The following is a 56,059-nucleotide window of genomic DNA, read 5'->3' as shown; positions in this document are numbered from 1 at the left end:
TTGGGCACGCTGACCATGCCGGCGCGATAGATCTCGCCGTAATAGCTCGCCGAATTGATCAGGAACGCGACGGCGACCGCCAGCAGCGCCGGCACGCGCAGTCCGATGAAGGGCAGGCCGGCATAGACAAACACGAGCAGCACCAGCGGCGGGAAGGCGCGAAAGAAATCGACCGCGACGATCGCCGGCCAGCGCAGCACGCGATACGGGCTTGTCGTCAACAGCATCACGAGCAGGCCGCCGACGAGACCGATCGGGATCAGGAACGAGCACAGCAGCAGTGTCTGCAGCAATCCCTGGAACAGGTAGGGCGCAACCTTGGCCATCACGTCGAGATTGAGGAATTCCTGCGTGAACTGTTCCATCAGTGCTCGCCCCACCGATAGTTGCGCTCAAGCATGCGGGACGCGATCACCAGCGGGATGAACACCAGCACATAGAGCAGGGCGCCCATGGTTAGCGGCGTCGCGTTGGCGGACATCGACAGCGCGGAATTGGCGCGGCCAAGAATCTCGTTGACGCCGATGGCGCTGCCGAGCGCGAGGTTCTTGGTGATGGAGATGGCGCGGTTGGTCAGCGGCGGAATGCCGAGGCGAACGGCCTGCGGCAGGATCACATAGCGTAGTGTCTGCGCGAAAGTGAGCCCCGTAGAGCGGGCGGCCAGCCATTGTCCTTTGGGAACGGAGGTGATGCCGGCCCAGAAAATCTCCTCGGCAAAGGCGGCAAGCACCGCGCCGAGCGACAGCCACAGCACGATCAGGCTCGGCAGCACGATTCCGATCGCCGGAAAGCCGAAGAACAGGACGAGGATGATCGCCAGCGGTGGCAATGAGCGGAAGATATCGACGAAGACGATGATCAGGAAATTGAGGCTCTTCCAGCCGATGGCGCGCAGCGCGGCGAGGCCGAAGCCGACCACGATGCCGGTCATCACGACGGCGAGGCCCGCGAGAATCGTCACGCTGGCGCCCTGCAGGATCTCCCAGCCGTACTTCATCGCGATATCCGCGTTGAAGAACGTGAAGACGAAACGATCCCAGTTGCTCATCGCGTCGGTGGCGGTCATGGCCTAGTGCCTGATCTGCGCGAGAAAACGTCTGGTGCGGTCTTCCTGCGGACGCAGAAAGATGTCTTCGGCGCTGCCTTGCTCGATGACGAGACCGCCGTCGAGAAACACCACCTTGTCGGCTGCCTCGCGCGCGAAATTCATCTCGTGGCTGGCGATCACCATGGTGATACCGCGGTCGCGCAGGTCCTTGACGACGGCGAGCACGCTGCCGACGAGTTCCGGGTCCAGCGCGGAGGTCGGCTCGTCCATCAGGATGATCTTGGGATCGAGCGCGAGCGAACGCGCAATGCCAATGCGTTGCTGCTGGCCGCCGGAGAGTTGCGCGGGATAGGACGCGGCCTTGTCGGGCAGACCCACCAGCGCCAGCATCTCCGCGGCACGGGCGTTGGCGTCGGCCGTGCTCATGCCGGCGACCTTGCGCAAAGCGAGGGTGATGTTCTTCTGCACGGTGAGGTGCGGATAGAGATTGAAGCTCTGGAACACCATGCCGATCTGTCGCCGCGCGGCGTTGATATCGGTGCGCGGCGACAGCAGGTCCACATCATCCATGATGATGGAGCCGGAATCCGGCTCCTCAAGGCGGTTGCAGCAGCGCAGGAGCGTGCTCTTGCCCGAGCCGGACGGCCCGATCAGGAACACCAGTTTGCCTGGCTCAACCAGGAGGTCGACGCCCTTCAGAACTTCGGTTGGGCCGAAGCTCTTCCGGACGCCGCGCGCTTCCAGCAGATAGCGGGATGCAGGCGTTGCTGCCGTCGAACTCATGAGCAGGTTGGCTTCTGCTCGGTCGGGTCGTAACCGGCGACGCCCGGTGCGCCATAGCCGGGATAGATGGTGGTGGTCGCCGAACCGGCCTCCGGCTCAACACCGAACCATTTCACGTAGAGCTTCTTCAGCGTGCCGTCCTGCTTCATGCAGACCAGCGCGTCTTCGAGCTTGTTGCGCAATTCCGTATTTCCGTTGCGCAGCGGCATGCTCCAGACGAGACCCGTCTTGTAGAGAAAGGCATTCTTCAGCCGCGGATTGTTCTTCACGATCCAGGCGACGACCGTGGCGGCCGAGATGTTGGCATCGGCACGGCCGGCGAGCACGGCTTGCGCCGCGTCGGTGCTGGTGGCGAAGGATTCCGACTTCCAGCCATATTTGGCGGCGTTGTCGTTGACCCATTTCTCGTAGATCGCGCCCTTCTGCACGGCGATGGTCTTGCCGGCGAGATCTTCGAGCTTGGTGATGGGAGGCGCCGAAGCCAGCGTCATGAAGCGATAGTCGGCGTCGACGAAGCCTTCCATGAACAGCAATTGCTGCGCGCGCTCGGGCGTCACAGTGACAACGGCGGCGAGGAAGTCGTAGGTGCCGGCCTGCAGCGCCGGAATGAGGCCGGCGAATTGCGCGCCTTCCACCGTGATCGGGCGCTTGATGCGCTTCGATATTTCGTCGACGACGTCGATGTTGAAGCCTTCAAGGCCGCCCGACAGTTTGGGCATGGCGTGAGGCGCGAAGGTCGAGTCGATTGCCGACTTCAGCGGCTCCTGGGTTTGGGCGAATGCGGGGCTGGCCAAAGCCAGGAGCCCGGCGGCAACGATCATTGCTTTCATCAACACCTCCATTGGTGCGGCCAAACCAGCTCGGCGTCTGGCTCCGCGATCCCTGTCATGAAGGCTAGCGCAATTGTGCAATGGGGGGATATCCCATTTCATGTACATCCTATACGCTCTCGCTGCAGCGCGGAAAAATCGTCTCCTGACCCGGACAATAATGGAATGGACATCGCAACCCTGGTGATGACAGCGGCGGTGCTTCGCTGCGGCAATGTGCGCGAAGCCGCGCGTCAACTTGGCCGCGCACCCAGTACGCTCTCGGCAGCTGTGAAACGGTTCGAACGCTCCATTGCGGCGCCGCTGCTGAATCGCGTGGGTGCAGCGAGCTTTCTTACGCTCGAGGCGCGGCGCATGCTGGATGAGATCGAAGCCGCGGCGAATATTGCGATGGGGATGATTGCGCCCGACCGGGCAGGCGATGCAGCACGGGCTTTCTGCGCCGAGCGTGATGTCAGTCTGACGGCCCTGCAGCGTGTCGCACTGGTTGCGGAAACCGGTAGTGTTCGTCGTGCCGCACGCATCATCCGTCTCGGACAGCCGCAACTCGCGCGACAGATTTCACGCGTCGAAGATGAACTCGGCAGCGTGTTGTTTCATCGCTCCCGTATCGGTGTCACGCCGACGCCGGTATGCCAGTTGCTGATCACGTCGCTGGCCGAACTTGAAAAAACCATGCAGCGACTGTCGCGGCGCGCGCGCGAACGTTTCCGTTCGACCAATGCCACGATCAGGCTCGGGGCGGTGATGCCGCTCGGTCACGAAAGCAATGTCGCGCGGCTGCTGGCCTTTCTCGTCGCAGCCTGGCAGCGGGATCGGCCGACGCAGCCACTGTTTGTCACCAATGGTACGGCAGAGGATCTGCTCACCGGCCTGAAGGACAAGCGCTGCGATGTAGCACTGATCGATAGCGATACGATCCCCGCCGATGTGTCGTCGCGTGCCCTGGTGCGCTCGAAGCTAGTAATTGTCGGCGCACGCGATCTGCTCGGTGATTGTCCCGACATTGTGAGTGTGCTTCGGCAGCAGCCGCTTGCGCTGCCGAGCCGCCGCACGGGTCTCGGCCAGGCCGCGCATAAATTGCTGGCTCAATTGCTCACTCAGGCAGAGGTGGACGCGTTGGCCGTCACCGAAATCGACTCGATTCCGATCATCGCCAATCTGATGCTGGACTTCGGCTTTGTGTCGGTCCTGCCGGAAAGCGCACTGGTGTCGTTCGACGAACGTCTCGTGGCTTTGCCGGTCGACCCTGCGCTGGAACTGATCCTGTCGCTGGTCTGGACGCAGACCGAAGGCGCGCGGCGCGGAGCCCGCGCCATTCTTGCGGCCTTGCGCAGCTATGCGCCGGCAACGCCGGCGGCTTCCATGATGGTCAACAGCGACTGACGGGGGTCGCCGACCTTCCAGGCTTTCGCCCTTGCTGACGGGATCGACGATATCGCGAGCCACCTGCCGTCCTTCAATATGAATTATAATTCTTGATCTTTTTCAATTTCGTGCATTATGCTGCACGGGAGCGAGCGCGGGTGAGGCAGTGCCTCCACCCGGCGTCCGTCTGCATTGTTAGGCCGGGTCAACCGGTCATCAATTATTTCGAGGGGAGACGAGTCGATGACCACCAAGGGGTTTCTGCGTCCGCTGACGCGGCGCGCCATGCTGTCCGGGACGGCTGGCGCCGCAACATTCATTGCGACGTCGCCACTTCATAGCCCGGCCATCGCGCAGAACGCGCCGTTGAAAGTGGGGATGATGCTTCCCTACACCGGGACCTATGCGAAGCTTGGCCAGTTCATCGATGACGGCTTCCGCCTCTATGTCGAACAAAAGGGCGGCAAGCTCGGCGGGCGCGACATTGCGTTCGTGCAGGTGGACGATGAATCGAAGCCGGAAGCAGCCACCGACAACATGAACCGGCTGGTCGGCCGCGAGAAGGCTGACGTCGTTGTCGGCACCGTTCATTCCGGCGTGGCCATGGCCATGGTCAAGGTCGCGCGCGACACCAAGACGCTGCTGATCATTCCGAATGCCGGCGCCAATGACGCGACCGGTCCGGCCTGCGCGCCGAACATCTTCCGCACGTCGTTCTCGAACTGGCAGAGTACCTACCCGATGGGCAAGGTGATGGCTGATGCCGGTATCAAGAACGTGGTTACGATCACATGGCGTTATACGGCCGGTGCCGAGATGATCGGCGCCTTCGCTGAAAACTTCACCAAGAACGGCGGCAAGATCGTCGCGGACCTGACGGTGCCATTTCCGGAGGTGGAATTTCAGGCGCTGATCACGCAGATCGCCCAGTTGAAGCCCGATGCCGTGTTCAGCTTCTTTGCCGGCGGTGGCGCAGTGAAGTTCGTCAAGGACTATGCGGCGGCTGGCCTGAACAAGACCATTCCGCTTTATGGCGCAGGCTTTCTCACCGACGGTACCATCGAAGCGCAGGGCGAAGCCGCCAAGGGCATCAGGACGACGCTGCACTACGCAGACAATCTCGACAATCCCGCCAATCTCGCTTTCCTCAAAGCCTTCAAGGCCAAGACGGGCAAGGACGGCGATATCTATGCCGTACAGGGCTACGATGGCGCGGCGCTGCTGGATATCGGGCTGACCGCCGTGGGCGGCGACTTCACTGCGCGCGAGAAGATGATTGCGGCGATGGGAGCTGCGAAGATCGACAGCCCGCGCGGGCCGCTGTCCTTCAACAAGGCGCATAACCCGATCCAGAACATCTATCTGCGCGAGGTCCGCAACGGGCGGAACGAGATGATCTCGGTCGCCCAGGCCGCTGTCGATGATCCGGCGCGAGGCTGCAAGCTGACCTGAAGCACCGCTGCGCGGTCTGTTGATGGAGATCGAATCGTCGATGCCTGTTGCGCGTGACGCCTTCCGTGAAGGAGGCGCGCGCTGCGCAGCCGAATATGGCCTCATGCCTGATTGTGCCGGCGACTGAAGGTAGCCTGCCGTGGTTGGATTGATCTGATGGACCTCATCACACTAGGCGTTCAGTTGCTGAATGCCGTTCAGTACGGCGCGGTCCTGTTCCTTGTCGCGAGCGGCCTGACGCTCGTGTTCGGCATCCTGGGGGTCATCAATCTGGCCCATGGTGCGTTCTATATGCTCGGCGCCTATCTGGCTTACTGGATCACATTGATGACCGGTAGTTTTGCCATCGCCCTGCTTGGCGGTGTGCTGGTTGCCTTTATCATCGGCATTCTGCTCGAGACCGTCTTCGTTCGTCTTCTCTATGGCCGGGATCACTTAGCGCAGGTGTTGCTCAGCTTCGGCCTCATTCTCGTCATCGACGAAATCAGGCAGTTGCTGTTCGGCAAGGACGTGCATGCGGTGGCTCCGCCCGCATGGCTGTCGGGATCGATCCAGCTGACCGATAACCTGTCCTATCCGGTTTACCGGCTGGCGATCTGTGCATTCTGCCTGATGGCGGCACTCGTCATCTTCTTCGTGATCACGCGCACCAAAATCGGCATGATCGTGCGGGCGGGTTCGGAAAATCGCGAGATGGCGCGCGTGCTCGGCATCAAGTTCGACCGGGTCAACCGCTACGTCTTCGCCGCCGGCATCGCGCTCGCGGCGCTCGGCGGCATCCTGATCGCACCGATCTCGACAGTGTTCCCCGGCATGGGGGATGGCATGCTGATCCTGTCCTTTGTCGTGGTCGTGCTCGGCGGCATCGGTTCGGTTGCCGGCGCAGCGGTCGGCGCACTGCTGATTGGCCTTACGGATACGTTCGGAAAGGTGTTCTTTCCCAGCGTGTCCAGCATTCTGATCTATGTGTTGATGGCAGCCGTGTTGCTGTGGCGGCCCAGTGGAATTCTCGGACGCCAGGATGCTTGATATGAGCATGCCCAATCTGCGGGTCCGATTGTTCGGCATCGCCTGTCTGGCCATGGCGATTGCGCTGCCATTCTGTGTATCGACCTATTACACGCAGTTCTTTGCCAAGGCGCTCATCATGGGCATGCTGGCGATGTCACTGAATCTCGTGGTCGGCCATGGCGGTTTGGTGAGCCTCTGCCATGCCGCCTTTTTCGGCCTCGCGGGATACGTGCTGGCGCTGTTGTCGCCGCGTTATGATGCGGCGTCGCTGCTAACGACGCTTCCGATTGCGATCCTGTGCTCCGGCGCGGCGGCCCTGCTGATCGGTGCGCTGGTGCTGCGTACCCGCGGCGTCTATTTCATCATGGTGACGCTCGCCTTTGGCGAGATGCTGTTCTTCTTCTTCCACGATACCAAATTCGCGGGCGGATCGGATGGCATCTCCATCAATATCCGGCCCGAGATCGCCATTGCCGGCCGCCAATTGCTCGATCTCGACAAGCCCGTGACCTTCTACTTTGTCGTGCTGGGTTTCCTGGTGGGCGTGATTGCTCTGCTCACGATGGTGGTCCGCTCACCGTTCGGGCGGGCGCTGGCGGCAGCCAGGGACAATGAGCGTCGGGCACGGTCGCTCGGCTTTCCGATCTTCCGCCTCCGCCTGACGGCGTTCACCCTGTCCGGCGCGCTGGCCGGCGCTGCCGGCTATCTGGCTGCGGCGCAGTTCGGCTTCGTCGCACCGCAGATGCTCGGATGGCATCAATCGGCGACGATCCTGGTCATGGTGCTGATCGGCGGCCTGCGCTCGGTCACCGGGCCGCTGGTCGGCGCGCTGGTTCTGATCGGCATGGAAGAAGTGCTGAAGGCGCATCTCGACAACTGGAAGCTTGTCGAAGGCTTGATCATCATCGGCATCGTTATCCTGCTGCCTAATGGTGTCCGGCAAATCTGGTCGATGGTGTTCGGGGCGTCGCCGCAACGCGCGGCCGAGATCAAGCCTGCAGCTGCGGAAGCCCGTCATGCATGACATTGCGCTGCGTGCTGCTGGATTGCAGAAACGTTTCGGGGGCCTGCTGGCCGTCTCCGACGTGTCGATCGACATTCGCGTTGGCGAGATCCATGCGGTGATCGGCCCCAACGGTGCCGGAAAATCCACGCTGATCAATCTGCTGGCCGGCGAATTGCTGCCGACATCGGGGGAGGTCCTGCTGAATGGTGCGGATATCACGTCGCTGTCGCCGGACCGCCGCGCGCGCGCCGGTCTCGGCCGCGCCTATCAGAAGACGACGTTGTTTGCGCAATTCAGCGTGCACGAGAATGTGCGCCTTGCGGCGCAGGCCCGTTCAATCGCGCCGCTCCGGATGTTTGGCGGCGCGCGCAGCGACCGGCCATATCTCCAGTTGGTCAACGATGCGATCGACCGGGTCGGGTTATCCGCACGGTCGCAGGTCATGGCCGACAAGTTGAGTCACGGCGAACAGCGTCAGCTCGAAATCGCGATGGTGCTGGCGACCAATCCGCGGGTCATTCTGCTCGACGAGCCATTGGCCGGCATGGGGCCATCGGAAGCGCGGGGCATCATTGGATTGATTGCGTCGCTGAAGGCCGATCGTGCGCTGCTGGTGGTGGAGCACGATATGGACGCGGTGTTCGAACTGGCAGACCGATTGACGGTGATGCAGGACGGCTGTGTCATTGCCACAGGTTTGCCGCAGGACGTGCGCGTGGATCCCGGCGTGCGCGCCGCCTATCTCGGTGCTGACGGAGGCATCGCATGACGGCCTTGCTGGAGGTGGAACAGCTCGATGCGTTTTATGGCGCCAGCCAGATTCTGCACGGCATCGATCTGGCCTTCGCACCGGGCGAGCAGGTGGCGCTGATCGGCCGCAACGGCATGGGCAAGACCACGCTGTTGCGTTCGCTGATGGGATTGATGCCGCTTTGTCGCGGCAGTTTGCGCTTCCACGGCCATGATATCCGCAATGCAGCGCCCGAAACGATCGCGCGATGCGGCATGGCACTGGTGCCGGAGGGCAGGGGCATTTTTGGCTCGCTGTCGGTCACCGAAAATCTGGTGATGGCTGCGCGACCAGGCAATCACGGTCGTCAGTCCTGGACCCTGCCGAAAATCTTCGAGCTGTTTCCACGTCTGCACGAACGCCGCAACAATGGCGGGCATCAGTTGTCGGGGGGCGAGCAGCAGATGCTGACCATCGGTCGTGCGCTGATGACCAATCCCGACATGATCATGATCGACGAAGCCACCGAAGGTCTGGCGCCGCTGGTGGCGCAGTCGATCTGGAAAACATTGGCGATCGTTCGGGGCGAGGGCATCGCGACCATCGTCGTGGACAAGGATTTCCGGAGTCTGGCGAAAATTGCCGACCGAATGGTGATCCTGTCGAAGGGCTGCGTGGTGTTCGACGGAACGCCTGCGGCATTGGCTGCGCAACCGGACGTGCTGGAGCGCCATCTCGGCGTTTGACTGATCAGGCCACGACGACGGTCAACGCATCGTCATTGGCCGCAACAATATTGTCGGACAACGGCTGCGGCCATTGCACCACCAGACGGCCGAACAGATCGTTGAGCTCTTCCCGTTCAATGGCGTCGTAAAAACAGGGCGTCGTAGCGCGTGCGATGAAGCTGTGCAGCAGGTGCGCAGCGTCGTAGTCGTAGACGATATCGCCGGGAACGCTTCCCGGTTTACGCAGCAGGAAGGTTCGCAGGCTGGTCAGGCGTGCCTGCCCGCCATCGGTTGCGGCAAAGGAGAGCACGGTTGCCTGATGTGCGATGCGTGGGCCATCCTGCATCCGGTCATACATCGGCAGCGCGTTGGCGCTGATGACATCGGCGAGATCGCGGAAATCGTTTGAGATATCCTCGGGGTGCAGGGTATTGCGGATTGCCATCGCGCCGACGGGATCGAAGCCGCGTGCTCGCAGAAGCTCGCCGAGTGTCACGACGCCGCGCTTCTCAGCCCGAAGGCCTGGGCATTGGTGTTCAACACGTGCGACACCGCGCCGACCAGTTGCGCGGCAGCCTTGTCCTTGCTGAGGCCGGCTGTATCGACAATGGCGGATGCGCGGGCATAGAGCGGTTCGCGGCTCAGCAGGATCGTGCGCAATTCCTGCATGGCAGAGCGGTCATCCGCCATCGGGCGCAAGTCACCCTGGCGACGGACGCGCGCCATATGTTCTTCGGGCTTGGCCTTGAGCCAGATCGTGTAGAACGATGACAATACGCGATCGAAGGTCACGGGTTCCGAGACGATGCCGCCGCCGGTGGCAAGGACGATGGGCTCCTTGCGTGCCAGCAAGCCGTTCAGCGCGGCCTGTTCCATGCGGCGGAAGCCTTCCTGTCCATAGAGCGCGATAATCTCGGCGACCGATAGTCCGTTGTGCTGCTCGATCTCCTTGTTGAGTTCGACAAAGCTCCAGCCGATCTTGTCCGCCAGCAATTTCCCAAGCGTCGATTTTCCGGCGCCGCGCAGCCCGATCAGGGCGATGCCGTTGAATGACGTATAATTCTGGATCGGACTGTGCCCGCGTCCGGCGAGAACATCCTTGGCCTGGGCGATCTGGCTCGCTGTCGCGTTGCGAACGAGGTCGCGGATGACCGGCCACTCCGTGCTCGGTTCGTCCGCCGGAATCAGATCTTCGAGATGGGCACCCATGGCGCCGGACACCCGGCGCAGCAGCACGATAGACACGTTGCCCTTGCCGCTTTCCAGCTGCGCGATGTAGCGCTCCGAAATCCCGGACACTTTCGCCAGCACCTTTCGCGACATGCCGCGCAGGCCGCGCATGGTGCGGACGCGCTGGCCGAGCTGTTCAAGAAAGGCGGTTTCGGGATCGGCCTGGTCGGTCATGTGGCGTGCGTGCTCGTAGAGGATTTCAGGAAAGATAATTCCGGATACGATTGACAGCAACCGGAGTTGGTGACTTTATATGAATTATAATTCAAAAAGACGATAGGGAGAGCACCGTGAACAACGGTCGTGGAATCGCCCAAGGTGCAAACGCATCATGAGTGGGCCGTCCAATTCTTACAATGCGGTGACCTGGCTTCTCGACCGCAACATCGATGAGGGCCGCGGCAGCAAGCTCGCCTTCACCGATACCGTGACCGAACTGACCTATGGCGACCTGCAGACCAAAAGCTGCCAACTGGCCAACCTGCTGAAGCGGCTCGGCGTCCGGCGCGAAGAACGCGTCGCGATGATCATGCTCGACACCGTCGACTTTCCGGTGGTGTTCCTCGGCGCGATCCGGGCCGGCATCGTCCCGGTGCCGCTCAATACCCTGCTGACTTCGGAGCAATATGCCTATGTGCTGGCCGATTGCCGGGCACGCGTGTTGTTCATTTCCGCGGCGCTTTTGCCGGCAGTGGACGACATGCTTGGTCGTCTGCCGGATCTTGAGCATGTGATTGTGGTCGGTGGCGCTGGCAATGGCCGCAAGAGTCTGGCCGATGAAGTCAGAAATGAGAGCACAAGCTTCACCACGGTCGCGACCCATGCGGACGAGCCTGCCTTCTGGTTGTACTCGTCCGGATCCACGGGCATGCCGAAAGGCGTTCGCCATCTGCACGCCAGTCTGGAAGCAACGGCGACCACCTATGGCAAGCAGGTTCTCGGCATCCGCGAGGACGATGTCGGACTGTCTGCGGCCAAATTGTTCTTCGCCTACGGCCTCGGCAACGCCATGACATTTCCCATGTCGGTTGGCGCCACGACGGTGCTCAATCCGGAGCGACCTACGCCAGCCACCATGTTCGGCCTGATGCGCCGGTATCAGCCGAGCATCTTTTTTGGGGTGCCGACATTGTTCGCGGCGATGCTGAACGACGAGGCGTTCAAAACGGAAGTTCGCCTCCCGCGCCTGCGCATTTGCACCTCGGCCGGCGAGGCGCTGCCAGAGGCGGTGGGGAACGGCTGGAAGAGCCGCTTTGGCGTCGATATTCTCGATGGCGTCGGCTCAACCGAGTTGCTCCATATCTTTCTGTCGAACGCTCCCGGCGATATCAAATACGGCACGTCCGGCCGGCCGGTACCAGGATATCGTGTGCGGCTCGTCGATGATGCTGGCCTCGACATAGCTGATGGAGAAATCGGCGAGTTGCTCGTCGATGCGCCGTCTGCCGGCGAGGGATACTGGAATCAACGCAGCAAGAGTCGTCGCACCTTCGAAGGTCATTGGACGCGCACCGGCGACAAATATGTCCGCGACGCCGACGGCCGCTACACGTTCTGCGGACGTGCCGATGACATGTTCAAGGTATCCGGCATCTGGGTGTCCCCGTTCGAAGTCGAGAGCGCGCTGATCGCGCATCCCGCCGTATCCGAAGCGGCAGTCGTGCCGGAGGCCGACGCCGAGGGACTTTTGAAGCCGAAGGCCTTCGTGGTGCTGAAGCCGAATGCCGTGGTCGAGGGCCTGCGCGAATCCTTGAAGGATCACGTCAAGCAACGGATCGGTCCGTGGAAATATCCACGCTGGATCGAGGTTGTCGATTCCCTTCCCAAAACAGCCACCGGAAAAATCCAGCGCTACAAATTGCGCGATGGAGCGGCGGTCTGAAACCGAGAGATGGATGACAAGATGAGCGCATTGCAATCTGCGGGACGGTTGGCCATCGGTGCATCCGAACTTGAATACCGCATGATCGGTCCGCAACCCGATGCGGCGCCGACCATCATACTGTTGCATGAAGGGCTGGGCTCGGTCGCGCTGTGGGGCGACTTCCCGGACAAGCTTCAGGCAGCGACCGGGGCTGGCGTCTTCGTCTATTCACGCGCCGGATATGGCGCGTCGACGCCGGTCGCGTTGCCGCGGCCGCTGGACTACATGCATGTCGAAGCACTTGAGGTGCTGCCGCAACTGCTCGATGCCATCGGCTTTCGCCGCGGCTTGCTGGTCGGTCATTCCGATGGCGGATCCATCGCGGCGATCTATGCCGGCGGCATTCAGGACCATCGCATTCGCGGCGTCTCGATGATCGCGCCGCATTTCGTCGTTGAGGATATTTCCGTCACGTCGATCGCCAAGATCAAGACGGCCTACGAACAGGGCGATCTGAAAGCCAAGCTCGCGCGCTGGCATGATGACGTCGACAATGCGTTCTATGGCTGGAACGGCGCCTGGCTCGATCCCAAGTTCCGCGACTGGGATATTTCCGACTATCTCGCTTATGTGCGCGTGCCCGTAAAGATCTTGCAGGGCGCGGATGATCACTACGGCACCATGAGGCAGATCGAGATCGCCGAGACGGAATGCTATTGCCCGGTGGACGTGACCATCGTTCCGGGCGCTGCGCATTCACCGCATCGCGAAGCCCCCGAAGTGACGCTGGATGCCGTGGCGGACTTCGCCAATCGTCTGTTGCGTTTTCACGGCGAGGGTGAACTGCGCGCCGCCTGAGCAGTCAGCATCGTGGTCTCTGTTGCACCCCTGGCGATGCCGCGTTGGCCCTATCGGCTCGACAAAGACACAGAGGCTGATCACGACACGCTCGCGCTGGCCAAGGCGCTGGTCCCGATGCGCTACGCTGGGTTCGTCCCGGCAGATGATCCGGCGTTGCGGTATGGCCTTGCACTCAACGATGCCGGCTTCTTCTGGGAAGCTCACGAAATTCTTGAGGCCGTCTGGAAGGTCGCGCCGCAAAGAGGACGCGACCGGATTCTGCTACGCGCCTGTATTCAGGTTGCCAATGCCAATTTGAAACTCAGCCTGCAGCGGCCGCACGCGGCACATCGATTGCTGCAGGACGCATTGTCCGAACTCCATGAACTCGCCAGGCGACCGCCGACGGGTATTGCCGGAAGCTTTTCCGGGCAGTTTCCGGCCGCCGCGCTGGCGTCTGCGCTCGCGCATCAACTGGCGATCGGCGAGGCCGGGCGGGGTCCGATCAAGATCACCGGAATATGAAAGAAAGTGCATGATTTTATCGGATTTCTCTGGACGTCCTTGATATCATGAATTATTGTGCATGTAATCAAGGCGCTCAGCGCATAAATCAAGACTGTCAAAGGGTGGAGCATGGCCGCAGAGCAACGCGTTCTCTCGAACGGCGCCAAATTTATCGACTTCCAGACTGACCCCTCGCGCTACCGTCACTGGAAGCTCAGTGTCGACAAGGGCGTTGCTACGCTCACCATGGATGTCGATGAGAATGGCGGTCTGTTCGAGGGCTATCAGCTCAAACTGAATTCCTACGATCTTGGCGTCGACATCGAACTGGCGGATGCCGTGCAGCGGCTTCGCTTCGAATATCCCGAGGTCAAGGTCGTGCTGCTGCGCTCCGGCAAGAACCGCGTGTTCTGCGCCGGCGCCAATATCCGCATGCTGGCCGGCGCGACCCACGCCCACAAGGTCAATTTCTGCAAATTCACCAACGAAACCCGCAATGGCTTCGAAGACTCCAGCGAAAACTCCGGCCAGCGCTTCATTTCGGTGATCAACGGCACTGCTGCGGGCGGTGGTTACGAACTGGCGCTGGCTACCGATCACATCATCATGGCGGACGATGGCTCGGCGGCGGTGGCGCTGCCGGAAGTGCCGCTGCTGGCGGTGCTGCCGGGCACCGGCGGCCTGACGCGCGTCGTCGACAAGCGCAAGGTGCGCCGCGATCACGCCGATTATTTCTGCACCATCGAGGAAGGCATCAAGGGCAAGCGCGCAGTGGCGTGGCGGCTGATCGATGACATCGTTGCCAACAGCAAGCTTGAAGCCAAGGTCGCGGAGCGGGCCAACGAATTTCTTGCGACATCTAAGCGCAACGGGACCGGCGAAGGCCTCAAGCTGGCGCCGCTGAAACGCCGCTTCGACGATGGCGGTATCCGCTATGGTCTGGTCAATGTCGATATCAATCGCGCCGAACGGATTGCCACGATCTCGATCAAGGCTCCCGAAGGCCCGGCACCGTCAGATATCAATGGAATGATCGCGCAGGGGGACAGTTTCTGGCCGCTACAGGTGGCGCGCGAGCTGGACGACGCGATCCTGCATCTGCGGATCAATGAACTCGAGACGGCCATGCTGGTGTTCAAGTCGCATGGCGACGGCGCCAATGTGCTGTCCCATGATGCCTTTCTCGAAGCGCACAAGGCGCATTGGCTGGTCAACGAGGTCCGGCAATACTGGAAGCGCGTGCTGAAGCGTATCGACGTGACGTCGCGCACGCTGGTGACGCTGGTCGAGCCGGGCTCGTGCTTTGTCGGTACGCTGGCCGAACTCGTCTTCGCGGCGGACCGCTCCTACATGCTGGTCGGCCAGAAGCAGGGCGACAACCGCGCGCCGCCGGCGATCGTGCTGAGCGCGATGAATTTCGGACCTTACCCGATGAGCCACGGGCTGACGCGGTTGCAGTCGCGGTTCCAGGCCGATCCGGAGGACGTCACCCGCGCGCAAGCGCGGATCGGCGAGCCGCTCGATGCGGAAACCGCCGAGCAGCTCGGGCTCGTCACCTTCGCGCTCGATGACATCGACTGGGATGACGAGGTGCGTGTGTTCTTCGAAGAACGCTGCAGCTTCTCACCCGACAGCCTCACAGGCATGGAAGCCAATCTGCGCTTTGTCGGGCCTGAGACGATGGAATCGAAAATCTTCTCGCGGCTCACAGCCTGGCAGAACTGGATCTTCCAGCGGCCCAATGCGGTTGGCGAAAACGGCGCGCTTGGACGTTACGGCACCGGCCAGAAGGCAGAGTTCGACATGACGCGCGTGTAAGCCTCCGCAACTGGACCAGCGCGCCATGTGTCACTCTCTGGATAAATGCAAGCCCGTGGCTTGCCCAATTCGAACGATCAGAAATACAGCGGGAGATCCCAGTCATGAACATCATGAATGTCGACTACAGCACCAAGATTCCGAACAACGTGAATCTGGCCGAGGATCGCCAGGTGCTCAAGGCGCTGGAGGGATGGCATCCCGGCTATCTCGACTGGTGGAACGACATGGGGCCTGAAGGTTTTCAGGAATCCCTCGTCTATTTGCGCACCGCGATATCGGTCGATCCCAAAGGCTGGGCCAAGTTCGATTATGTGAAGATGCCTGAATATCGTTGGGGCGTGTTGCTGGCGCCGCAGGACACCGAGCGCAAGGTGAATTTCGGACGACACATGGGCGAACCCGCCTGGCAGGAAGTCCCGGGCGAATATCGCGCGATGCTCCGCCGCCTCGTCGTCATTCAGGGTGACACCGAACCCGCCTCGGTCGAACAGCAGCGCCATCTCGGCCAGACCGCGCCGTCGCTCTACGACTTGCGCAACCTGTTCCAGGTCAACGTGGAGGAGGGCCGGCATCTCTGGGCGATGGTCTATCTGCTGCAGAAATATTTCGGCCGCGACGGCCGCGAGGAGGCCGACGATCTTCTCCGTCGCCGCTCGGGCGATGCCGATGCGCCGCGCATGCTCGGTGCATTCAATGAAGCCACGCCGGACTGGCTGTCTTTCTTCATGTTCACCTTCTTCACTGACCGCGACGGCAAGATGCAGTTGGAGAGTCTCGCCCAATCCGGCTTCGACCCGCTGTCGCGCACCTGCCGCTTCATGCTGACGGAGGAGGCGCATCATATGTTCGTCGGCGAGACCGGCGTCGGCCGCGTGCTGCAGCGAACCTGCGAAGCGATGAAGGCGGCGGGGATCGAGGATCCCAACGCTATCGAGAAAATTCGTGCACTCGGCGTGATCGATCTGCCGACCATGCAGAAGAAGATCAACCTGCATTATTCGCTGTCGCTCGATCTGTTCGGTTCGGAAGTTTCGACCAATGCCGCGAATTTCTACAATTCCGGACTGAAGGGCCGCTTCCAGGAGACGAAGATCGAGGACGATCACCAGCTCACCAACGACATCTATCAGGTCCTGAAATTCGTCGATGGCGAAATCAAGCTGGTCGACGAACCGGCGCTGACCGCGCTCAACATGCGTCTGCGCGACGATTACACCGCGGATTGCGCCAAGGGCGTCGAGCGCTGGAACAAGATCATCGAGAAGGCCGGCGTCAATTTCCGCTTCGATCTGCCTCACACTGCGTTCCATCGCCAGATCGGCGAATTCCGCGACGTCAATGCATCGCCGAAGGGTATCATCATGAGCGATGCCGCCTGGGCGAAAGCCAGGAACGACTATCTGCCATCCAATGAAGATGGTGATTTCATCGCATCGCTGATGACGCCGGTGAGTGAGCCGGGCAAGTTCGCCAGCTGGATCTCGGCACCCAAGGTCGGGATCGACAACAAGCCCGGCGATTTCGAATATGTGAAGATTGCGGCCTGAAACGAGCAGACAGGGCGGAGGGACTTCCAGCTTCCTTCCGCCGCTGTCAGTCCTCGATGGCACGCGCGGGATTTGCCATGAACGCTCCTTTCAAACAGCATTTGATCGATCCGGAAATCTGCATCAGGTGTAACACCTGCGAGGAGAGCTGCCCAGTCGATGCGGTGACGCATGACGACAATAACTATGTCGTCAACGCGGATATCTGCAACTACTGCATGGACTGCATCTCACCGTGTCCGACCGGCGCGATCGATAACTGGCGCGTGGTCGCGGCGCCGTATTCGCTCGAGGAGCAGTTCTCCTGGAGCGACCTCCCTGCGCAGGAGGAACTCGCGGACAATAGTGCCGGCGCGGGCGCCATCGAGGCGCTGGAAGATGAAATCGGTGCGTTGCTCGAAGAAGCGCGCAAGGGGCTGGGCGGCAAGCCGGTGGCGCCGCCGTCATCGAGCAAGGCCTCGGTCAACCTTTACAACCGCGGCAAGCCTGCGCTGGCTACGGTGACCGGCAATTTCCGGCTCACCCATGCGACGGCCGACTCGGACGTGCGCCACATCATCCTGGATTTCGGCGATCAGCCGTTTCCCATCCTCGAAGGTCAGAGCATCGGCATTGTCGTGCCGGGTTCGGACGCGGACGGCAAGCCGCATCAGGTACGGCTCTATTCGATCGCCAGCTCGCGCGATGGCGAGAAGCCGAATACCAACAATCTCGCGCTGACCGTGAAACGTGAGCCCGGTGGGCTGTGCTCGAATTACCTGTGCGATCTGCCGCGTGGCGCAAAGGTCGAAGTCACCGGGCCGTTCGGCGCCACCTTCCTGCTGCCGAACGATCCGTCGGCGAATGTTCTGATGGTCTGTACCGGCACGGGCTCTGCGCCATTCCGCGGCTTCACGGAGCGCCGCCGGCGCGCGATGCCCGGCGCGCCCGGGCGATTGCTTCTCTTCTTCGGTGCGCGCCGCCCCGAGGAGCTGCCCTATTTCGGCCCGCTGCAAAAGGTTCCGGAGGAGTTGCTGGGCAAGCACTTCTGCTATTCGCGCGTGCCGGGCGAGCCGCGGATCTATGTGCAGGATCGTATCCGCAGCGAAGCTGCTGCCATCACCTCGCTGCTGCGCGACGCGCAGACCCACGTCTATATCTGCGGGTTGAAAGGAATGGAAAGCGGCGTTGAAGAGGCCTTCGCTGATATTTGCCGTGCCGCGTCGATGGATTGGTCGGATCTGAAAGTGACGATGCGTGGCGGCGGAAGATATCACGTTGAGACTTACTGATCGACGTTGTGTTCGATCCGAGCCGGAACTGGCGGGATCGATTGAATAGCCCGAATAAAAACAACAGCGGGCGCGTTACGGGGGAGACAAATGATGGCCTTGAACGGCAGCGATGGACCTGACACGGACAGCGTATTCTTCCTGACACCCTCCGTAACCGCTGAACCACATGCCGACGGAACGATCGTGCTTCGATCCGACACGGCGCTGCGTCCCTATGCGCGTTGTGTCGGGGACTGGCTCGAACATTGGGCACAAGAGACACCGGATCGGATCTTTCTGGCGGAGCGGTCCAGTCCGGATCTGCCCTGGGTGACGCTGAGCTATGCCGAGACGCTTCGGCGGGTACGCGGCGCGGGCAGCTGGATTCTCGCGCAGGAGATGAGTGCGCAGCGGCCCCTCGCTGTGCTGTCCGACAACGGCATCGAGCATGCGGTTTTGGCCCTGGCGGCGATGCATGTCGGTGTGCCCGTCGCTGCGATTTCCCCGGCCTATTCGCTGATGTCGAAAGATTTCGAAAAGCTGCGTCGTGCGATTCAACTTCTCGATCCCGGTGCCATCTATGTTTCGAACCTGCATCAGTTCGGCCCCGCCCTCGCTGCGATCGCCCCGTTTCACACTGCCGCCATCATCGGCGGTGACGCGATCGGCGGAGAGGAGTGGTCATATGCTGATGTGGTCACGACACCGGTAAGCGCAGCCATCTACCGGGCCTTTGCAGCGATTGATGCCGATACGATCGCCAAGTTTCTGTTCACGTCGGGATCGACCGGCGCGCCGAAGGCGGTCATCAATACCCAGCGCATGCTGACCTCGAGCCAGCAGGCCAAGGCACAGACCTGGCCGTTTCTCGAAGCTCCGCAGAACGAGCTCGTTCTTCTCGACTGGCTGCCCTGGAGCCATACCTTCGGCGGAAACCACAACTTCAATATGGTGCTGCGCAATGGCGGAACGCTGTACATCGACAGCGGCAAGCCCGCGCCCGGATTGTTTGCGACCTCCATTGCCAATCTGCGCAGCATCATGCCGACGGTCTATTTCAACGTGCCGCGCGGCTTCGATATGCTTGTCGCCGCCCTGCGAAAAGACGACGAGTTGCGAGAGCGATTCTTCAATGAGGTGAAGTTCGTCTTCTATGCCGGTGCGGCTCTGCCGCAGAGCACATGGTCGGCGCTGGAGGCGCTTTCCATCGAGACAATCGGGCGCCCGTTGCCGATGGTCTCCGCCTGGGGATCGACGGAAACATCGCCGCTCGCGACCGATTGTCATTTTCAGGCGCCGAGATCAGGCAATATCGGCGTGCCGATTCCCGGTACGGAGCTCAAGCTCGTGCCCTCGGACGGCAAGTTGGAGGTGCGGGTGCGCGGGCCCAATGTAACGCCGGGCTACTGGAAGGCGCCGGACCTCACCGCGAAGGCTTTTGATGCGGACGGCTTCTATCTGATCGGCGATGCCGTTGCATTTGCCGACCCCGCTCATCCCGAGCAGGGCCTGTTGTTCGACGGGCGCATCGCCGAGGACTTCAAGCTGACATCGGGCACATGGGTCAATGTCGGAACGCTGCGCGTGGCAGGAATCTCCGCATTGGCGCCGCTGGTTCAGGATATTGTCGTGGCCGGTCATGGTGGCGAGGATGTGCGCTTCCTGCTTGTTCCCAACCTGGCTGCCTGCCGCGCGGTGTCCCGCCTGCCGGAGTCAGCGAGCATCGATGCTGTGCTTGGCTGCGAAAACGTACGTTCGTCCATCGAGAAAGGGCTCGCAAGACTGAAGGCGGCAGGTGGAGGGTCTTCCACCTATGCAACTTGCGCGCTTTTGTTGGCAGAGCCGTTATCTGTCGATAGCGGCGAGATGACTGACAAGGGCTATGTCAGCCAACGCGCCGTTCTGGCGCGCCGTGCAGCCGATGTGGAAGATCTGAACAGGGGTCTGTCAGGTCGCTTGATAATCTGCGCAAGCAGCGAGCAATACGCACGTCATGCCTAGCAGGGACGTTCACGATCCGGACGATGCATTGCGATCAAAGAGAATAACGTGTCGATGGTGAAGAAATCTGGTCGGGCGACCAAGCAGATGCTTTGCCGATGCGATCACCTGTCACATGCCGTGTCATGCCGTCGTCATACGCCGCGGCGCCCGGCGTGATCAAATATGGGGCTCTTCCCCAGAGCACATGGATCGCCGCGAGGGCATTCGCGCTTTCCGCGAGGTCGCCTCTCCCTCCAGGAGGCGACCTCGTTTGTTTCCGGGTACGGCTCATGCGGAGTGTTCTCGGAACGGGCCCGATCTGCGCGGGGAACTGCTCAGATGAGCCATTACCGCATTTCTCGACACGTTCTGCGATTTGCTCGGCCGCTTGGTCAGCAGGCGAGCCGGTCGAGGCACTATGTGTGCCCTAAATGAAAAACCCGCCGGCTAGGGCGGGTTTTGCAGGCAGTCGTCGCGATTTTGGTTCATTATTCAAAGCCACGAGTTACTGCCCTCCGAAGGAGGCCTTTTTCACAGTCATTTGGTGTCGGGTGATGCCGCGCAATTGGAACGGGCGGGGAACAGGGCCACGGATATTCGCCGTATCCAAGCGCGATTTCCCGTTCTGTTCTGCCGTCAGATGCCTGATTGTCAGGTCTCTCGGATAAGAGAACTTATTGATTTTTCAGGGAAAATGGTGCTGCCAGACAGGATTGAACTGTCGACCTCTCCATTACCAATGGAGTGCTCTACCACTGAGCTACGGCAGCAAGCTGGGTGCAGGAATCAGCCTCAAGGGCGCCGCCTACCAAGCGGGGCGATCCTTGCCACAAGGTCGCGGGCGGCGCAAGCGCGGGGGACACTCCGAATGCATCATTGTTATAATCGGCTGTGGCCAGCCCGCTGCGGTTGTGGCCGCCTTGAGCTGCGCCAGCTGCGGGCCGATCCGGTTCCCGTGGCCTCGCCGACCTACCTGCAGAGCCTTTATGGCCCGGATCATCACCGCGACGTCGATCATCTCGTCTGATGCGCTGAAGGTGGTTATGTATGGGTCACAGGATCCAATCCGGCGCATCTGTGCACGCCATTCGATCGACCGTAACAGCCCATGACCGATACGCCGAGCAAACCCGCCAAGGAAAGTGCAACTGCCCGTCAGGACAGGCTGCGCCAGGCGCTGCGCGAAAATCTCAAGCGCCGAAAAGCGCAAATGCGCGGCCGCGCCAGTCTTGTTGACGATTCCGCCGCCGAGGCGTCACCGGATGCCGATAAGATACCGGACTTATGTTCAAGACCCGCCGATCCCGATCGGGATTGATGGCATCGTCCACCGCGTGAGCATGCGAGTTTAAATGTCGTCAGAATCCCAGGCATCATCCAGCGCCGAGTTGCCGGTCTATGCGCCACGCGTCGCGCTGCCGCGCCACGATCAGACCTTTCCCGTGCTGACGGCGGCAGAGATCGAACGGATGCGCCGCTTCGGTGAGATCAGGCATTTCAAGGACGGCGATTGCCTGTTCGAGACCGGCAAGCCCGGTCCCGGCATGTTTGTGGTGTTGTCAGGACATGTCGCCATCACCCAGCGTGATGGTTTTGGTCGCATCACGCCGATAGCCGATCAGTGTGCCGGACAGTTCGTGGCCGAGATCGCGCAACTGTCGGGCCGCGTCGCGTTGGTCGACGGTCATGCTGAAGGCGATATCGAGACACTGCTGATTCCGCCGGAACGGCTGCGCGCACTGCTGATCGCGGAGGCGGATCTGGGCGAACGCATCATGCGCGCGCTGATCCTGCGCCGGGTGAATCTCCTGCAAGGCGGTGCCGGTGGTCCAGCCTTTATCGGCGCGGCCAATTCCAGTGATGTCATTCGCCTGCAGGGCTTCCTCACCCGCAATGGTTATCCGCATCATCTGCTCGATCCCGCGGTGGACAAGGACGCTGCCGATCTGATCGCGCGCTATACGCCGTCGCCGCAGGATCTGCCGCTGGTCGTGGTGGCTGACGGCACGGTGCTGCGCAATCCGTCCTTCTCCGAACTCGCCCGCGCCATGGGCATGATTAGCCATATCGCCAAGGGCAAGACCTATGACGTGGCCATCGTCGGCAGCGGGCCTGCCGGCCTGTCCACGGCGGTGTATGGCGCGTCCGAAGGTCTGTCCATTGCAGTGTGCGATGCCAAGTCATTCGGAGGACAGGCCGGCGCCAGTGCGCGGATCGAGAACTATCTCGGTTTCCCCACCGGCATTTCCGGCATGGCGCTGACGGCGCGTGCGTTCAACCAGGCGCAGAAATTCGGCGCAGATATCATGATCCCCGCGGCGGTGAAGTCGCTGGACTGTTCACGTAAAGATGGCCTGTTCGCGCTGGCGCTGGACGATGGCGACGTGATGCGCGCCAAGGCCATCGTGGTCGCATCGGGTGCACGCTATCGCCGGCCGGATATCGAGCGCCTCGCTGATTTCGAAGGCCGTGGTGTCTGGTACTGGGCGTCGCCGATCGAAGCGCGGCTGTGCAAGGAGCAGGAGATCGTCCTGGTGGGCGGCGGCAATTCCGCCGGGCAGGCCGCGGTGTTTCTCGCCGGTCACGCCAATAGAGTGCATATGGTGATCCGTGGCGGGGGTCTCGGTGCCAGCATGTCGCGCTACCTCATCGAGCGTATCGAGGCGACGCCGAATATCGAACTGGTATTCAACACCGAAGTCGTTGCGCTCGAAGGCACGCAAGAGGCCGGGCTTGAGCGCGTCCGTACCCGCAGCCGTTTGTCCGCCGAAGAGACAAGCGCCGATATCCGCAACCTGTTTTTGTTCGTCGGCGCCGATCCGGCCACCGAATGGCTGGCGGATTGCGGCGTCACGCTCGACCGTCACGGCTTCATCATCACCGGTATTCCCACCAATGGTCGCAGCGTACAGGCGCTGGAAACGTCGGTGCCCGGTGTCTTTGCCGTCGGCGATGTGCGTTCGGGGTCGGTGAAGCGCGTCGGCGGAGCGATCGGCGAGGGCGCCCAGGTGGTGGCGGCGCTGCATGGTTTTCTCGGCGATACGGCCACGCCGACCCTTTGAGCCGATAACGGGAGATACTCATGTCCAAAGGCTGCACACATATCTTCGGCATTCGCGACGTTACGCCGAGCGCACTCGGCTGCGAGGAATGTCTGAAGACGGGCAGTATGTGGCTGCATTTGCGGATCTGCCGGACCTGCGGTCACGTCGGTTGTTGCGACGACTCCCCGAACAGGCACGCCACCAAGCATTTCCACGCTACCAAACACCCGGTCATCGAGGGTTACGATCCGCCGGAAGGCTGGGGCTGGTGCTATGTCGATGAAGTGATGTTCGATCTGTCGGATCGAAAGACTCCGCACAACGGGCCGATTCCGCGCTACTACTAATTGCCTGATTGCCGTGCGGCCTCGTCGAGGGGCCGTTCGCATGTGACGCTGCTAACACGGTGGATATCTTAATGCGCGACAGGGCAGCGCCGGCGGGCGCAAAGCCCTCATATCGGGACGCGACGGCAAAAAATCAAACTTGAATGATGAGTATCAGCCAAAAAACAGTTGGCGAGTTTCCGCGGCGCGCTGTAGTTTTTTTGAAGGGTTCTGAAGCAGGGGTGCATCATGGTTTTGGGAATGAGCTTGGCAACGTTCACGTTGCTTCATGTGGTGATCAGCCTGATCGGCATCGTTGCTGGCCTGGTCGCAATGGTCGGCCTCTTGAAGTCCAATCCGATGCGCGGCTGGACGGCGCTGTTTCTCCTGACCACGATCCTGACCAGCGTGACCGGCTTCTTTTTCCCGGTTGAGAAGCTGCTGCCTTCGCATGTCGTCGGCATCATTTCGCTGGTGCTGCTGGCAATCGCCTGCCTGGCGTTGTACGGCCGGAAGCTCGCCGGTTCGTGGCGCTGGATCTACGTTCTGACGGCGATGACTTCGCTTTATCTCAATGTGTTCGTGCTGGTGATCCAGAGCTTCCTGAAGGTCCCGCCGCTGCACGCACTGGCGCCGAGCGTGCCGCCCAGCGAGCCGCCTTTTGCGATCGTTCAGGGTATCGTGCTGGTGTTTTTCATCGTCGTGATTGTTGCCGCGGTGAAGAAGTTTCGCCCGCTGCCGGGCAGCTTCGCCTGACCGCGCAAGCGGCTAGCCACAGCTGGCGGCTGGGATCATCCGTCAGCTTTTCACCTTGCGTGCGGGCGGCTCGTCGAGGGCCGCCCGGATATCCGCAAACATGCGCTTGACCAGCACGTCCGGTTTTTCGCGCGCGCCCTCGGTCAGCCAGTTCTCGCTCGCGATCCGGATCGCGCCGGTAGTGATCATCGCCACCAGCCGCGCCCGCGTCTGACCGGCCTTGTCGCTGGCGCGCGCTGCAAGCGCCTCCGCCATTGCGCGTTCCATCTTCTCGTATTTGACCTGCTCGCGCGCCTGCAGCGCCGGCGTTTCGCGCTTCAGCCGGGCAATGGCGATGGCGTCCTCGGGATTGAGGTGCCGGGTCATGGTCCGGATCGCGTTTTCTGCTGCGGTGATCATCGATTCATCGGCGGGGCGTTCGGCGATGGCAGCGGTCAGGGCATCGGCGCTGCGATCCTGCCATGCCACCACGACATCTTCCTTCGACGCGAAATAGTGGAAAAAGCTGCGGCGCGAAATCTCCGCGGCGGCCGCGATATCGTCCAGCGTGGTGGCCTCGTAGCCTTTGGCCAGAAACAGCTTCATCGCTGCTTCCGTCACCCGCCGCAGGGTCTGCTCGCGTTTGCGTTCGCGCAGTCCGCCGGTCGACACTGTGCCGGCGGCAGCGCTTTTCGGTTTTGATTTCAGGGGCTTGGCTGTGCTCATCAGCCTTAAGATAAGGCTAGCCTGCACCTATTGCAAATTTGCACTCAGTGCACATTTAGCCATCTGCAGGCGTTTGCGTCGCGGCTCGGATGTGGGGAGACAAAGATGAGCGATTGGACCACCAGGAATATCCCAGCGTTGGAGGGGAAGCTCGCGGTCGTGACCGGCGCCACCGGGGGCCTGGGGTTCGAGACGGCAGTCGCACTGGCCGCTGCGGGTGCCGAAGTGGTTCTCACAGGCCGCAACGACGCCAAAGGCGCGCAAGCTCTGGACGCCGTCTGCGTACGCGTGCCAAACGCCCTGATCAGCTATCAGCATCTCGATCTTGCTAGCCTGACTTCTGTCGCCGACTTCGCCAGACGTTTCGATGCGCTGCATGGCTCGCTTGATCTCTTGATCAACAATGCCGGTGTGATGGCGCTACCTGCGCGGCGGACAACGGCCGACGGCTTCGAGATGCAGTTCGGTACCAACTATCTCGGGCACTACGCGCTAACGGCCCGTCTGCTGCCGGCGCTTCGCCGCAGCGAGGCAGCGCGGGTGGTCAGTCTCAGCAGTCTGGCGCATCGTTCGGGCATCATCGATTTCGATGATCTTCAGGCAGCAACGTTCTACAAACCGTGGAAAGCCTATCAGCAGTCGAAGCTGGCGATGTTGATCTTCGCCATCGAATTGCAGCGGCGCAGTGATGCCGCGGGCTGGGGCCTGATGAGCAATGCCGCGCATCCCGGTTATGCACTCACCGATCTCGTTCCGAACGGTCCCGGCAGCGGTGGCTTGATGGGGCTCGGAAGCTGGTTGTCGCGTCCGCTGAGCCATTCGGCGGCCAATGGCGCATTGCCGACCTTGTTTGCTGCGACCTCTCCGCATGCTCAGAAGGCCGGGTATTATGGACCCAGCGGGTTTTACGAATTGAAAGGTCCGCCAGCTGCCGCGAAGATCATGCCGAGGGCCAAGGACGCTGCCGTGGCGGCGCGTCTGTGGGATGTTTCTGCTGAGCTGACCCGAGTCGCGTTCGATCAGGTCGCGGCCGCTGCATGAATTCGGGACGCAGCAATGACGGTGCAACGGGAAATCAGATGAAAGTCATCCTCTTCGGCGCCACCGGCATGGTCGGGCAGGGCGTGCTACGCGAATGCTTGCTCGATCCGGGGATCGAAACGGTTCTCGCCATCGGGAGGAGCCCGACGGGCCAGAGCAATGCCAAACTGCGTGAGATCTCGCATAGTGACTTTTTCAATCTGTCGGCAATCGCGTCTGATCTGACAGGCTACGATGCCTGCCTGTTCTGCCTCGGCATCTCTTCGCTTGGCATGAGCGAGCCGGACTATCGCCGGATCACCTATGACATCACGCTTGCGGTCGCGAACACGCTGGTGCGGCTCAATCCCGCGATGACTTTCGTCTATGTCACCGGTCAGAGCACCGACAGCACCGAGCAGGGCAGCGTGATGTGGGCGCGGGTCAAGGGCAAGACCGAGAACGATCTGCTCAAGCTGCCGTTCAAGGCCGCCTACATGTTCCGCCCCGGCGGCATCCAGCCGCTGCATGGTGTGAGGTCCAAGACCGCCTGGGTACAGGCGATCTACACCGGCACCGGGCCGCTATGGTCGTTGCTGAACCGGATCGCGCCGAATTATGTCACGACAACCGAAAAGCTCGGCCGCGCCATGATCCGGGTGGTTCGTAACGGTTATCCGAAGCCCATTCTGGAGACTCCTGATATCAATCAGGTTGGAGCATAAACGGGCCGATTCGGCCCTTTTACAGATTTGCTACCGGCCTCATCGAAAAGCCGCAAATTTCAAAGCTTTTGCTTTAAACAGGCCAACCGCCCTATAACCGGGGCACAGCAATCAGCGGGAATCGGTATGGATCGCATTCGCATCGTCGGCGGCAGCAAACTCAATGGCACGATCCCGATTTCGGGCGCCAAGAACGCGGCGCTGCCATTGATGATCGCCGGTCTGCTGACCGACGAGACGCTGATTCTCGACAACGTGCCGCGTCTGGCCGACGTCGCGCAGTTGCAGCGCATTCTCGGCAATCACGGCGTGGACATCATGTCGGCCGGCAAGCGTCCGGGCGACCATGAATATCAGGGCCAGACCCTGCATATCTCAGCCGCCAACATCATCGATACGACAGCGCCCTATGAGCTGGTCTCGAAGATGCGCGCCTCGTTCTGGGTGATCGCACCGCTACTGGCGCGCATGCACGAAGCCAAGGTGTCGCTGCCCGGCGGCTGCGCTATCGGCACCCGCCCGGTGGATCTCTTGATCATGGCGCTGGAGAAGCTTGGTGCCGAACTCACCATCGACGGTGGCTATGTGATTGCGAAGGCGCCCGGCGGCCTCAAGGGCGCCGAGATCGACTTCGCCAAGGTCACCGTCTCCGGCACTCATGTGGCGCTGATGGCCGCGACGCTGGCCAAGGGGACGACCACTATCAAGAACGCGGCCTGCGAGCCGGAGATCGTTGATGTCGCCGACTGCCTGAACAAGATGGGCGCGCGCATCACCGGCGCCGGCACCACGACGATCAAGATCGAGGGCGTGGCCAAGCTGAATGGCACGCGCCATACCGTACTGCCGGATCGTATCGAGACTGGTACCTATGCCATGGCCGTCGCGATGACCGGCGGCGATGTACAACTCTCCGGGGCGCGGCCGGAATTGCTGCAGGCAGCGCTCGACGTGCTGGTCGAAGCCGGTGCGACGGTGACGCCCAACAATGACGGCATTCGCGTGTCCCGCAACGGCGCCGGCATCAAGCCGGTGAACGTCTCGACGGCGCCATTCCCCGGTTTCCCGACCGATCTGCAGGCGCAGTTGATGGCGCTGATGACCACGGCCAAGGGTTCGTCGCACATCACCGAGACGATCTTCGAAAACCGCTTCATGCATGTGCAGGAGCTCGCCCGCTTCGGTGCGCGGATTCATCTCGACGGCGAGACCGCCACCATCGATGGCACGGCCAAGCTGCGCGGCGCGCCTGTGATGGCAACCGATCTGCGCGCCTCGGTGTCGCTGGTGATCGCCGGCCTCGTCGCGGAAGGCGAGACCATGGTCAATCGCATCTATCATCTCGACCGCGGTTTCGAACGGCTCGAGGAAAAGCTGTCCGCCTGCGGCGCCACCATCGAGCGCATCAGCGGATAGGATTCGCTCAAAGGGGGCGCCGTGACGGGGCAACGCAGGCTGATTGCACTGGATGCCGACGACCTCGCGGTGATTTCCGCGCATGTTCAGGATGCGGCCGTCAGCGTCGGCGACATCATCTGGCGCCAGAGCGAGAAGCGCCTGGTGGTCGGCATGAGCCGGCTCGACTGGGATCAGACCATCTCAGGTGAAGTCACGCCGCGCAGGCTGATCTCGGCGCTGCGGTTCGACCGCGTGCTGGCCTGCAAGTCCCGGGATATCGATCTCGACACGCCCGATATCGCGCTGGAACTGCTCGGCCTCGAATTCCATGCCGCCGAGCCTCCTGGCGGCAGCGTCGTCCTGATCTTTGCCGGCGGGGGGGCGCTTCGGCTGGACGTCGAATGTCTGGAATGCGAGCTGGCCGACTTGGGTCCCGACGACCTTACCGGCGACGCTGAGGCGGGCACCGAGGCCTCCGGCCTGGATGCCTGATCCATCATTCATTCTTTCGATAGCAGCACAGGGTTGACGGCACTTTGCCGCCGCGCCATTGAGCAGGGGGCCTTGGCCGGCAAGGCCCCGCCGGAACACCATCATGCCAATTCGTATCGACACCGCCAGCGCCGATTTTACCCAGCGCTTCAATGCCTTCCTCGCGATGAAGCGCGAAGTCGCGGCCGATATCGAGGCCGCCACCCGCGCCATCGTCGATGACGTTGCCAGCCGTGGCGACGCAGCGCTGCTGGAAGCCACCCGCAAGTTCGACCGGCTTGACCTCCAGGCCTCCGCTCTGCGCGTGACCCCGGCCGAGGTCGATGCCGCCGTCGCGGCCTGCGATGCAGAGACCGTGGAGGCGCTGACATTCGCTCGCGACCGGATCGAGCTCTTTCACAAGCGCCAGCTGCCCAAGGACGACCGTTTCACCGATGCGCTAGGCGTCGAGCTCGGCTGGCGCTGGAGCGCCATCGAGGCTGTCGGCCTCTATGTGCCGGGCGGCACCGCGGCCTATCCATCGTCGGTCCTGATGAATGCCGTGCCGGCCAGGGTCGCCGGCGTTGCGCGTGTGGTGATGGTGGTGCCGTCGCCGGACGGCAAGCTCAATCCGCTGGTACTGGCCGCAGCGAAGCTTGGCGGTGTGTCCGAAATCTACCGTGTCGGCGGCGCGCAGGCCGTGGCTGCATTGGCCTATGGCACTGCGACCATCGCGCCGGTGGCCAAGATCGTCGGCCCAGGCAACGCTTATGTGGCCGCCGCCAAGCGGCAGGTATTCGGCAAGGTCGGCATCGACATGATTGCTGGCCCCTCAGAAGTGCTGGTCATTGCCGACGACACTGCCAATGCCGACTGGATCGCCGCAGACTTGCTGGCGCAAGCAGAGCACGATGCCAACGCGCAGTCGATCCTGATTACCGACAGCAAGGCGCTGGCCGACAATGTCGAGCGCGCGGTCGAAGCGCAGCTCACCACGCTGCCGCGCGCCGATATCGCGCGCGCGTCGTGGAACGAATATGGCGCGATCATTCTGGTGAAGGCGCTCGATGACGCCGTGCCGCTGGCCAACGCCATTGCCGCCGAGCATCTCGAAATCATGACAGCCGATCCGGAGGCATTGTCGCTGAAGGTGCGCAATGCCGGCGCGATCTTTCTGGGTGGGTATACACCGGAAGCGATCGGCGACTATGTTGGCGGCTCCAACCATGTGCTGCCCACCGCGCGTTCGGCGCGCTTCTCATCGGGTCTCGGCGTACTTGACTTCATGAAGCGAACATCGATCCTGAAGTGCGGGCCGGATCAGCTACGGGCGCTGGGACCGGCTGCGATGACGCTGGGCAAGGCCGAAGGCCTCGATGCCCACGCACGTTCAGTCGGATTGCGCCTCAATTTGCGATGAGCAACACCCCTCCACCAGAGGATGACAGCAGCAACCGCATCGTCGCGGTGACGCTCGATGAGGAATCGATCGGACGTTCCGGGCCGGATATCGAGCACGAGCGGGCGATTGCGATCTACGACCTGATCGAGCAGAATCTGTTCGCGCCGGAAGGCGCGCAAGGCGGCCCATTTGCGCTGCATATCGGCATCACCGGCAGTCGGCTGATGTTCGACATCCGCCGCGAGGACGGCTCGCCCGTGGTGGCGCATCTGTTGTCGCTGGGGCCGTTCCGCCGCATCGTGAAGGACTACTTCATGATCTGCGACAGCTACTACCAGGCGATCCGCACGGCCACGCCCGACAAGATCGAGGCCATCGATATGGGACGCCGCGGCATCCATGACGAAGGCTCGCGCACGCTGCAGGAACGATTGGCCGGCAAGGTGCGCGTCGATTTCGAAACGTCACGGCGGCTGTTCACGTTGATCTCCGTCCTTCACTGGAAGGGGTAGCCGCGCATGGCCGCGCCGCCACGCGCGCGCACGCCGCAGGCGGTGCTGTTTGCCTGTGGCCAGAACAGCGTCCGCTCGCCGATGGCCGCCAGCCTGTTGCAGCAGATGTTCCCGCAGGCGCTTTATGTGAAATCCGCCGGGGTGAAGAAGGGCGAGCTGGATTCCTTCGCGGTGGCCGTGATGGCCGAGCTCGGCCAGGATATTTCCCGGCACAAGCCCATGACCTTCGAGGAACTCGAGGACTGGGAAGGGCTCAATTTCGATCTCATCATCACGCTGTCGCCGGAGGCGCATCACAAGGCGCTGGACCTGACGCGCACCGATGCGGCGGATGTCGAATACTGGCCGACGGTGGACCCCACGGGAACCGAAGGTAATCGTGAACAGAAACTGGCCGCCTATCGCGAGGTCTGCGATGGGCTGCTGCTGCGGATTCGCAAACGTTTCGCCAAAGGCGGCGCCGCCAGCGGCTAAATGCTGCGTGCGCGGTTGTCGAAGCAGGGGGCTTCCGATAGGTTCCGCGCGCATTTCCAAGGTTCTGATTGAGATCGATCACATCGCATGCTCGGCCGTCCCAAATTCGTTCTTGCCTCCGGTTCGCCACGCCGTCTCAGCCTGCTCAATCAGGCTGGGATCGAGCCCGATGCGCTGCGTCCCGCCGATGTCGACGAGACCCCGAAGCGGGGCGAGCTGCCGCGCGCCTGCGCCAATCGCCTAGCCCGCGCCAAGGCCGAAGCCGCGCTGAAATCGGTCCAGCTCGACGACGAACTGCGTGGCGCGTTCATCCTCGCTGCCGATACCGTGGTGGCCGTCGGCCGCCGCATCCTGCCCAAGGCAGAGCTGGTCGATGAGGCCTCGCAATGCCTGCGGCTGCTGTCCGGCCGCAACCACCGCGTCTACACGGCGGTCTGCATCGTCACCCCCAAGGAAAGCTTCCGGCAGCGGCTGATCGAGACCAGGGTGCGCTTCAAGCGCCTTAACGAGGAAGACATCAGCACCTATATCGGTTCCGGTGAATGGCGCGGCAAAGCCGGCGGCTACGCCGTGCAGGGCATCGCCGGTTCCTTCGTGGTGAAGATGGTCGGCTCCTACACCAATATCGTCGGCCTGCCGCTCTACGAGACCGTCACGCTCCTCGGCGGCGAGGGCTTCCCGATCCGTTTCGGTTGGTTGAATGCAAGCTAAGGCGTCCAAATCCGGCGAAAAGCCATGCCCGATCTGCGGCAAGCCCGTGGTCGAGGCATCCAGGCCGTTCTGTTCCGAGCGCTGCCGCGACGTCGATCTCAATCGCTGGCTGTCGGGGTCCTATGCGATTCCCGGCAAACCGACGGATGACGAGGACGCCGAATAGGGGCGACGGGCGGCCGCGCTGCCCAGGTCAGTCCAAGGCGGCTATTTCCCATTGTTTTGACGGCAAAATCTTCGTTCACAGAAATGCCATCGGGCGGGTGGACATGGCCGATTTGCCTGACTATAAACCGGCGCTCCCTGGACCTGATCCGGGGCGGCGCCCAGGTAGCTCAGTTGGTAGAGCATGCGACTGAAAATCGCAGTGTCGGTGGTTCGATCCCGCCCCTGGGCACCATCGCTGGTTAGAGTTCTGAACCCGCAGGGCGGGTTGACCGTTTGGGCCAAATGTGGACCGAATGTTGTCGTTTGAGCCGATAATCCGGATTTTATCTTCCGAAACGATCACGACATCGACCACGCTAGCCAAGTAGGCTTTGCGGGCAGCCACGTCACCGGAGGTGAGCTGCTCTCGCATAAGGCGGCTGAACCGGTCGACGGCCAGCGGATCGAACTCGACGGGGCTTGCGCTTGTCTTCTTTGCATAGTCCAGGGCTTCGGCTGCCCGGTCACGGCCGTCTTTGAGGGAAGCCACCCGAGCTTTGAGGGTGGGGTCCGTGCCATCGATCGTCCCGGCTTCAATGGCCGCGTAGAGCCGGCTGAGCCGTTCTTCAGCCTCAGCGGCCTGCCGGGCAAGGTCGACAATACGGCGGTCGGCCGAAGCCTGCCGATCATCGCGGCGGGCCTTGAGGGCGAGCAGAATTGAAGTCACGCGCTCCGGTTGGAGCAGTTGATTAAGAATGGCTTCGACGACCAGCTTTTCGATCACCGGCCGCGGAATCTTTCGATTGACGCACTCTGTTCCGTTTTCCATATGACGTCCCTGCTTGGTCGCCTGGATGCATTTGTAATAAGCGTACACTTTGCCCGTACGAGATGTGCCGGTCGCCGTCGTCAGGGCACAGGACTCTGCACAGTCACAACGCACTAGGCCTCCGAGCAATGACGGCGCCGCGGTCAACCGCGGCCCCTTAGCTCTCGGCTGCCGTGAGGCGAGTAAGGCTTGCACCTGATCGAAGGTCGCGCGATCGATTATTTCGGGAACTTCGTATTCGACGATTTCGGAGGCATCCTTACGCTCTCCGTCACCCTTCCGGTTGTATTCGTTGAAGCGTCTCAGGCCGCAGTAAGCATCTCGGGTCAGGATCTCGTAAATCGTGCCCGTGCCGAACAGCTTGCCGTTTCTTGATCGGAAACCTCGTTCGTTCAACCAGATCGCAATCTTTTTGGTGCCAAGCGGACCGCTTTCACCGTCGCCGTTCCTCGCAAGATCGAAGGCGTGAATCACGATCTCGGCTTCGACTGGCTCCACTGCGAGCTTTTTCTTTTGTTTATGTCCAATTAACTCAGCATCGATCGTTTTATAGCCGAACGGAATCACGCCACCATTGGAATAACCCCGGCGTGCGTTCTCCTTCATGGTGCGAGTCGTCGCGCGAGCAGTTTCGGCTGACTGAAATTCATTGACGATGCCAATAAATTTGCGGAAGAGGTCGCCGCTCGCGTCATTAGTCAACGGTTCAGCGAATGACACCAGCTCAACCTTGTGCTTGCGCAAGGCACGAACGGTTAGCTCTTGCTCGAATTGATTGCGGAACGCGCGCGAGAACGAATAGACCATGATGGCATCGACGGAGCGCGTACCGTCTGTGGCACGAGCCACCATTTGCTCAAACGCCGGCCGCTTCATGTTGGTGGCTGTCTCGCCTCCCTCGCGATAGACCGACAGAACGTTTTCTCCCTCGCGCTCGCATTTAGCCAGGATTTGGTTCTCCTGATCGTACAGGCTCAGAAAATTCGCCGCTTGTTTTTCAGTGGAGGTTCGAACATAGACGAGAATGTTGCGCGACGTTCTCTTCGGCTGTTCTGCGTGAAGATGCTTGCGGGCCATACCAGTCGCTCTCCTTTAAAACGCGTCAGAGTCTAGTGAACAATGCGCGGCTTGGGAAGCAGCTGCCTTGCAGCAGCAATCGCGTGAGGGCGCACATTTTCTTGAATCTGGATATTACGCCAGCGGCGCGACCATTCAGCCCGCAATGCCTTGTGGAGCATTTTTTTGTGCGTGAACAGCAGCCGCCGGAATGTCGTCTGCGCGCCATTCTCGGGTAGCGCAAGAAAGCCCTCAATAAATACATGGTGGCGCCGCGCTTCATTGAGCTCGCCCAGGCCGCCCATAACAACCGTTCGGTGCCGCGGCTTGTAAATGTAGGCAGGGTTTGGCGCGAACGAGATACCGGGTTCGTGCGCAACGATCTCGCCCGCGAGCCAGATGCCGCCATCGACGGCGATTTTGGCGTAAGGTTCGAGCGACATCTCGAGTACGACAGGCTTGTAGAGCGGGGGAATGGTCATTCTTGGTCTCCTTTTAAAGTTTCGATCTCGTTTGAGCGGACTTTGCGTGGCTTGGGTTGAAAACTTCATCTAGAATTTCGCCGAAGTATCTTTCGAGCGCCTCGACCTCGGCCGTCGTCACTGGCAACGGGTCCGGCAGCTCGTTGACCACTGTCCAGAATTCTGGATCGATCGGCCGTGGGTTTGAATTTTCCTTTCTAGCGCTCATGGCTGAGCTCGCTCACTCGGGACCGCGCCCGCTCCGCATGCTGCTCAGCAATGCTTGCGACATCGACGAGGTCGAGCGTCGTCGATTTGATGCGCTCGCGGGAGAGCCGCTCCGCGAGATAATGCAGGCGGCGCGCATCATCGATTGTTTGCTCGAGATCGTCGCCGCTCGCGCGAATGCCAGCATCGATGCTGTTACGCGCGCCATACCACCGGGTCTCATCCGTAGAGCGCGAAGCCAGGACATATGCGTCGTGGCGATCGAGGCGATCTGTCAGCAACACGAACGCGCGCTCGACTGTCAGGCCTTGCGCTCTGAACGCTGTCGACACGAGTCCATTCGCAAGCCGAATACGCCCCTTGGCGTCCGCAAATTCAGCCGGTGAGAACGTAAGTCGACGATCGCCGCATCTGGCAGTGATCTGCACGGACTTCGTCAAACGCGAGGTCTTGATGCTCTCGACATGAAGAGACGTCCCGTTCACCACGCCCAAGCGATCAATCCGGCGGAGAGCAACGAGATGGTCGCCGACCGCGACGGGCAGAGAGTAAGCATTGCCGGAGGCATCGGCGGCCGGCAGCACGATTTCGCGCCCACCAACGATGCCGTCGCTTCGCAGGCGATTGCGCAATGCCGCACCGAGCGCACGCGACTCCGCGTTCGTCTTGGCGAGGACCATGAGCTGCTCGATCGGTGAAGAGCGCCGCGCTGCGGACCAATCCTCAACGAGCGCATCGACTGCCGGCTTGAGCTGGTCGTGCAAAGCGATGAGGCCGCGGTCATGGAATGCTGTCAGGCCTGAACTGGCATCGCCGCGCGCGAAGGCGAGAACGGCCTCGCGCGCCCATGTTTCGCGCTGTCGATGAATCTGAGACAGACTCACCGCGCCAATCGAATCGCGAACGAGGCGAATCGCATGGCCGGGACCGATGGGCCTTAACTGCCTGTCGTCCCCCACCATCACGAGACCGCAAAGATTGCTTTTTGGCCTATCAAGGCCGCCAGCGCCGTCCACAAGATCGAGAAGACGCGCGAGCTGCACGCTGGATTGAAGTCCGCTTTCGTCGACTAGGAGGATGGTGTCGCGATCAAATGCGGGAAGACTTTTCGCCGCACGCCGATCAATGCGCGCGAGCAGCGCATCGATTGCGAGCGAGGGTACCCCGATGGACGCACCCGCATCCAGCGAGGCGCGCCACGAGACTGAAGCTGCACGGACGGCGTATCCTGCGCCAGCGCCGCTGCCCATTGACTCGAACGCGCGGGCAATGGCGGTCAGTGCCGTCGACTTTCCGCTTCCCGCCGGGGCGAGAATGCTGACCAGACGGCGCCCTGAGGTCGCCGAGAGGGCAACATCTGTTTGCTCATCCGATAGACCAATTCGGCCGCAGAGATCACGGACATGGGCGGGATCCGGCGCCGCGATTTTTGCTTGCGCCAGATCAACGGCGGTTTCGACCAGGCGACGCTCTGTCGCGACCATGTCGGGCGTGGATAGCACCGGGCCATCACGACTGTCGCCGAGCATAACGATAGCACCGCCATGCATAAGGTCATCGACGGACATGAGTGCATCATCGACGGAAGCACCGGTGCCAGCCAACGCATTGCAGGCGGTCTCAATGACGTGCCGCCGGCTGAACGTGGCCTCGTACTCAGTCAGTTCAGCAGGAACCGTTCCCGCGACCTGTTTGATACGGACGAGGGGACTCTCGGATTGCCTCGCAACGGCAAGGCGCTCTCCAGCTTCGAAGGCAGCAGCAACAACACTGTCCGGTTCAAATCCCAACCGTCGTATTGCTTGATGCCACAGGGCGAAGCGGTCCGCATCGTTGATCTCATCTTTGGCGCGTCGGGTGTTGCGCGCAGCCGCAGCTGCAACTGCCGGTGCTGCATCCGAGGTCAGTCCCGCCTTAGCCAGCTCTCGTTCGATCGCCGAGCGCCGCGCAGAAAAATACGCGCAGAGCTCAGGCGGCACGGCCGCAATCGACCAGCGCCAGTCATCTTCCACGCGATCGATCGCAAAGCCGCGCTGCTCCAGTTCGTGTGCGAGTGCAAGCCGGTAGCAGGCGCCGAAGGTCTTCTTCCAAGATCGGATATCGCCCGCTGTATCGATTGCGCCGAAGGTCCCATCGAAACGCTCGCAGATCGAGGGGATGCAGAGATGATGGTGGCGCTGCACACTAGCCAGCACCGTTCCGTCCGCGTGCGTCTCTGGCCGCGCCTCCGAATGGGTAAACACCGCCGCCACGAACTCTTTTGCGTGTTCGCGCCGCACCCCGTCCCGACCGCGGCGAACGAGGCGGATCTCCTTTTCGATCAAGCGCAGGACCGCTTCAACGGCCGCACTTTCGGCGTCTGCGATCATGGTCTGGATCGAATGATCGCCCGCAGCATATAAAACGGACAGCGACTTCGGCGACGACAGCGTGAGATCGACACCCGGCGCCCGGCGCTTGAATGACGGTGCGGAGACAAGCCTATTGCCAGCGGCATCACAGCCATCGCAAAGAAGGTCGAAGTCGCGGGGATCGACCGCGGTGCCGGCGACAATTCGAAGTTTGGTATTGCCGCGCAACCAAACGCCGCCCGACTCTGCGCCCGCCCGATAGTAGTCCGAGGGCTGCGACGTATAGTAGCCAGGGCGGCGGATGATGGCGAAGGAAGCAACCAAGGGAAAACCTCATAAGTAGAGGCCTCCCATTCTGGTCAGATCGGCAATTGCTGCTCGGAAACGAATTTGCCGTTTTTTGACAACGGCAGCCGCAGCGAGGTTTTGGGGCTATTGCTTCGCAACAGATCTAGTTCCCGTGGTTAGAGCCTTCGACTCTCGATGAGCCACTATCCGACCTTTGCCGCGGAATTGGGTGCGATATGCGCCTCCCGGCGATCGGGCCAGGTGGTGAGTGGAACATCGACAATGCCGACGGTTGGGAAACCGCAAACCAGAAGCTTGATCATCGTTCCGTTGCCGGTCACGCGCACCCCGAGCTCGTCGGTGAGCAAGTCGGGCAGGATGACGGGAACGGTCACCGTCTCTCGCGGGCGAGTGATCCCGGCCTTCAATTCTTCGACCGTCGCATCCCGGCGGCGACTGATGCGTCGCTCGCCAAGCCAGGTGCGCAGGATCCGCTCAACGGTATCTCCCGGCTCGAGGCGCAGCACCAGGCGAATGCCGAAGCGGCTTTCTATGATGGTTGCGTTTTCGGGGCCGGCCAGCGAACTCAGTTGGCCGAGATCCTGCAGACTACAAATGGTCGTAACTTTCATTTCGCGGCCGAGGGAAAGGAGGCTCGGAAGCCTCGTCATCGGGATTTCCGAGAACTCATCCAGCACGAGGGCCAACCGCGGGGCGTCGGGTTCACGGCGAGCAGGGGTCAGTGCCGCCGTCGCTATGCGTTCCGCAAGAAACGATCCCAGCAGGCCCGATAGCTCCGGAAATGCCAACGACTTCTGAAACACGAGCGCCGCGGGCATCTCGCCCTTGCGGCCCATCCATTCTTGCACGGTAAACTGGCGCTCTGCAGGGACACTCGCAAAGGCGTCCGCCAGCGGCTCGATTGTCGCAAGGACCGCCACCCACATAGTGATGAGCACGGACATCACGGTCCGGTTCTCTGCGGGATCCGACCCAAACGAGACGAGTGGAAGGCTCGGTGCATTAATTTGCGTCAGCGCCTGTTGTAGGCTTGCCGGGCTGGATAGCGCGATTTCGCGCAGTTCATTCCAGCTCCAGTGATCACCATGACGAGCACGAAGCACCATCGCAAGGTCGGCTAGAATCGCGCGCGCCGCCGAGACCCACATGCTTTTCTTGTTTTCATCATCGATACATTTCGTTGCGAACTCCAGAGCAATCGCGCGATTTGTGATTTCCGGTCCAATGTTCAAAGCCCATGTCCGCGCATCGTGCGGCGCCACGAGAACGAACTCGTCGGTGGGGAGACCCGCGACCATATCGCCCTTTACATCGAAGACGAAGGTCAACCCGGTGCCAGCCAAGAGCTGTGCGATGTGAGCCCGCAGTAACGCCGTCTTCCCCGATCCTTGTGTGCCGATTACCAGAATATTGCGAGCCTCTTGCGCCCGGTTTAGTTGCACGTTCGGCAGAAGCCATAGACCGTCCTCGGCGGTCCTTCCCGTGCGGCGAATGAAGGCCTGGATGGCTCGCCGAGCATACTCGCCAAACAAAACGCGCCGACCGCTCTTTACCAAGTCGGTCTCAACGGGCGGCGTGCGGGTATAGGTTTCATAAAAGGCGACGCTTGCCGCGATGAAAGGGGTCAAACCAAGCGCCATCAGCCGCGCGCCTAGCTTGGGCTCGCCCGCAAGCTGCGCTGGGATGTTCACAACCCAGCGCATGCGGCAAGTCACGAACAATGGCCCGTCGGAGACTGAGCACCGCCAGCCCGTGATCTGCCGGAAAATCTCGATTAATACGGGATGGCTGTTCAGCGGTACACGGCCCGCGAACAGCAGATCAACATCGGGCGGGGCAACTAGAAAGAGTGACAGATATGAGAGGCATCCGATCGCGATGAAGATGCAGAATGCAACCAGAAGCGCGGGGTAAAACTTGACGATCGTATTGTTCACGTTCGATTCCTACATTTTGTGTGCGGATCAGCTGAGCAGCGCGGACAGCAAGCTGACCGCAACGATTGCGGTGAGGCCGGCAATCGCGCCATAGAAAGCGCCGACGACTTGAAACTGGACGATTCGGCTCTCCTGGTGTTTCCAGTTGGTCTCATCCTCTGAGACCGTCTGCTTTTTCGCCTCTGCGACGGGGGACGGGGGCGTTGGCGCCGAAACGCCCAAAGCCGCTGCGAACGACCGCAATCCCGCCTGACCAAGTCGGCGTAACGCGACCGGATCGAAGGTTGCGGGAGCGGACATGAAGAGGGCCGCAAGATCGCGGCCGAGCTGTTCGCGGGACCGCGATGCCTCGATGGTCGCCTTTGCTGCAGCTCCGCTGAAATTCTGAGGCGTCGGATTAGCCATTCTGATTACCCTCAGCATCGATGAACTGATCGAAGGTCGCGAACATGGTGGCGCACCACGCCGCGACATCTCCCTTGACGATCTTCGCTTCCGGCAGAGGCAGCCCAGTGATCGCCATGACCTCCCGAACCGGCATCATCACAGCGTCCATCAAGCGAATATTGGCTGCCTCGAACGGCGCCCAACTGTCCGCTTCGATCGCGGGCATTTGGATGGTGGCCGCCTTGGCCGCCAGCGGACCAATCAAGCCACGACCGACAGCGGCGGCCTCGCTCGAGGGATGGAGGTCGCAGATTCTGCCGTCGCGCTCGTTCTCAACGAGCATCAGGCGCGCCCGCGGCAACGCCTCCATGAATGCGCTCGCCGACTGAACGCCGCGCCGCATCGCCTCCGCCTGACAGGTGTAGGGCGTCACGATCAGCGTCGACGTCCCAAGCTGATCCAGCTCTTCCTGGAGATCGGTCATGCCCGCCCAGAGTGCACCGCGCGCCGCCTCGTTGGCTCCGAATTCGACGATGACCATTCCGCGCGCCTGGCTGATGCGCTCGATCGTCAGGTAGAGCGGCGTCAGAGCACGCCAGACTGACGTGGGATCTCGGCGTGCGGCTTTCTGGTCAATCGCAATGCTCACGACGTCGTCAGTAAGCCCTTTGAGCGACTCGCCAGTCGTGTCGACCTCGACCACTCCGCAGGGCAGATTGCGCAGCCGCAGCCACTCCGCCATGGCTTTGGCCAGCAAGCTCTTGCCGATGCCGCCCTTGTCGCTGACAATCGGCGCGAAGATAGGCAAAGCGAGCTTAGGCGTGGAAGCTTTTCCGATTTTTGGCATAATCTCATTTCTGCTCTCATCACCTCGGCGCCATTGCCGAGCGATGAACAACAGGAACGGATTTCTGAGAGAGCTGCTCGGAAACGAATGCGCGAATATTTTACAGGTGCGCCGAAGAGTTATGTGCCCGTTAGTTGCGAGACCCACCAGTCGCGCGGGAAGCATTCCAAAGCGAGACTGGTGAGCGGGGTACGAAGGTTTCGGTAGAGATCGCCACTTACGGACGAGAAGAACAAATTGTGTAAGACACCCATTTCGAGGTCGCCTGCTGTATACTCCTCGCCCAGGCTCATCTTCCGTAGCATCTGCGCCAGCCTGAACTCAGGCGTCGCCAATACGTGATTGCTGCAAAGAAGATTGGGGTCGATTCCCGCCAACGACGCAACAATGAGCAGTTCTTCGGGGGAAAAATCGAACCGGGTAAACGTCTGATGCATCGCCTTCGTCATGGGGTCGGGGATCGGGTCAAGCGAGCGCCACCGATCTCGCTTGCGCTTGCCGCTGGCAACCTCTTCGGCCCGCATCCTCTCCTTCTCCTCGCGCTTTGCGATGCGCTCATCAGCCTTGTGTGCGGCTTTGGACAGCTCCACTTTGCCCTCCGACAACTCAGTGATATGAGCGCAAGCTCTCATCAGGGTTTTGACGGACGACGTCGCCACCGCGAGCGCGTCCTCATACTGCTTGGGCGTCCGCATGGTTGTCGTCGATGCAGCGACCTGCTTGACGATCAGTTCGACGACCTGTTTCGGCTCTACCGCTCCCGCCACAAAAGTCGCCGCGACCGCTTCGCCTTCATCGCGAAGGCTACCCATGAGGGTGAGCTTGCGGTCGAAGGGGGCGAGCGCTTCCTGCTTTGCGTGACCCTTGAATGGCACGCCATCGACCCAAGAGTGTTCACACAAATGTTGTAAACCGCTTCCGCGGTCTGGTTTTACGCGCTTGCCGTCCAGATCATCTTGGCCAGCGAGCAATGCACCTACCGCGATATCCTGCCGAAACACCTCGAAACTTAACGCGTTCCGGAGCTTAATTTCCGCATCGTGTTTTGTGCGACCGCCCCTGGCAAGGATCGTCCGCGTATCGATAGCGGCAGCGATTTTCAAAATGGGGACGCCGCGCCGAAATTCGGTGAGCTCCTGATGAGTGAGGGCGAAATACTCGCTTTGAAGAACTTGCTCGTTATAGGGACATAAGAAGCAGTGATCGGTGAGTTGGGCAACACGATCCCATACCATACTATCAATTCGACCATCCCAGCCTCGAATGTGGTCTTCATGAACGACGAAGAGTACGGCGAGCGCATCTAGCGGGAAAGCGTCGGTCGGACGCACTGACCGAGCGATAATCTTTTCGCAAGCGCGAATGTTGTCAGTCACCGCTTGTCGAAGTATATCCGCGTTGGCGGCAATGATTGTGGGTCTTGTCATTGATAAGATCCTGCAGGTTACGGGTGATCGAAGGTGATGTCGCTGCCAGCGTGTTGCGGTTGTTGGATCAATTTGCGATATGTTAAATTCTGCAGCTCATTATTCACGTCGCTGCATGCAGCCAGAATCCCACGGTCGATGATGGCGGCACAGCGCAGCTCAATCAGGGCGTTACGCAGCGCGCCGCCGATTGCCAAGCTGTCTTGAAAATGTTCGATGTTCACCACGTTGGGTGCAGCGATACGGATAAGTTTCGGCGTCACCAAAAGCCAATCCGACATCGAGACATGGGCTAGTGTGAGCAGGCCCGATCCCAGGAACAGAACGACGCACGCCGGGAAGGCTTCGTGCCCCTTCGCCTGAAGTGGCCAAAAATCGAGCGGCCTTGCCTGAAGGATAGTACTGTCGAGAGTAAGATCGTTCATTTACGCCTCAAAATAGCCTAATGCCGACCCTCGCGAAATGCGTCAGCCGGAATCACAACTGCGGAGCAACAGGTTGCATTTAAGCCGATGTTGGATTCGTTCGTCCGCACGGCAGCAAAGCTAGTGGATGCTGTCGGCCGGCGCGGTGCCGAGCGGGGTATGAGTGTTGAACCAAAGACGGCCGATTGCGAGTACCGCGTTGCCCATGTCCCGTGCGTCCGGCCGCTCGCGAATCTCGAGATGGAGGCTCTGACCATCGCGCGAACAGAAGAGCTGGCCGACCACCCGGCGGCGAATCAACAGGACGAGCCGCGGCTGCGTGAAGAAGCAGTCCACGACCTGGAAACCTTCCAGCTGAAGCTTGTGGCGGCGCGAGGCCTTCGTAATCGTTTTTACGAGCGCGAGCGGATCGATGATCACGTGGAGCGGCAGCTCGAACGCGATCGAAAGGTTTGGGTCGAGTGCCTCCACTGCGATAGTGTTCTGCACGCGGCCGTCGTGCCCTACATCAAGTCTCGATGCCCTATGCATGCTTTCCAGCAGAAACCGCGTAGTCTCGTTGAGATCCATAGCTGCTGCTTCCATAAAAGCAGCAGCTGGCAGAAATTTCTCGTTGGCATCGATCAGCATGGCGCGCTCCTTTAAACTGGGTTCAGGTCATGCGAGCGTATTAACGCCCAAGGCCGCCAAAACATATGCAGCTAACCCCCCGTAGTTTTTTGCGGACGAATCTCCGCGATGCGAGACACGCATCTCGTAGGCTCTGCTTTCAGTTGGTTCACCGCCAGCGTCAGAAAACGGCACTCGCGACTATCTCAAGCGGCGGAGCGCTTGCTAACCGGTAGAGCTCGAACAAGGGAAGGTCGGAGGGCAGTGTTTGACGTTCAAGGGTAAAGGGAGAGGAAATGTAAACCTTTGTGCATGTGTCAATTATTCCCCTATCCACGGACGCTCTCACCCTCTTGGCCGAGCCCGCCCGCGACGCTACCGATTGAGCGGCGCGATGATCGTGATAAATCAGCGATTTGAAAGTGGAAATTAAGACCCTTGGCCTTAGATACCATAATCTGTAGCTGTTCGATCAGAAAACGGTGGACTGCGAAGCCGTTTTCGGCGGGTGCACGAGTCTTCGGGTGGTTAGCAAATATTGATGAGAGAGACCGCTAACGTCAAATATGACCTCATCAATTTGGTGCGCAAAGTTCTGCCCGCGTGCCCTACGAAACCAGCATGGGATGTTCGTCTTGTCGATCGTTTTGACGCGGCCGGAGCGGAGCCTGAACAAGGGATTGTTCGTATCCACAAGAACTGGCTCAAGATAATTCACGAGCCTGGTCTAGCTCATGTCACACGTCACTATCTCCTGGCAGTCGAGCCATTCTCCGTCGTCGATCCTCGCGAAGTTATGGAACGCTACCATATGCAGTGGCGCCAACATCTGGTGTTGATGAGCAAGGCCGTCACAATTGAGCGGGAGTGGCAAGCTGGTCGCTTCACTGGAAATCTAATTGCAGGGCACGCGTTTATCGCAAGAGTCGATGAAAGCGAAGTAGTAGCGCATTGGCTACCGACGCAGGCCGTCGCAACGGCTCTAACAGCGGCGCGCTCACGGCAAAGGTTCGACGCACGTCGTCTGCTTAAGCTGCGACGGGACGCTCGATCACTCCTCGATACGCTGGCGTCCAATCCGAAATACGCTCATGTGGATCTCTCAGTAGCACCATACGCAGCCCTTCTTCCAATGCTCTCGCGCTACAGGCGAACACCGAGCATTCCATTTTTAATCCTCAAGGGAATTTGCTACGATCAAATTCCCAGTTTGGACAGGCAACGCATCCTCAAGCTTCTTCTGCAACTCGGTTATGATGTTGCGGAGCAAAGCAACTTGTTCGACAAGTTGCTGGATGAGTTCTTGTATACGTTGGACGCTCCTGGCGAGAAGTTAGTCTAGTCGCTTGATTGAATGGAGGGGAGCTCCGTCGTGCGGCCCACGGCAGTGCGACGCAACGAAGATCAGCTTACGCAGCCTGCGTTCGGCGCCGTAACGCTGCATCTTAAAGTGGCCTCTAATCTTTATACGGCGCCCGAGCTGCCAGCCTCCCTGGTTGTTGGTCTGGACGCTGCGTCCGAAATTGTCAGCGGGTGCACGCAAACGCTCCACACGAAAAAGACTGAACGCGCGCTGTCGCCTCCGCGCGGCCCGATTGGGCCTGCGCCCCTGCATGTTGATCGTCGCCATTGGCAGAATTTCGCGTCGATCTGGTTTAGCGACGGCCGCGTAAGCAAGCGTAAGCCACACCATATCCTCGATTTCGGTGACGATGCTGTCGAATTGCAGACCAGACTCTTGATGGCGATGACGAAGAAATTCATAGAATAAGTCATCGCTCCGACCGGACTTATCGCCGACGAACCAGGAGGCGCGCGCGGTGGCTAAGGTGCCGATGGCGCCGGCGACTGCAAAGATGCGTAGATCGCTCGAAGAGTCGAACAGGCTCAGGGCGCGCCTCGGTCGCGCCGTGTGGCAGATGAAGACAGCCCGAAGCTGATAGTTTTGGCCGAGCCGGAAAGCCCCTTCGGCAACATCGATGTAGATGATAGACTTTTGCCGAGCCAAATCCTGTCCGCGGCGAACGATCTCTTCAGAAGCGCCCGCTCCTGCAAACAGCCGCGCGAGGTCCCGCCCTACAGCACAGGCAAAGGGTGTAACGCGAAGATCACCCGGCTGGACAAAAAAAGGAGCCAGGACGGCGAGGAATTCGCTGTTGTCAGCGACTTTGCGCCCGTCCTTTGCCGCCCGGTCTGTCTCTGACGCAGCGTCTTCGGTCAACATGCGCATCAACTGATAGTCAGGTAGCCGATGGAGACCGGCTGCACGCCCTTCGGCGTCCAGCCCGGTCCGAATTACGCCGCCAGTTTCTTCGGTGATAACGTCCAACCACGCACGCATCTTACAATCTCCTTCATCGCTAACGCCGAGATCGTCGTGGATCTCAAGTTCGCGACATCCGATAGCAAGGTCGGATAGGGAGAATCAGAGGGGTTACCCGGGGTGGTTTTGATTGAGGTCACCCGGCAGCAACGAACGAGTACTTGAGTCGACCGGTCTGACAATAAATAGTCGAACTAGGACCGATCGACATTCATTGCATCCAGATTGTAGCGGCGGCGAGATGGATGAAGCCCGTAAAGTGCGCTGTTCGCCTGTCATAGCGTGTTGCGAAGCGTCGGAAGTGCTTGAGGCGGCAGAAGCATCGCTCGATCCGGTTGCGATGCTTGTAGAGCGCTGTGTCATGCGGGATGACGATCTTGCGATTCCGCTTTGACGGGATCACCGCGGTCGCGCCGATCCCGTCGATCATCGCGCGCAGGGCATTGCTGTCGTAGGCTTTGTCGGCGAGCACGGCATCGCCGTTCTGGCCCTCGAGCAATGCAGGTGCCTGGGTGATATCGCTTGCCTGGCCCGCCGTCACGATGAAGCGAAGCGGCCGGCCAAGTGCATCGGCCAGCATGTGGATCTTGGTGGTCAATCCGCCTCGGGAACGCCCCAGCGCCTGATCTTTGGCCCCCCTTTTCCGCTCGCTGCCTGGTGATGGGCGCGAACGATGGTGCTGTCGATCATCAGATACTGATTGTCGCGATCGGCTGTCAGGGCCGCGAATACCCGCTCCCAGACGCCGCCATGGCACCAGCGGCTGAAGCGCCGTTGCACTGTCTTCCATTTGCCATAGCGCTCCGGCAGGTCGCAACAGCGCGCGCCCGAGCGCAACACCCACAAACATCCGTCCACAAACGGGCGATTATCGGCCGCAGTACGCCCAGTTCGCCAGCCTTGCCCGGCAGCAACGGCGATATCCTCGCCCATTGCGCAGTATTCAACTCGTAGCGCTTCGTCGCCATCGTCCGCTCCGTGAAAATCACGGAACTCTATGAATCAGCAATCATCCCAATTGGGAATCATGAATGTCGATCGGTCCTAGATCATTCGCCGCCTGCAGCGGGCAAGTTTCATGATTTCTGTAACGAATTATTTGAAGTCGACGTCCTATGACACCAGCGGCGGTTGCTATTTGGAATAAAAAGAGTCTGGGGATCAGGGGTAAGAGATGGGGTTGAAAATGCCTGCCTACGCCTACTATTCGGCGAAAGGTACCGACAACGTCAAAGATCAAAAAGACAGTGGTTGGAACCTTAGGAGCCAGGGCAAGATCGACAAGTTTTTTAATTTCATCGCGCATCCTCTGATCCGCGAAATTGGTCTCAAAGAGGTCATCTATAATAATCAGATAGATTTGCTCGAAATGGATTGGCGCGCTCAAACCTTTTTTGAGCCCGATACCGAATATCGCCCGCGGCTTACCGAGCTAATCGACGCGATGGGCGAGCACGGCACTGTCGTCGTTCCTGACATGAGCCATCTGAAGGACGGTGCCTATTGCCGTAGAGTGATCGACCGCTTTTGCGACTGCCCGATTGCACCGGTGTCAGTCGCACGGGTTGAGAACAGAATCGATCGGCTCATGCCGTATCTCCTCCGGCCACTATCGGAACTGCGTCGAACTCGGAGTTTCCTCGAAGGAGTAAAGTTGTTCTTCAATGAAGCGGCCAACAGCGCTGTCGATAATCGGGATGGGCTGAAAAATCATCTGGTCCATACACCAAAGAAGTCGGCTTAATCGCTGTTTTCAAAATGCGAAGCCCGATCCTACTCGCACGCTGCTGAGAAAACCCGCCGGGGTAACCTGGCTGTGTTTTACTCACATTTCACACTAGTTCTTCCCAAGCAGCCGCACGGCTGACCTTTTAGAGGGAAGTACATGTCCAGCAAGAAGCCACAACCCGCCAATCGCAACCGAGTATCGAAACTTGGTGTCACCCAAAAGACGGACATCTCGACGCCCGTTTTGCCGCAGGGAGTCGGTGAGCTCCCGCTCTTGCTCATCGATCAGTCCAACCTGCCGGCAGCAGCTGGCGTGCTGGCGGGTCATCTCGCAAACTCGTCAAAGCTCTTTCAGCGCGGCGCGGAGCTCGTCAAGCTGATTGAAACTGGCGATGGGTTTTCCATGCGCGATCTCAACGTCAACGACGTCATCAATCACGCGCATCTGGTGTGCCGTCCGGCCGTGCAAAAGATCGTCCGAGGTGAAATCGTCGTTGAAGCCGTGACTCTTCCCGAACGGGTCGCCCGGCTATATCTCAATAGGCACGACGCCTGGGGCGTTCCTCACCTCGACGGGATCTGCCGTGCTCCGATCCTCGCTAACGATGGTTCGATCCGCGTCGCGCGCGGCTACGACAAGGAAACGCGCTTCTGGTGCACGGGCATCGAGATGCCGAGCATTCCTGAGCGCCCGTCGCGTAAGCAGGCCGAGGCGGCCTTGCTTACGCTTCGCAAGCCTTTTGCTAGCTTCCCCTTTGCGGACGCGCAGACAGTCGTTAGCCGCAGCGGCCCGACCGTCGTAAACTCTTCAGTTGCGCCGGGCATCGACGAGGCCACCTACCTCCTTGCGGTTTTGACCGCCGTGTGCCGTCCGAGCTTGCCGCTCGCGCCCGGGTTCATTATTCGATCCCCGCAATATTCCGGGGCCGGAACCGGCAAGGGGCTCCTTGTCCGCGCAGCGTCGCAAATCGCCTTCAACTTCTCTCCGAAGGCCTTTACCAGCACCGGCGAACGCGCCGAGCTCGATAAGCGATTGACGGCCGCTCTTGTCGCCGCCGATCCGGTCATCTTTCTCGACAACGTTAATGCCGAGGTTGTCCGCTCGAATCTGCTGGCACAGATCGCCACTGAGAATCCCTGCGCAATCCGCCGTTTCCGGGAAAACACGAAAGTGGTCTCAATCACCAGTTCGGCTTTTCTGGCGATGACCGGCAACGCGACGACGGTGTCGGAAGACCTCGCGCGGCGCTTCTTGATTGTCGAACTCGACGCTGGTTGCGAGGATCCCGAGCAGCGCCGATTTGACGGGGACTTTCGTTCGACCATCAAGCAGAAGCGCAATGAACTCCTCGCTGCAGCGCTGACGATCTGGCGATGGGGGCGGATCAATCAGAGCAAGCCCGGTCTTCCGCTTGGTAGCTTCGAACAGTGGGCCGCGTGGTGCCGTGACCCGCTACTCGCACTCGGTTGCCCCGACCCCGTCAGCCGCATTTCCGAGATCAAGCGTGATGATCCGCTTCGTGGACAGGTGGTCGAGTTCTTCACCAACTGGCACGAGCTATATGGCGAGCGACCTATGAGGGTAAAGGACCTCGATATTCGCCTGTCCCGCTTGGCTGATCCGCAGGAGCGCGGCAGCCGTCAGAGCCTCGCGAGCTTTGTGGCCCGCCTTGAGGGCACGCGCGCCGGCGGATTTGTGATGCTCCGCATCAAATCCCCGTCCCGGTGGAGTCCGTCGAGCTATGCGTTGAAGAAGACGGAATAGGACGCAACTACGATGCCGCTGAATCTTCGATATTTCCAAGCAAATGCAGCGAACGAGTTGGCAGGGGCTGCATCGCTGTAGTCTGAATGCATAGGGATCATAGGGCCCATCGAGAGTTAAGCGGGCATTCGCCGCATAAGAGAGCATGATCCAGTTTCTTGCTTCCTCGAAATATGACACCGATGTGCGTGCTTGTGATCACTGAGCATTTGAACCATCGGGGCCATAGGGCGCATAGGAGTCATAGGATCCCACCTACGGTTGATTTCCATCGCAGTGCCAGAGACATCGTGTCACGAGGACGGGGCAGCCTGTGGAAGCCGATCGGGGGTCAAATGCCTTATCTATTCACAGCCAGGTTCAGGCCGCCAGCCGCAAGATACCTAATTTCCTACTTGATCAGCACTGAGCCGGTTGTCACGCCCGCAAATGACGGCTTCGGCATAGGCCGGGTATCCCAAGCAACCGACGCACCTGCCCTTGGCAGGCCTGCTTGCGAGTGCCTTACTTGGTACTCGGCGAAGGCATTTCGGTTCTTGTGCAATCTTCGCAGCACGTGCCTCAGCAGTAGGCTACGCTCACCGTCGATCACGGTGCAAGATGACTAAAATGACTCACTGAAGATCAATTCGCGCCCCCTGCTAGTCGCCTGGTAATAATCAGCCCGGCAGGCATCCCCGAGAGATAGCAACGCGTAACCGTGATTATAGACCCCGCCCGTGGTACCAAGCTTGGACGGATCAAGCATTGACGGTGTATTGTCGAGATCGGCAAGCGGCTTGTAAATTTCGTCGATCGTCGATACCGGAACCGCCCCATGACCCAGACAGCGACCGCGCTCCAGCCCTGCAAAGGGATTATAAATGCTCAGAGTATGCTCATGGCCCCAAAACCACGCCGCAATCTCTTTGGTACTCGTCATTTGCTTGTAAGCTTTCAGTAGAAGCGGGTTTACTGCCGATCGCTTTCCATCAGAACCTAGCGCTCCGATGGGGGAGAATGCGGAAAACAACTGATGATGAGAAAGCAGGATCATGCGGCCAGGGAATTCACTGATGCGGTCGCAGTGCCAGGCGACTTCATCATCCTCAAGGTGAGTGACCGCGCCGGCCACCGTGCCCGGATTGTCGTCGTGTAATCCGGTATCCATCGCCAGAAGTTGCCATTTTTCATCGGCAGACCTGAGACAGAAGAAGCTTGCGGGCTGCGTAAAAGGCGCTACGTTGAGCTCAGCGATCAGGCTATAGAATCCAAGTCCGCCACAGTACATGTCGTGGTTGCCAGAGAGCGAATAGATGGGAAGCGCTTTATCCTTACGAAGAATGCCATTGATCGGGTCGACGAAGTTTGTATTGCACTCCTCAGGTGTGCCCGAATAATAGATATCGCCGAGGTGCACGACCACGTCGGGGTTATCTCCGGCCATGTACTTCAAAATATCAATCGCGGGTAACGCTCCTGTACCCCAGTCTCCCATCAAGGCAACGCGGGCATTCGCCTTGATCTCGATTGTTTTCGGGCCGACGGTCGATGCCCGGACATACGGGATCGGCTTGCGTTTCCCATCCTCTCCAAAGTAGCTTCGGTATGCCTCCAGCGTGGTAATCCATTCAGGGTCGCACGTCCCGGCGATAAATTCGTTTTTTAGCTGCACAATGGCCTGCTCATCTCGAAGCGCCAAAGCTTTGATGTACCGTAGACCGAGCTCAGCGCACACCTGCGCAATTCCTCCTTTGGAAAGTTCTCGCGCTGCGGGACCCGCGGTTGAAAGCGGTGAACCGCCGCCGGCCAATTTGTGAAACTCCCGTTGAGCGATTTGCGCAGCTTGATCGGGATAAGTGCTGGATGCGGACCGCCGAAGCCCGCCACGTTGGCTTGTGGCCTTGGCTGTCCTTGCGTCAATCTTCTGGGCTACTTCACCAACTGCGGACTGGTACAGAGAAAGAATCGGATCGCGAACGGTTTTGAAATTGTCACTCATCGGCGGCCTTCTCTTCACGGTTCTGTTGAAGCCAGTGCTCTAAGATCGGGAAATACTTACGAACCTGCTCGCGATCACTGTCTTTCTCGCTATCAGCAAGGTCATCGTAAGGCGTACGTATTTGTCGCTCCCAGCGCTCAACCAGGTTGGCCGGCAAGATAACCGAGCCATCTGGTTGAAGTTGCCCTTGATCATGAACATACCGCTGCCAGTGGGCCCACCGGTCATGCTCAATCGCCGCAAGTTGCTCCAGCAATTGGTCCAAGGATTTCTGGCGTTCGGTGTCGGACACAGGAACCTCGCTGGCATTCAGATCAATTCGTCTGCCACTAGCCTGCGGTAGTGCTCACCGAGCACTGTAAGCTCGCAAGATTTGCTTTCCATAGCAGCGTGCCACATGTGCGGCGCATCGACGGGGCGCACTAAGTTCACTCTCGCATAATTCTGCAACACCTTGAATATCGCTTTTTTCGCAGGGTCCGGCGCAGGAATATCCGGATTATCAAGCTGCTCTTGCGATCTTTCCGGCTCAAATGCAGGATCGAGCTGAAACTGAAAACGCGGCTCTGGAAAATGGACAGCGAGTTGCAGCAGCTGCTCGTGTGGAATTGGCGGCGTAGCCTTTCGGAGCGATACAAAAGATTTTACGTTGGTTTTGAACACGGGTCGCTGTACACCCCACGGCCCGAGTGACTGATCGATATGCGCGTATACGCTGCCAGGCGTTACGTCGCCAACAAGATTTGCCGCAGCGCCGTTCAAAGCATCAACCAAAAGATTGGTGAAAACGCCCGGTGCTCCATTGCCGCCTTCAAAAGCGTATTGATCTTTGGTCGACGCGGTAAGGAGGGTCATACCCTTGCTGATTTCAGCAACACTATCATCACCGGCACGATCGCCTACTATTCCACCGTGGCAGCTATCGAGGATGATGATCTTGTTGGTCGCTTTTGAGGACCGGGCAAACGTCATGATGTCGCTAAGAGCCAGGCCGTCGTTACCGTCCTGGCAATCGCTGGCGCACAGAAACCCACCCGTTTCATCGACATAACCATGTCCCGCGAAGTACAGAAGCGCGATCTCAGGGTCATCCTTGAAAAGCCCTTCGATCGATTCTCGGAGAGTCTTGCGGTTGATGGAATTCTGGACGCTGGTCGCGGTTAAGACCTTCGGCTTAGTGAAATTGGACGTCCCGTCCGCATGCCGGCTAAGGACACTCGCTACAGCATCCGCATCGTTGACGCAGCCGCTGAGCGACGTGAAGTCGTGATAGTAGTCGATGCCAACGATAAGTGCCTTGCGCATATCGGCACTACAGAGAGTCGATGAAGTTTGAGATATTAAGGTCGCTCCATGTGTAAGTGGTCACGCCATCGATCTCGGTTCGATCGGCCGTGTACGCGTAAATTCCGCGAATCTTTTTCTTTTCTTCCTTCGCGCAGGCGATCTCCCACTTCTGGCCGCTGGAAGTCTTTGAGTTTTTGCTCACCAGAACAATAACGCCGTCCGATCGCTTGATTCGCGTCCGCACCTTTTCTTTCCAGCCGCTATCGTAGGCTTCCTTAACGGACATATCGATGAATTCATAAGGAGCGCGGGGGTGAAGCGACTGCCCCTTGAGGAAATCGCGCTGCGTTTCGTCCTCGATCGCGAAAGCGACGAAAATAACTTTTTTGTCGGCCATGATGATGATCCTTTGCTAAAACTGTTTATCGTTGCCCGAGGGCGGCTTTTAATGACGTGTGAAAAGAGCGAAAGCCCGAGGCTCGCGCGGTGGTTCGGTAGCCCTTTTGCACCCGGTCCTCGACGAGCAGCTCGGCTCGTTTGGATTCCTGGACGTACTTTTGCAGATCGGCGTGTGTCCTGAGGTATGGCCATTTCGCCAAGTATTCTGGCACTGCGGCCGTCCCCGAAACGAACGATGCAAAGAAGCGTTCTTTTTCAGTCGCGACGCCGATTTCCCACGGCACCCACCACGATGCCTGGGTCTGCGCGCTGATGACTGCGAGCAACTGCGTACACTGATCGAGCTGCGCGCGAATGTAATCGGCCAGATCGGGCCCGCTTTTTGCGAGCTGACCATCGATAACATCCAGGTAGACCTGAAGTCCGTTTGCAACGAGATACGCCGAAATCGCAGAAGCTTGCTCTGCGTCTTCTTTCTTGTGAGAGACAAACACCTTGACGACCATTTCGGCTTCCTCATCTGGGCTTAGAACATTTACAGAACGAAGCATAGAACGCAACCCTTGCGTGCGTCGCAATATGATCCTTCCACCGAGATGTTCGGCCTCCGGCGAACCTGCTTAGCGCAGGCGGAAAGAGATTAGCTGTAGAGACCGCTGAGCTTTTTCGTCCGTTGGAGGGCCAAGCCCGGCCTCGCGTTGGTGTGCGCGGTGCCGGTGCGCCCGATGCACCCCATTCCCGATCAATATCAATTCGCCAAAGCGTGGGCTGCACGTCCGGTTTGGGGGAACGAAAAACATTGCGACGAGGTCGCTACGGGTGAGTGTTATTGCCTCATTTTCCATAACGAGTAGGGCGAGTTCTATGTGTGCAGGAAGATGACCGGACGGATGGTGAGCTGGAACGCCGGATTCAAAGAGTTGAAGACCGAAAAGGCCTTTATAAATCGCATCAACCCTCACGAGCTGCCCAAGGAAGAGATCGAGCGTATAGCGGAGAAAATGTACGGTCGCGGCAACAGACGTGCTTGATACGCCCGACTGCACGAACTGCCCTCACGCCGGGCGCGATCACGAAGGGAAGGTGCGGCGAGAGCGAGATGCTTGCAAAATCCGGCATCGAGGCCGCCGCTGCACCTGCCCCGGCTAAATTGCAAAGGACGACCGGCGGCGTGCTGCCAACGTGTTTCTCCGACGCCTACGAGCGCTGCCGGAAAATGGAAAAGCAGCAAGGAAAAGTTAATGTTTCCCGGGTAGTCATTATCCTGCCAAGGCCTCGTCCGGCCTTTGATTTTTGAGTCAGAAATGACCGAGCCGAGCAAGAATGTAAGAAATCCCGACATCCAGGTGCCCCATGATCGGCACTGAGCTGAAGGGTTGGCGCAAGCGCCACGGAATGACGCAGGAAATGCTCCGCGTGGAGCTGGACGTGTCCCGCCAGACAATCGTGGTCTGGGAGGCCTCCGACAAACCGCTCCCCCGGGTCACTGAGCTGGCTTTGGTGGCCCTGGAGTATGTGCCGGACTGCCGGACCACGACCGGCCACCGCTACACCGCCGCCGAGCTCCCGAAGGTGCGGGAAAACGTGAGGATGCGGGCCTGATTTCATGTGGTTTGGCCATTTATCCCATGCGTTTACCCGCTTTACGGGTATTCTCTCTGTCGGGAGGGACTGGGGGATGGCTAACAAGCTGACACTGGGCGCGCGCCGCGTGCGCGAGCTCGCTGAAGAGGCGAATCGGCGGAATTTGCACACCGAGCGAGATCTTATGCGCGAGGTGACAGAAATCCTCACCGCCGCAAAGTGGACGATCCACGACCAGGCACGGAACCCGCCGAGAAGGTTCGGCGGCGACATGCTCGCCTCTCGAACCGAGCTTGGCCAGGAGCGTCGGTACGCCCTTGATTTCGTCGTAGAGGTCAACGGGGAGAAGGCACGCGAGCGACAAGCCGCCTTCCGCAATTACATTCAGCAGAGTAAGCAGCCATTCCAAGACTTCGATGAGTTTTGGGTGGTTGGATACTCGGTCGCCGACCCGATGCGCCGCAACCCCGGCAACGACCGCCACTTCCGCGTGATCTCTCTCGAAGAACTGCGCGCGCTCCTCGCCCCGCCGAAGTCGAAACGCTCCGGCAAAGCCGTCACCAAAATTGGCAAGGCTATTGAGGCGAATGAGAAATCGATCCTGCTCGCGATTGAGGGTCTGAAGCTTCAGATCGGGGACCGGATCGCCAAGCTACGTGACGAGCGTCCCAATGACCCGGATGCCATCAAGAAAGTGGACGCTTCGATCGCCGGTTTCGAGGAAATGCAAGCCGGACTGGAGCACATCAAAGTCGCCGTTCAGCAATTCAAAAAGAACGAGGTGAAGGAGAAGGCGGTTGTCGAGAGCGTCCATTCGTTCAAGGGCTCGCTCGGCAAGTGGTGGAACAAGAGCCACGACACGATCTATACCAGCGCGTCGAACAGCGCGATATTCATAGGAGCAGCCGGACTGCTCCATACGATTGGCTTAGACAACGGCGCAGCGCTCGCAATCGTCGGTTCGTTTATTGGAGGGGAGACCGTTGCGAAGGTGCTTAAATCTCTTCCCCGAGGGTTATTTACCAAGCAGTCTTAGGCCTTCTGCTTGTTGTCCGTGGCCACGATGATGACGGAACCGCAGTGAGTGAAAGCCGACAGCGCGAGCTGCACATCGGTCATTTTCTTTTCGTCCTTCTGCTTGCTCTGAGAGTGCAGCGTAGGCAGTGCGAAGCTTCGTCATCGTGTCTTTGACTTCCGGCCCGTCAATCTTATGCGCCACGGCATTGCGGAGCCGGTTGGCTTTCTTCAAGACCTCCCACGTCGCGGCATCCCCTTCTGGCGGGGCGATCTCATCGCACTGCACGATTATGTCGTAGAAGGTGTCACCTGCCTCTTGCCGTAAGCTTCGACGAGCTCGGTCATGCTCTGTTCGACGCTCACATGGTAGTTCAGAACCGTGACGATGAAGTCGTCCAATTTCTTGATGCGCTCGGTTAGGTTCTTGTGGCTCTCGATCAATCGCGGGTCGTTGACGTCCATTGCCTTTCTCCCCACCAGTTTGGACTTAGAACAGCAGCGGCGGCGTATAATAACCACGGGCCGACCGCGCTATCGGCTCGCCGGAATCGCGCCAAGAGGCGCGTTTCCGCCATTTGGCTTCGATCACTAACGCGATCCGCGATTGCCGTCAGCTATTCCGGTATATCGCGGAAAGAGTCCTCCTTCGGGGCCGGCAGTTTCAGTCAAGTCAAAGCAGTGATTAACACGCGTCGCCATGCGTAGAAATTACGCTTACTCCGACCGCCGGCGAACTTCACGCGCTCGGGCCATGAAAGCCATTACGTTCTCGCTCTCGCCCGCCGGTTCGCTCGTTGAGCGTTTCGATTTCGTTGCCGCCTTTGGCTGGCCATCATTCTGCCCGTTGCCGGAACGAAGTTCAGCACGGTTCTCACTTGGCTTGATGCGCGCCTTGGTGGGCATCGTACTCTTTGGCCGTTTTGCATGAACCACGGCAAGCTTGGCTGCGGGCTGCTGCCCAACCTCATTTCTACCATTGATGGACGCGATTTCTGCAGCACGATGTCGCCAAACGGTCGAAGAAAGCGTTCCAATGCTTAGCGGCTGTCCGGTCTCGCTAGTAATTCCGCTGCCACTCAAAGCTCTCGCTATGTCACGCCAGCCCATGCCACGCCGTTCCGCGACCTCGAACCAGGCCATATGCCGTGCGATTAGCTTGGACAGCTTCATGCGTCCGCCACCCGGCAGATGAAAATCCTCTGCTATGGCCTTGAGACCCTTTTGCAGTTCTTTGTTGGAAGCCACCATCCGTAGTCCTCTGAGTCCCGATCGAGATATATGGCTGCCCGTCTTCTGCAAGTCTCTGCAAACTTATGCAATATTTGCAGGCGAACGCAGGAAGTTGCAGGCTTTACACCTGTGCATCGATGGATGGCGTCCGCATGGCAAGAACTATTTCGACGTTACAGCAGTTGGT

55 protein-coding genes, 2 tRNA genes and 2 pseudogenes (1 of these 59 cut by a window edge) are annotated in these 56,059 nt (G+C 60.0%); 33 read left to right on the top strand and 26 right to left on the bottom strand.

All coding sequences use genetic code 11. The features are described from left to right. The 4 genes in view from ACEK02_RS14340 to ACEK02_RS14325 are tightly spaced (at most 3 nt apart) and all read right to left on the bottom strand, a layout consistent with a single transcriptional unit that may run on beyond the window. A protein-coding gene (locus ACEK02_RS14340; RefSeq protein WP_371422348.1) for an amino acid ABC transporter permease crosses the window boundary here: on the bottom strand, positions 1-365 show its 5' portion. The gene continues 295 nt to the left of window position 1, outside the view; the window shows 365 of its 660 coding nt (coding positions 1-365); the start codon lies at positions 363-365; the stop codon falls past the left edge of the window. Then, positions 365-1,066 carry an amino acid ABC transporter permease gene (locus ACEK02_RS14335; protein WP_371422347.1) on the bottom strand — a complete coding sequence of 234 codons (702 nt, stop codon included), beginning with the start codon at positions 1,064-1,066 and terminating at the stop codon, positions 365-367. Before ACEK02_RS14335 ends, ACEK02_RS14340 begins: the two co-directional genes overlap by 1 nt. A 3-nt stretch (positions 1,067-1,069) precedes the next feature. Then, on the bottom strand, positions 1,070-1,831 hold the full coding sequence (locus ACEK02_RS14330) for an amino acid ABC transporter ATP-binding protein (RefSeq protein ID WP_371422346.1): 762 nt from the start codon (positions 1,829-1,831) through the stop codon (positions 1,070-1,072). Beyond that, complete coding sequence (locus tag ACEK02_RS14325) at positions 1,828-2,661, bottom strand: transporter substrate-binding domain-containing protein (RefSeq protein ID WP_371422345.1); 834 nt, start codon at positions 2,659-2,661, stop codon at positions 1,828-1,830. The genes ACEK02_RS14330 and ACEK02_RS14325 overlap by 4 nt, the downstream gene beginning before the upstream one ends. A gap of 165 nt (positions 2,662-2,826) precedes the next feature. Here ACEK02_RS14325 and ACEK02_RS14320 point away from each other — a divergent pair, with 165 nt between their 5' ends. The 6 genes from ACEK02_RS14320 (at position 2,827) to ACEK02_RS14295 (ending at position 8,974) form a co-directional block, all read left to right on the top strand. Next, a complete protein-coding gene (locus ACEK02_RS14320; protein WP_371422344.1) occupies positions 2,827-4,047 on the top strand; it encodes a LysR family transcriptional regulator in 1,221 nt (406 codons plus the stop codon). 225 nt (positions 4,048-4,272) lie between these two features. Further along, positions 4,273-5,481 (top strand): ABC transporter substrate-binding protein, encoded by a 1,209-nt coding sequence (locus tag ACEK02_RS14315; protein WP_371422343.1) that lies wholly within the window; start codon positions 4,273-4,275, stop codon positions 5,479-5,481. Positions 5,482-5,637: 156 nt separating this feature from the next. Next, on the top strand, positions 5,638-6,510 hold the full coding sequence (locus ACEK02_RS14310) for a branched-chain amino acid ABC transporter permease (protein WP_371422342.1): 873 nt from the start codon (positions 5,638-5,640) through the stop codon (positions 6,508-6,510). Position 6,511: 1 nt separating this feature from the next. Further along, a complete protein-coding gene (locus ACEK02_RS14305) occupies positions 6,512-7,516 on the top strand; it encodes a branched-chain amino acid ABC transporter permease (RefSeq protein WP_371422341.1) in 1,005 nt (334 codons plus the stop codon). Continuing rightward, on the top strand, positions 7,509-8,267 hold the full coding sequence (locus tag ACEK02_RS14300; protein WP_371422340.1) for an ABC transporter ATP-binding protein: 759 nt from the start codon (positions 7,509-7,511) through the stop codon (positions 8,265-8,267). The genes ACEK02_RS14305 and ACEK02_RS14300 overlap by 8 nt, the downstream gene beginning before the upstream one ends. Next, a complete protein-coding gene (locus tag ACEK02_RS14295; protein ID WP_371422339.1) occupies positions 8,264-8,974 on the top strand; it encodes an ABC transporter ATP-binding protein in 711 nt (236 codons plus the stop codon). Before ACEK02_RS14300 ends, ACEK02_RS14295 begins: the two co-directional genes overlap by 4 nt. Positions 8,975-8,978: 4 nt before the next feature. On the opposite strand, the gene ACEK02_RS14290 is transcribed toward ACEK02_RS14295, so the two are convergent. After that, positions 8,979-9,452, bottom strand: coding sequence for a hypothetical protein (locus ACEK02_RS14290; protein WP_371422338.1), 474 nt, complete (start codon positions 9,450-9,452; stop codon positions 8,979-8,981). Next, a complete protein-coding gene (locus ACEK02_RS14285; protein ID WP_371422337.1) occupies positions 9,449-10,360 on the bottom strand; it encodes a helix-turn-helix transcriptional regulator in 912 nt (303 codons plus the stop codon). Before ACEK02_RS14285 ends, ACEK02_RS14290 begins: the two co-directional genes overlap by 4 nt. Before the next feature lie 157 nt (positions 10,361-10,517). On the opposite strand from ACEK02_RS14285, the gene ACEK02_RS14280 reads away from it, so the two are divergent. The 7 genes from ACEK02_RS14280 (at position 10,518) to ACEK02_RS14250 (ending at position 20,019) form a co-directional block, all read left to right on the top strand. After that, positions 10,518-12,068, top strand: a complete 1,551-nt coding sequence (locus tag ACEK02_RS14280) for a benzoate-CoA ligase family protein (RefSeq protein WP_371422336.1) — start codon at positions 10,518-10,520, stop codon at positions 12,066-12,068. Between the two features lie 21 nt (positions 12,069-12,089). Next, positions 12,090-12,908: an alpha/beta fold hydrolase gene (locus ACEK02_RS14275; RefSeq protein ID WP_371422335.1), complete on the top strand. Its 819-nt coding sequence runs from the start codon at positions 12,090-12,092 to the stop codon at positions 12,906-12,908. Between the two features lie 12 nt (positions 12,909-12,920). Continuing rightward, positions 12,921-13,415, top strand: a complete 495-nt coding sequence (locus ACEK02_RS14270; protein ID WP_371422334.1) for a DUF309 domain-containing protein — start codon at positions 12,921-12,923, stop codon at positions 13,413-13,415. A gap of 111 nt (positions 13,416-13,526) precedes the next feature. Beyond that, a complete protein-coding gene (boxC, locus tag ACEK02_RS14265; protein ID WP_371422333.1) occupies positions 13,527-15,215 on the top strand; it encodes a 2,3-epoxybenzoyl-CoA dihydrolase in 1,689 nt (562 codons plus the stop codon). Positions 15,216-15,319: 104 nt separating this feature from the next. Next, positions 15,320-16,765: a benzoyl-CoA 2,3-epoxidase subunit BoxB gene (boxB, locus tag ACEK02_RS14260; protein ID WP_371422332.1), complete on the top strand. Its 1,446-nt coding sequence runs from the start codon at positions 15,320-15,322 to the stop codon at positions 16,763-16,765. 77 nt (positions 16,766-16,842) lie between these two features. Beyond that, the gene (gene boxA, locus ACEK02_RS14255) at positions 16,843-18,036 is read left to right on the top strand and encodes a benzoyl-CoA 2,3-epoxidase subunit BoxA (protein ID WP_371422331.1); all 1,194 of its coding nucleotides are present in this window, start codon (positions 16,843-16,845) and stop codon (positions 18,034-18,036) included. Between the two features lie 93 nt (positions 18,037-18,129). Further along, entirely contained in the window at positions 18,130-20,019 is a 1,890-nt protein-coding gene (locus ACEK02_RS14250; protein WP_371422378.1) for a feruloyl-CoA synthase, read from the top strand. A 677-nt stretch (positions 20,020-20,696) separates the two neighbouring features. Here the strand turns inward: ACEK02_RS14250 and ACEK02_RS14245 are convergent. After that, positions 20,697-20,771 (bottom strand) — tRNA-Thr (locus ACEK02_RS14245). A gap of 338 nt (positions 20,772-21,109) precedes the next feature. Between ACEK02_RS14245 and ACEK02_RS14240 the strand changes: the two genes are divergently transcribed. From ACEK02_RS14240 to ACEK02_RS14225, 4 genes are all read left to right on the top strand, one after another. Continuing rightward, positions 21,110-21,319 carry a hypothetical protein gene (locus ACEK02_RS14240; RefSeq protein WP_371422330.1) on the top strand — a complete coding sequence of 70 codons (210 nt, stop codon included), beginning with the start codon at positions 21,110-21,112 and terminating at the stop codon, positions 21,317-21,319. 34 nt (positions 21,320-21,353) lie between these two features. Beyond that, the gene (locus ACEK02_RS14235) at positions 21,354-23,063 is read left to right on the top strand and encodes an FAD-dependent oxidoreductase (RefSeq protein WP_371422329.1); all 1,710 of its coding nucleotides are present in this window, start codon (positions 21,354-21,356) and stop codon (positions 23,061-23,063) included. 20 nt (positions 23,064-23,083) lie between these two features. After that, the gene (locus tag ACEK02_RS14230; protein WP_371422328.1) at positions 23,084-23,392 is read left to right on the top strand and encodes a UBP-type zinc finger domain-containing protein; all 309 of its coding nucleotides are present in this window, start codon (positions 23,084-23,086) and stop codon (positions 23,390-23,392) included. A 228-nt stretch (positions 23,393-23,620) separates the two neighbouring features. After that, positions 23,621-24,127 carry a hypothetical protein gene (locus ACEK02_RS14225; protein ID WP_371422327.1) on the top strand — a complete coding sequence of 169 codons (507 nt, stop codon included), beginning with the start codon at positions 23,621-23,623 and terminating at the stop codon, positions 24,125-24,127. A gap of 42 nt (positions 24,128-24,169) precedes the next feature. Here ACEK02_RS14225 and ACEK02_RS14220 read toward each other — a convergent pair whose 3' ends face one another. Beyond that, on the bottom strand, positions 24,170-24,832 hold the full coding sequence (locus ACEK02_RS14220; RefSeq protein WP_371422326.1) for a TetR/AcrR family transcriptional regulator: 663 nt from the start codon (positions 24,830-24,832) through the stop codon (positions 24,170-24,172). A 105-nt stretch (positions 24,833-24,937) separates the two neighbouring features. Between ACEK02_RS14220 and ACEK02_RS14215 the strand changes: the two genes are divergently transcribed. The 10 genes from ACEK02_RS14215 to ACEK02_RS14170 all read left to right on the top strand — a co-directional run bounded on the left by ACEK02_RS14215 (position 24,938) and on the right by ACEK02_RS14170 (position 31,945). Then, positions 24,938-25,873 (top strand): SDR family oxidoreductase, encoded by a 936-nt coding sequence (locus ACEK02_RS14215; protein ID WP_371422325.1) that lies wholly within the window; start codon positions 24,938-24,940, stop codon positions 25,871-25,873. Between the two features lie 38 nt (positions 25,874-25,911). Beyond that, entirely contained in the window at positions 25,912-26,577 is a 666-nt protein-coding gene (locus ACEK02_RS14210; protein WP_371422324.1) for an epimerase, read from the top strand. 126 nt (positions 26,578-26,703) lie between these two features. Further along, positions 26,704-27,993, top strand: coding sequence for a UDP-N-acetylglucosamine 1-carboxyvinyltransferase (gene murA / locus ACEK02_RS14205; protein WP_371422323.1), 1,290 nt, complete (start codon positions 26,704-26,706; stop codon positions 27,991-27,993). Between the two features lie 21 nt (positions 27,994-28,014). Beyond that, entirely contained in the window at positions 28,015-28,467 is a 453-nt protein-coding gene (locus ACEK02_RS14200) for a DUF2948 family protein (protein ID WP_371422322.1), read from the top strand. Positions 28,468-28,570: 103 nt separating this feature from the next. Beyond that, positions 28,571-29,866, top strand: a complete 1,296-nt coding sequence (gene hisD / locus ACEK02_RS14195) for a histidinol dehydrogenase (protein WP_371422321.1) — start codon at positions 28,571-28,573, stop codon at positions 29,864-29,866. Continuing rightward, the gene (locus ACEK02_RS14190) at positions 29,863-30,360 is read left to right on the top strand and encodes a UPF0262 family protein (protein WP_371422320.1); all 498 of its coding nucleotides are present in this window, start codon (positions 29,863-29,865) and stop codon (positions 30,358-30,360) included. Before hisD ends, ACEK02_RS14190 begins: the two co-directional genes overlap by 4 nt. 6 nt (positions 30,361-30,366) lie before the next feature. After that, complete coding sequence (locus ACEK02_RS14185; protein WP_371422319.1) at positions 30,367-30,834, top strand: low molecular weight phosphatase family protein; 468 nt, start codon at positions 30,367-30,369, stop codon at positions 30,832-30,834. 87 nt (positions 30,835-30,921) lie between these two features. Continuing rightward, positions 30,922-31,545 carry a Maf-like protein gene (locus tag ACEK02_RS14180; RefSeq protein WP_371422318.1) on the top strand — a complete coding sequence of 208 codons (624 nt, stop codon included), beginning with the start codon at positions 30,922-30,924 and terminating at the stop codon, positions 31,543-31,545. Then, complete coding sequence (yacG, locus tag ACEK02_RS14175; RefSeq protein ID WP_371422317.1) at positions 31,535-31,711, top strand: DNA gyrase inhibitor YacG; 177 nt, start codon at positions 31,535-31,537, stop codon at positions 31,709-31,711. Before ACEK02_RS14180 ends, yacG begins: the two co-directional genes overlap by 11 nt. Positions 31,712-31,869: 158 nt before the next feature. Next, positions 31,870-31,945: transfer RNA gene (locus ACEK02_RS14170), tRNA-Phe, on the top strand. 513 nt (positions 31,946-32,458) lie between these two features. Here ACEK02_RS14170 and ACEK02_RS14165 read toward each other — a convergent pair. From ACEK02_RS14165 to ACEK02_RS14125, 9 genes and pseudogenes are all read right to left on the bottom strand, one after another. Continuing rightward, positions 32,459-33,598 (bottom strand): annotated as a pseudogene (locus ACEK02_RS14165) (recombinase family protein); the annotation flags it as partial. Between the two features lie 32 nt (positions 33,599-33,630). After that, a complete protein-coding gene (locus tag ACEK02_RS14160; protein WP_371422316.1) occupies positions 33,631-34,059 on the bottom strand; it encodes a hypothetical protein in 429 nt (142 codons plus the stop codon). A 197-nt stretch (positions 34,060-34,256) separates the two neighbouring features. Then, the gene (mobF, locus tag ACEK02_RS14155) at positions 34,257-36,941 is read right to left on the bottom strand and encodes a MobF family relaxase (RefSeq protein WP_371422315.1); all 2,685 of its coding nucleotides are present in this window, start codon (positions 36,939-36,941) and stop codon (positions 34,257-34,259) included. Between the two features lie 167 nt (positions 36,942-37,108). After that, on the bottom strand, positions 37,109-38,863 hold the full coding sequence (locus ACEK02_RS14150) for a type IV secretory system conjugative DNA transfer family protein (RefSeq protein WP_371422314.1): 1,755 nt from the start codon (positions 38,861-38,863) through the stop codon (positions 37,109-37,111). A 27-nt stretch (positions 38,864-38,890) separates the two neighbouring features. Next, positions 38,891-39,268: a hypothetical protein gene (locus ACEK02_RS14145; RefSeq protein WP_371422313.1), complete on the bottom strand. Its 378-nt coding sequence runs from the start codon at positions 39,266-39,268 to the stop codon at positions 38,891-38,893. After that, positions 39,261-40,148, bottom strand: coding sequence for a hypothetical protein (locus ACEK02_RS14140; RefSeq protein WP_371422312.1), 888 nt, complete (start codon positions 40,146-40,148; stop codon positions 39,261-39,263). The genes ACEK02_RS14145 and ACEK02_RS14140 overlap by 8 nt, the downstream gene beginning before the upstream one ends. A 68-nt stretch (positions 40,149-40,216) precedes the next feature. Beyond that, a complete protein-coding gene (locus ACEK02_RS14135) occupies positions 40,217-41,524 on the bottom strand; it encodes a hypothetical protein (protein WP_371422311.1) in 1,308 nt (435 codons plus the stop codon). A 17-nt stretch (positions 41,525-41,541) separates the two neighbouring features. Further along, complete coding sequence (locus tag ACEK02_RS14130; protein WP_371422310.1) at positions 41,542-41,949, bottom strand: hypothetical protein; 408 nt, start codon at positions 41,947-41,949, stop codon at positions 41,542-41,544. A gap of 120 nt (positions 41,950-42,069) precedes the next feature. Next, complete coding sequence (locus ACEK02_RS14125) at positions 42,070-42,579, bottom strand: hypothetical protein (protein ID WP_371422309.1); 510 nt, start codon at positions 42,577-42,579, stop codon at positions 42,070-42,072. A 520-nt stretch (positions 42,580-43,099) separates the two neighbouring features. On the opposite strand from ACEK02_RS14125, the gene ACEK02_RS14120 reads away from it, so the two are divergent. Then, a complete protein-coding gene (locus tag ACEK02_RS14120) occupies positions 43,100-43,900 on the top strand; it encodes a hypothetical protein (RefSeq protein WP_371422308.1) in 801 nt (266 codons plus the stop codon). Here ACEK02_RS14120 and ACEK02_RS14115 read toward each other — a convergent pair. Beyond that, positions 43,892-44,899: a hypothetical protein gene (locus ACEK02_RS14115; protein WP_371422307.1), complete on the bottom strand. Its 1,008-nt coding sequence runs from the start codon at positions 44,897-44,899 to the stop codon at positions 43,892-43,894. The genes ACEK02_RS14120 and ACEK02_RS14115 overlap by 9 nt on opposite strands. Positions 44,900-45,092: 193 nt before the next feature. Further along, positions 45,093-45,849, bottom strand: a pseudogene (locus tag ACEK02_RS14110) (IS5 family transposase). Between the two features lie 206 nt (positions 45,850-46,055). Between ACEK02_RS14110 and ACEK02_RS14105 the strand changes: the two are divergent. Both ACEK02_RS14105 and ACEK02_RS14100 read left to right on the top strand, forming a co-directional pair. Continuing rightward, positions 46,056-46,625 carry a hypothetical protein gene (locus ACEK02_RS14105; protein WP_371422306.1) on the top strand — a complete coding sequence of 190 codons (570 nt, stop codon included), beginning with the start codon at positions 46,056-46,058 and terminating at the stop codon, positions 46,623-46,625. A gap of 141 nt (positions 46,626-46,766) precedes the next feature. After that, positions 46,767-48,374 (top strand): hypothetical protein, encoded by a 1,608-nt coding sequence (locus tag ACEK02_RS14100; RefSeq protein ID WP_371422305.1) that lies wholly within the window; start codon positions 46,767-46,769, stop codon positions 48,372-48,374. A 604-nt stretch (positions 48,375-48,978) separates the two neighbouring features. On the opposite strand, the gene ACEK02_RS14095 is transcribed toward ACEK02_RS14100, so the two are convergent. From ACEK02_RS14095 to ACEK02_RS14075, 5 genes are read right to left on the bottom strand one after another with little or no spacing between them, the layout of a single operon-like run. Continuing rightward, a complete protein-coding gene (locus tag ACEK02_RS14095; protein ID WP_371422304.1) occupies positions 48,979-50,355 on the bottom strand; it encodes a metallophosphoesterase in 1,377 nt (458 codons plus the stop codon). After that, on the bottom strand, positions 50,348-50,647 hold the full coding sequence (locus ACEK02_RS14090; RefSeq protein ID WP_371422303.1) for a hypothetical protein: 300 nt from the start codon (positions 50,645-50,647) through the stop codon (positions 50,348-50,350). The genes ACEK02_RS14095 and ACEK02_RS14090 overlap by 8 nt, the downstream gene beginning before the upstream one ends. A 17-nt stretch (positions 50,648-50,664) precedes the next feature. Then, positions 50,665-51,660 (bottom strand): caspase domain-containing protein, encoded by a 996-nt coding sequence (locus ACEK02_RS14085; RefSeq protein ID WP_371422302.1) that lies wholly within the window; start codon positions 51,658-51,660, stop codon positions 50,665-50,667. A 7-nt stretch (positions 51,661-51,667) separates the two neighbouring features. After that, complete coding sequence (locus ACEK02_RS14080) at positions 51,668-52,039, bottom strand: TIR domain-containing protein (protein WP_371422301.1); 372 nt, start codon at positions 52,037-52,039, stop codon at positions 51,668-51,670. Positions 52,040-52,064: 25 nt separating this feature from the next. After that, positions 52,065-52,547 (bottom strand): toll/interleukin-1 receptor domain-containing protein, encoded by a 483-nt coding sequence (locus ACEK02_RS14075; protein ID WP_371422300.1) that lies wholly within the window; start codon positions 52,545-52,547, stop codon positions 52,065-52,067. Between the two features lie 593 nt (positions 52,548-53,140). Between ACEK02_RS14075 and ACEK02_RS14070 the strand changes: the two genes are divergently transcribed. From ACEK02_RS14070 to ACEK02_RS14060, 3 genes are all read left to right on the top strand, one after another. Beyond that, on the top strand, positions 53,141-53,338 hold the full coding sequence (locus tag ACEK02_RS14070) for a hypothetical protein (protein ID WP_371422299.1): 198 nt from the start codon (positions 53,141-53,143) through the stop codon (positions 53,336-53,338). A gap of 56 nt (positions 53,339-53,394) precedes the next feature. After that, positions 53,395-53,643 (top strand): helix-turn-helix transcriptional regulator, encoded by a 249-nt coding sequence (locus tag ACEK02_RS14065; protein WP_371422298.1) that lies wholly within the window; start codon positions 53,395-53,397, stop codon positions 53,641-53,643. Between the two features lie 76 nt (positions 53,644-53,719). Next, positions 53,720-54,661, top strand: coding sequence for a hypothetical protein (locus ACEK02_RS14060; protein WP_371422297.1), 942 nt, complete (start codon positions 53,720-53,722; stop codon positions 54,659-54,661). Between the two features lie 269 nt (positions 54,662-54,930). Here the strand turns inward: ACEK02_RS14060 and ACEK02_RS14055 are convergent, their stop codons facing one another. Both ACEK02_RS14055 and ACEK02_RS14050 read right to left on the bottom strand, forming a co-directional pair. Continuing rightward, positions 54,931-55,104 carry a hypothetical protein gene (locus tag ACEK02_RS14055; protein ID WP_371422296.1) on the bottom strand — a complete coding sequence of 58 codons (174 nt, stop codon included), beginning with the start codon at positions 55,102-55,104 and terminating at the stop codon, positions 54,931-54,933. A gap of 252 nt (positions 55,105-55,356) precedes the next feature. After that, positions 55,357-55,890: a hypothetical protein gene (locus ACEK02_RS14050; protein WP_371422295.1), complete on the bottom strand. Its 534-nt coding sequence runs from the start codon at positions 55,888-55,890 to the stop codon at positions 55,357-55,359. Between the last annotated feature and the right edge of the window lie 169 nt (positions 55,891-56,059).

The sequence above is a fragment of the Tardiphaga sp. genome (genome assembly GCF_041424195.1).
GTDB lineage: Bacteria > Pseudomonadota > Alphaproteobacteria > Rhizobiales > Xanthobacteraceae > Tardiphaga.
Note: the sequence above shows the minus strand (reverse complement) of the source record. Positions and strands in the feature narration are given on the sequence as shown.

What these genes read in the sequence shown, in the direction of transcription:
- ACEK02_RS14335 (WP_371422347.1), bottom strand. Translation starts at nt 1,066, where the DNA reads ATGACCGCCACCGACGCGATGAGCAACTGGGATCGTTTCGTCTTCACG.
- ACEK02_RS14330 (WP_371422346.1), bottom strand. Translation starts at nt 1,831, where the DNA reads ATGAGTTCGACGGCAGCAACGCCTGCATCCCGCTATCTGCTGGAAGCG.
- ACEK02_RS14325 (WP_371422345.1), bottom strand. Translation starts at nt 2,661, where the DNA reads ATGAAAGCAATGATCGTTGCCGCCGGGCTCCTGGCTTTGGCCAGCCCC.
- ACEK02_RS14320 (WP_371422344.1), top strand. Translation starts at nt 2,827, where the DNA reads ATGGACATCGCAACCCTGGTGATGACAGCGGCGGTGCTTCGCTGCGGC.
- ACEK02_RS14315 (WP_371422343.1), top strand. Translation starts at nt 4,273, where the DNA reads ATGACCACCAAGGGGTTTCTGCGTCCGCTGACGCGGCGCGCCATGCTG.
- ACEK02_RS14310 (WP_371422342.1), top strand. Translation starts at nt 5,638, where the DNA reads ATGGACCTCATCACACTAGGCGTTCAGTTGCTGAATGCCGTTCAGTAC.
- ACEK02_RS14305 (WP_371422341.1), top strand. Translation starts at nt 6,512, where the DNA reads ATGAGCATGCCCAATCTGCGGGTCCGATTGTTCGGCATCGCCTGTCTG.
- ACEK02_RS14300 (WP_371422340.1), top strand. Translation starts at nt 7,509, where the DNA reads ATGCATGACATTGCGCTGCGTGCTGCTGGATTGCAGAAACGTTTCGGG.
- ACEK02_RS14295 (WP_371422339.1), top strand. Translation starts at nt 8,264, where the DNA reads ATGACGGCCTTGCTGGAGGTGGAACAGCTCGATGCGTTTTATGGCGCC.
- ACEK02_RS14285 (WP_371422337.1), bottom strand. Translation starts at nt 10,360, where the DNA reads ATGACCGACCAGGCCGATCCCGAAACCGCCTTTCTTGAACAGCTCGGC.
- ACEK02_RS14280 (WP_371422336.1), top strand. Translation starts at nt 10,518, where the DNA reads ATGAGTGGGCCGTCCAATTCTTACAATGCGGTGACCTGGCTTCTCGAC.
- ACEK02_RS14275 (WP_371422335.1), top strand. Translation starts at nt 12,090, where the DNA reads ATGAGCGCATTGCAATCTGCGGGACGGTTGGCCATCGGTGCATCCGAA.
- boxC (WP_371422333.1), top strand. Translation starts at nt 13,527, where the DNA reads ATGGCCGCAGAGCAACGCGTTCTCTCGAACGGCGCCAAATTTATCGAC.
- boxB (WP_371422332.1), top strand. Translation starts at nt 15,320, where the DNA reads ATGAACATCATGAATGTCGACTACAGCACCAAGATTCCGAACAACGTG.
- boxA (WP_371422331.1), top strand. Translation starts at nt 16,843, where the DNA reads ATGAACGCTCCTTTCAAACAGCATTTGATCGATCCGGAAATCTGCATC.
- ACEK02_RS14250 (WP_371422378.1), top strand. Translation starts at nt 18,130, where the DNA reads ATGGCCTTGAACGGCAGCGATGGACCTGACACGGACAGCGTATTCTTC.
- ACEK02_RS14240 (WP_371422330.1), top strand. Translation starts at nt 21,110, where the DNA reads ATGACCGATACGCCGAGCAAACCCGCCAAGGAAAGTGCAACTGCCCGT.
- ACEK02_RS14235 (WP_371422329.1), top strand. Translation starts at nt 21,354, where the DNA reads ATGTCGTCAGAATCCCAGGCATCATCCAGCGCCGAGTTGCCGGTCTAT.
- ACEK02_RS14230 (WP_371422328.1), top strand. Translation starts at nt 23,084, where the DNA reads ATGTCCAAAGGCTGCACACATATCTTCGGCATTCGCGACGTTACGCCG.
- ACEK02_RS14225 (WP_371422327.1), top strand. Translation starts at nt 23,621, where the DNA reads ATGGTTTTGGGAATGAGCTTGGCAACGTTCACGTTGCTTCATGTGGTG.
- ACEK02_RS14220 (WP_371422326.1), bottom strand. Translation starts at nt 24,832, where the DNA reads ATGAGCACAGCCAAGCCCCTGAAATCAAAACCGAAAAGCGCTGCCGCC.
- ACEK02_RS14215 (WP_371422325.1), top strand. Translation starts at nt 24,938, where the DNA reads ATGAGCGATTGGACCACCAGGAATATCCCAGCGTTGGAGGGGAAGCTC.
- ACEK02_RS14210 (WP_371422324.1), top strand. Translation starts at nt 25,912, where the DNA reads ATGAAAGTCATCCTCTTCGGCGCCACCGGCATGGTCGGGCAGGGCGTG.
- murA (WP_371422323.1), top strand. Translation starts at nt 26,704, where the DNA reads ATGGATCGCATTCGCATCGTCGGCGGCAGCAAACTCAATGGCACGATC.
- hisD (WP_371422321.1), top strand. Translation starts at nt 28,571, where the DNA reads ATGCCAATTCGTATCGACACCGCCAGCGCCGATTTTACCCAGCGCTTC.
- ACEK02_RS14190 (WP_371422320.1), top strand. Translation starts at nt 29,863, where the DNA reads ATGAGCAACACCCCTCCACCAGAGGATGACAGCAGCAACCGCATCGTC.
- ACEK02_RS14185 (WP_371422319.1), top strand. Translation starts at nt 30,367, where the DNA reads ATGGCCGCGCCGCCACGCGCGCGCACGCCGCAGGCGGTGCTGTTTGCC.
- ACEK02_RS14180 (WP_371422318.1), top strand. Translation starts at nt 30,922, where the DNA reads ATGCTCGGCCGTCCCAAATTCGTTCTTGCCTCCGGTTCGCCACGCCGT.
- yacG (WP_371422317.1), top strand. Translation starts at nt 31,535, where the DNA reads ATGCAAGCTAAGGCGTCCAAATCCGGCGAAAAGCCATGCCCGATCTGC.
- ACEK02_RS14160 (WP_371422316.1), bottom strand. Translation starts at nt 34,059, where the DNA reads ATGACCATTCCCCCGCTCTACAAGCCTGTCGTACTCGAGATGTCGCTC.
- ACEK02_RS14145 (WP_371422313.1), bottom strand. Translation starts at nt 39,268, where the DNA reads ATGGCTAATCCGACGCCTCAGAATTTCAGCGGAGCTGCAGCAAAGGCG.
- ACEK02_RS14135 (WP_371422311.1), bottom strand. Translation starts at nt 41,524, where the DNA reads ATGACAAGACCCACAATCATTGCCGCCAACGCGGATATACTTCGACAA.
- ACEK02_RS14130 (WP_371422310.1), bottom strand. Translation starts at nt 41,949, where the DNA reads ATGAACGATCTTACTCTCGACAGTACTATCCTTCAGGCAAGGCCGCTC.
- ACEK02_RS14125 (WP_371422309.1), bottom strand. Translation starts at nt 42,579, where the DNA reads ATGCTGATCGATGCCAACGAGAAATTTCTGCCAGCTGCTGCTTTTATG.
- ACEK02_RS14120 (WP_371422308.1), top strand. Translation starts at nt 43,100, where the DNA reads ATGAGAGAGACCGCTAACGTCAAATATGACCTCATCAATTTGGTGCGC.
- ACEK02_RS14115 (WP_371422307.1), bottom strand. Translation starts at nt 44,899, where the DNA reads ATGCGTGCGTGGTTGGACGTTATCACCGAAGAAACTGGCGGCGTAATT.
- ACEK02_RS14105 (WP_371422306.1), top strand. Translation starts at nt 46,056, where the DNA reads ATGGGGTTGAAAATGCCTGCCTACGCCTACTATTCGGCGAAAGGTACC.
- ACEK02_RS14100 (WP_371422305.1), top strand. Translation starts at nt 46,767, where the DNA reads ATGTCCAGCAAGAAGCCACAACCCGCCAATCGCAACCGAGTATCGAAA.
- ACEK02_RS14095 (WP_371422304.1), bottom strand. Translation starts at nt 50,355, where the DNA reads ATGAGTGACAATTTCAAAACCGTTCGCGATCCGATTCTTTCTCTGTAC.
- ACEK02_RS14085 (WP_371422302.1), bottom strand. Translation starts at nt 51,660, where the DNA reads ATGCGCAAGGCACTTATCGTTGGCATCGACTACTATCACGACTTCACG.
- ACEK02_RS14080 (WP_371422301.1), bottom strand. Translation starts at nt 52,039, where the DNA reads ATGGCCGACAAAAAAGTTATTTTCGTCGCTTTCGCGATCGAGGACGAA.
- ACEK02_RS14075 (WP_371422300.1), bottom strand. Translation starts at nt 52,547, where the DNA reads ATGGTCGTCAAGGTGTTTGTCTCTCACAAGAAAGAAGACGCAGAGCAA.
- ACEK02_RS14070 (WP_371422299.1), top strand. Translation starts at nt 53,141, where the DNA reads ATGCTTGCAAAATCCGGCATCGAGGCCGCCGCTGCACCTGCCCCGGCT.
- ACEK02_RS14065 (WP_371422298.1), top strand. Translation starts at nt 53,395, where the DNA reads ATGATCGGCACTGAGCTGAAGGGTTGGCGCAAGCGCCACGGAATGACG.
- ACEK02_RS14060 (WP_371422297.1), top strand. Translation starts at nt 53,720, where the DNA reads ATGGCTAACAAGCTGACACTGGGCGCGCGCCGCGTGCGCGAGCTCGCT.
- ACEK02_RS14055 (WP_371422296.1), bottom strand. Translation starts at nt 55,104, where the DNA reads ATGGACGTCAACGACCCGCGATTGATCGAGAGCCACAAGAACCTAACC.
- ACEK02_RS14050 (WP_371422295.1), bottom strand. Translation starts at nt 55,890, where the DNA reads ATGGTGGCTTCCAACAAAGAACTGCAAAAGGGTCTCAAGGCCATAGCA.